The sequence below is a fragment of the Sinomonas cellulolyticus genome, from assembly GCF_014656475.1.
GTDB classification, from domain to species: domain Bacteria; phylum Actinomycetota; class Actinomycetes; order Actinomycetales; family Micrococcaceae; genus Sinomonas; species Sinomonas cellulolyticus.
The window spans coordinates 115,344-173,014 of record NZ_BNCM01000008.1 but is presented as its reverse complement, the minus strand read 5'-3'; the positions used below and the strand labels follow the sequence as shown (position 1 = coordinate 173,014).

The following is a 57,671-nucleotide window of genomic DNA, read 5'->3' as shown; positions in this document are numbered from 1 at the left end:
TGGGCGTGTCGTAGAGCGCGTCGAGGCAGCGGAGCAGGCGGGGGTAGGCCTCTGCGAGCTCGTCCTTCTCCTGCCCGGTCAGGCCAGCGAAGTCGGCGACCTGCCGGTGCGGGACGAGGTGGACCTCGATCGGCCAGCGTGCGGCGAAGGGCACGTAGGCGCTGAAGTGCTCGCCCTCGAGGACCATGCGGGCCCCGTCGGCGCGCTCGCGCTCGAGGAGGGCGCCGAGCAGGGCCTGCGCGCCTCCGGTGGCGTCGAAGTGCCGCCGTGCGGCCTCTGCGAGCTGTGCCGCGCGCGGGGTCAGGTAGGGGTAGGCGTAGATCTGTCCGTGTGGGTGGTGCAGGGTCACGCCGATCTGGGCGCCGCGGTTCTCGAACGGGAAGACCTGGCGGATCCCGGGGAGCGCGCTCAGCTCCGCCGTCCGGTGTGCCCATGCCTCGATCACGGTCCGTGCCCTCTGGTATGGGAGCGCGGCGAAGGAGCCGGCGTGCTCGGAGGTGAAGGAGACGACCTCGCAGCGGCCTGCGGCGGGCACGGTCTCGCCCCAGGCCAGCGGGTCGGGCAGCTGCGCGAGCACCGGGCCGAGGGACGGGAACCGGTTCTCGAACACCACAGCGTCGTAGTCCGGGTCCGGGATCTCGGAGGCGAACGACGGCGAGCTCGGGCACAGCGGGCATGCCTCCGCGGGCGGGAGGTGGGTGCGCGACTGGCGGTGGGCGGCGACGGCGATCCAGTCGCCGGTGAGCTCGTCGTAGCGAAGCTCGCCCGGCTCCGGCCGGGCGGCAAGGTCGCGGGTGTCGGGCACCGGAATCCTCTGGGCGGCGCCGGCGTCGTCGAAGTAGAGGAGCTCGCGGCCGTCCGCGAGGATGCTCCGGGTGACGGCGGACAGGTGGTGTGCGGTGACCATGGGGACTCCTCCGTTGGCTCTTGGGTGGCGCATCATCGTCCCTGGACGCTCTCGTCGCGTTCGAGGGTGGTTCCGAAGGGGACGCTCCGGCTCAGTTCCACTGTGTAGGTGCGCGGACTGCGGCGGGTGACCAGGACTCCCCGGGTCCCTTCCATGAGCGCCTGGGCGATCGCGGCTTCCACTGCCCGGTTCAGCGCGTGCTCGAGCGAGGGCGGATCCCCTGCCGTCACGTCGATGCGATAGGGGGCGAGATGGGGGCTCATGGACGGCCTCGCCTGGGGCTCCTCCCCTGCTTCCGGGGAGTGGGCGTAGCCCAGGGGGTTGTTCTTCTGCCAGCGCCAGTGGTCCTCGCACATGGCCTCGACAGTCCTGGTGGTGGACCAGCCGAGGTCGGCGAGGGCGGCCGAGGGGTCGGCCCAGAAGGCGGGGAGGTCGCCGGCGCGGCGGGGGGCGATCTCGTAGGGGATGGGGGAGCCGACGGCCTTTTCGAAGGCGGCGTGCATCTGGAGCACGCTGGTGCCGTGTCCGGAGCCGAGGTTCCAGCGGTGGACACCGTCGTGGCCCTGGAGGTAGTGCAGGGCGGCGGCGTGGCCTTCGGCGAGGTCCATGACGTGGATGTAGTCGCGCAGGCAGGTGCCGTCGGGGGTGTCGTAGTCGCCACCGAAGACCATGAGCTTCTCTCGGCGGCCCACAGCCACCTGGGCGATGAACGGCACCAGGTTGTTGGGGATACCCTGCGGGTCCTCGCCAATCCGTCCGGAGGGGTGTGCACCCACCGGGTTGAAATAGCGCAGCAGGGCTATGTGCCAGCGCGGGTCGGCGGCGCCGAGGTCGGAGAGGATGTCCTCGATCTGTTCCTTGGTGCGCCCGTAGGGGTTGTTGGCCCCGATCTCCATCTTTTCCACATAGGGGATGGGGTTGTGCTCGCCGTAGACGGTGGCCGACGAGCTGAACACGATGGACCGGACGTCATGCCTGTCCATCACACGGATCAGGTTCAGAGTGCCTACAAGGTTGTTGTAGTAGTACTTCAACGGCTTCCGCACGGATTCGCCCACCGCTTTGAGGCCAGCGAAGTGGATGACGGCCTCGATGGCTGCGCCGGCAAAGACCTTGTCGATGGCGGCCTCGTCCACCAGGTTTACCTGATGGAACTCTGCGGTCTTGCCGCTGAGTTCGGCTACGCGGCGCAGCGACTCCTCGCTGGAGTTGACCAGGTTGTCGATGACGACCACGTCGTGGCCGGCTTCCTGCAGGGACAAAACAGTGTGGGAACCAATGTAGCCCGTGCCCCCTGTGACCAAGATTTTCATGAACGGGTGCGGGTTGGGTCGGCTGGTATCGCTTCAATATTCCAGCTCGCGGTATGACTCTGCCCCGGGAGGAGGACTATGAGGTCCGTCCTAGTGTTGAAGGCATTAGGCGGACAGGTCATTGGTTCTACTGCCAGGCCAGCTCTGCTGGATTCCGCATCAGGGAGGTCGGCTGTGTGTATCTGCACCCAGGGGCAGTCCCGACCCCATGTCATCGAAGTTCCGGACCCGTCCCATGTAGTCAGGCATGCGGTTGAGTAACCTTCGTTGTCACGTACGAGATCAGTGAACGCATGGTCGAGTGTTGTGGAACCGATGAGGCGGGGGGCAACAAAGTCGTAGTGTCGATCCTCTGAAACGTCGCTAACTCCTGTAGGTATCAAAAGGTCCGGGCTGACTTGCTGCACTTTTCGTGCGGGCAGTTCGAGAATCCAGTCGTCGACCCGGCCCTCCCCGGCGACCAAGTATGGGTGCCCGGCGGCCCCGTAAGGTGCTGAGCCGGGGCCGGTGTTGGTGGCTGTAACAGTGGTGTGCAGCCCGGAAAAATCCAGCTGGTAGGACACCTGTACGTCCAGGCGGAAGGGGTAACCGCTCCTCGCTTGAACGACGGTGGACAGAATGACCGAGGACTCGTCCGACTTAACCGGGCACCAGTCTTCCCAGGCCAATAGGCCATGAAGTGCGTGGCCCCGGCTCGGTTCGTTGACACCGAGCTGGTATTCCACACCTTCGAATTCATACCGTCCCGCGATAACCCTGTTAGGCCAAGGCACCAATACTGCCCCTCGGTAGGCGGGGCGGACCTGATGTTCCGAAAAGGGGAGAATCAGGTCCCTGCCGTTGTAGCGCAAGGAGCGTAACGATGCACCGACGCTGGCTATTTCGGCGGTGTAGGGGCCGCAGCGCAGCGTGGTCTGCCTACCTGAGATCGGAACGGTATCGGCGCTCATCCTGGACATCACGAGGCTGGTCATTCGGAGGCCGCCAGGCGGAAGGTGAGCGTCCGCGCCTCCGGCGCCAAGGCGGACTCGGGCCAGACATCAGGGCCACACGAGCGGGTGCCGAGCCCGTGCTGAGCCGCGTCGAGGTATAACCATGAACGCGTGGCCGGAGGCAGCTCATGCGGGTGCCGGGCCGCGGCGAGCTCCTGGGCCGTGTACCGGCTCAGTGTGAATCCCGGCAGGCGGCCCCGCGCGTCCGCGAACGCGTCTACCCGTACCCACGGCTCCGAGCCCCGGAGCAGGTCGAGGGAGCGCATACCCCCGCGGTGACCGGTCTCCTGCGGGCGCGCATACGGCACGGCGAGCTGATCGATCCCGGCTGCGTACCGTCCCACAAGCGCAGCTTCGAGGCTGTCAGGGTAGGACTCGTGCGGTCCCAGCCCGAACCATGACGCCGCGTCCACGTCGGCGGGCAGCCCGAACCGCACACCGACACGGGGCCACACACCGTCCCAATCGGAGGACGGCAGAATGTCCACCCGCAGCCACAAACCTTCGGGGTCAAGAATCCATTGCTCCTCGACGGTGACGGTGCGCACCTGGTCCGCCGCGGCGTACCGGGTGCGTACACGGAGGGCACGGTCATCAAGCACTTCGACTGCCTCAACACGCCCGTGCAGCCGGTCCAGACCGGCCGCGTGCCAACGCGCTGCCGACGACGGCCCGGGAGCTCCTACGCCCGGGATGCCGTCTGCGTCTGGCACCCAAGGGTCGGTGTCGATGTAGCCGCCCCGGGATTCGCCGCGGTCATTGTCCGTGGGCGCCCGGAACAGCTCAAGCCGGGGCCCATCCACAGGGAGGCCAGCGAGCTTAACGAGCCGTCCTTCATCGAAGACTGCCGGCCCGAGCTCCAGTAGCCCGGCGCCTTCTCCCTGCGGCCAATTTCCGCCCGGGAGCCCGGCTGCGGACGGCAGCGGGCGCTTCGCGGGCGACGCGAGACGGCCCTGTGCTGAGGCGACTTCGTGCCCGGAAGGGGCCCACCCGGCATCCTGAGCGAGGACCGCCTCGACGGTCACCCATACCTCTCCAGTGCATCCCTCGGCGGACACTGGAAGGGGGACGGCGGCCGAGGCGCCAGGGGCGAGTGGACTACCGTCGAGCCCCTCGACGGCGAGCTCACCGGAGGCGACTGGTTCGCCGTTGTCCTCGATCCGCCAGCGAAAGAGCAGGTCTCCCAGATCCGCGCTGTGTCGGAGGTTTGTCACCCGTACACAGGGCTTGCCGCCCGGCTCGAGCCCGTCAAAGGCAAGTCCCACGGGCGCCACGACGGTCTTGAACTCATACAGTCCCGGCGAGGGCATGGAGTCGGAGAGGATGAGGCCGTCGAGCACGAAGTTGCCGTCATGGATTTCCTCGCCGAAGTCGCCGCCGTAGGCGAAGTATTCGGTGCCGTCCGCAGTGCGGGCGGCGATACCGTGGTCGCGCCACTCCCAGACGAACCCGCCGTGCAGCCGCGGGTATTTCGCGACGAGGTCCTCGTACAGCGATATGTTCCCGGGCCCGTTGCCCATTGCGTGGACGTACTCGCACAGAAGGAACGGCTTGGTCCGCTGCCGCGCCCCCTCGGCAGGGGAGCAGCCCAGCAGCGGTGTGGTGTCGCTGTCGCGTCCGATCGTTTCCACCTCGGGCAGTGTCGCGTACATGCGGGAGTACACGTCGGTGTACGCGCCGGCGTAGTCATTTTCGTAGTGGACGGGTCTGCCCGCATCCCGTGCATGCACCCACGCGGACATAGCGGCGAGATTCTGCCCTGTGCCGGACTCGTTGCCGAGGGACCACATGACGATCGAGGGTCGGTTCTTGTCCCGCTCCACGGTCCGTTCGATCCGGTCAAGGAACGCCTCACGCCACATCGGCTCATCGCTCGGGTTCCGCGCCCACCCGTGCCGCTCGAACCCATGCGTCTCAAGGTCACACTCGAGGATTACCCAGAAGCCCATCTCGTCTGCGAGTTCGAGCAGCCTCGGGTGGGGCGGGTAGTGGCTGGTACGGATTGCATTGACGTTCGAGCGCTTCATGAGCGCAAGGTCCTCGCGGGCGAAGTTCTCGTCGAAGACGCGGCCCAGCGTGGGGTGGGTCTCGTGGCGATTGACACCGTGGAACACCACTTTGCGTCCATTGACCAGGAACTGGTCTCCGACAATCTCTACGGTGCGGAAGCCGATCCGCAGTGACACCGTCTCCGCCCCGCTGGCCACGGTCGCATCGTAGAGCCGCGGGGTTTCTGCGGTCCAGGGCTCGACGACAGAAACCGGCACCGGTGCAACATCACCGGGATTAGCCCACTCGACGTCGATGCCGAGCTCGGGTACGCGGAGGCGAACAGGGTATGACGATGCTGGCGCTTTCACTTCCGGTTCTAGGGTCCCCGCCCCGTCGTTGTAGCCGGTCTGGAGCCAGACGTCCTCGATGCCGCCGGCCGGGCGGGACAAGAGGGTCACGGAGCGGAAAATGCCCGGGAGCCACCACTGGTCTTGGTCTTCGAGGTAGCTCGAAGCGGACCATTGATGGACGCGGACTGCGATGGTGTTGGTACCGGTGCTGACAGCGTCGGTGACGTCGAACTCCTGGGCAAGGCGACTTCCGGCGCCCCATCCGACTTCTGTGCCGTTGACCCATACCTTGTACCGGGATTCGACGCCGTCGAAGCGCAGGACGACGCGGCTCTCGCCGCCTGTGTCGTTGGCCTTCCAGCCGTCGGGCAGCTCGAACGTACGGCGATAGTCTCCGGTGGGGTTTTCGTCGGGGACGAATGGCGGGTCGATTGGGAACGGGAACTGGACGTTGGTGTAGATCGGGCGGCCGTACGATCCGTCGCCCTTGAGCACCCAGTGGGAGGGTACGGTGAGCGAGGCCCACGTAGAGTCGTCGTACTCCGCAGCGGCCATCGCTTCCACGGCCTCCCCCGGGGGCAGCACCCCACGCCCGCCGGGTGTTCCGGGGACTCCCTTGAGGAGTCGGAATCGCCATTGCCCGTCGAGGGACAGGGACGGGGCGTCGGTGCGAAGCCAGGAACGGGCTGGTACTCGCCGTCCTTCTCCCGGGCCCGGGTCGGTGACGTAGGCGGTGGAGGCTGTGGCCTCCGCTGGACGGGGGCTCATTTGACGGCTCCTTCTGTGAGGCCTCCACGCCAGAAGCGCTGAAGGACGATCATGGCGATGGCGAGCGGGATGACAGACAGCAGTACGCCGCCGGTGGTCAGCTGGTAGAACTCCGGTAGCCGGTCGGCTTGGCTAAGCCAGTTGTTCAGACCTACCGTGATGGGGAACAGATTCGAGTCGGAGAGCATCACCAGCGGCAGGAAGTAGTTGTTCCAGATGCCCACGAGCTGGAACAAGAACACCGTCACCAGGGCGGGAGTGAGAACCCGCAGCCCCACGGAGTGGAAGATGCGAAGTTCGCCCGCGCCATCGATTCGCGCAGCCTCCAACAGCGCCGGATCCACTGTTGCCTGAGCATAAACCCGGCACAGAAACAGGCCGAACGGCGATACGAGGGAGGGCAACAGGACGCTCCAGTACGTGTTGGCGATGCCGAGCTGGCTGAAGAACAGGAACAGGGGCAGGGCCGTGGCGGTGCCGGGGACGAGGACGCCGCCGAGGACGAGCCCGAAGATGAGACTGTTGCCCCGGAAGTTGTACTTGGCCAAGGCGTAGCCGCCAGCAGCGGCGAAGTACGTCGCGGCCAGTGCGCCAACCCCTGCATACAGAATTGAGTTGAGGAACCAGCGAACGAAGACGCCGTCCCCGTAGGAGAGGACGTTGGCAAGGTTGTCCCACAGGACGAAATTAGGGGCGAACAGGAAACCGTTGGTCGCGAACAGGTCTCCGCTGGTCTTGGTCGCAGCGACCACAACCCAATAAACGGGGACCAGGAAGTAGAGCGCGGCTACGACAAGCAGACCCGTGACGAGGATCGTTGTGGAGCCGGGGCGTCGGCGCCGGGTCACAGGGGGCTCCCCGGCGACGCTCTGGGGCCGGCTAGGGGTGGGAGTGGCAGTCATGAGGACTTCCTGTTCGTGAACCGGAGGAAGGTGAAGGAGAGGATGAAGGCCGCGAGGGCGATGAGCACGGCCTGGGCTGCGGCAACGTTGTAGTCGTTGTATGCAAAGGCAGTGGTGTAGGCGGAGAGGTTCGGGGTGTATTGGCTGTCGACGGCCGGCGCCACAGTCTGGAGGACTTGCGCCTCGGCGAACAGTTGAAGCGTGCCGATGATCGAGAACACCGTAGTGAGCACGAGGGCGGGCCGGATAAGCGGCAGCTGAATGGTCCACGCGACACGGAAGGGCCCCGCACCGTCCACGCGCGCAGCTTCATATATCTCGCCGGGGATCGACTTGAGCTGGGCTATGACGATGAGCATGTTGTAGCCCGTGTAGCTCCACGTAACGATGTTGGCGATGGACCACAGCACGGTGTCCGGGCCGAGGAAGTTCACGCTGAGGCCTACGGACGTGGCAGCGTCCACGATCGGGCTAAGACCTGGGACGTAGAGGAAAGACCAGAGAATGGTCGCGATGACGCCCGGCACGCCATACGGCATAAAGTAGGCCGCGCGGAAGAACCCGGGCCACTTGGCCGAGGCCGACTCCAGCAGGAGCGCAAGGACTGTACAGAGGGCGATCATGACAGGAACCTGGACCACGCCGAAGAGCAGCACGCGGCCGATCGAGGCGAGGAAGCTGCCGTCCCCGAGGGCGCGGGCATAGTTCTCGAACCCCGCAAACCCGGAGTGGACGCCCGTCTCGCCGAAGAGGCCACTGCGGGTCACTTTCGTAAAGCTCGAACCGACAGCAGCGATGATCGGGAAGATGAACGTGAGGGCAAAGAGCGCCAGGAAGGGCGCGAGCAGTATCCAGGGTGCACGGGTGACAGCGCTACGCTGCTGCCTTGCCCGTCCGCGCCCCTCCCGCTGGAGTGCTGACGGATTTGCTTGTGCGGTATCTGCGGTGGCGCTCATGCCTGCTCCTTTCTAATCGTCAGCCCTTTGTTCCTGAAGGCGGTCATGATCTGCTGCTCGGCGGCTGCTACGGTGTCGACCAGGCTCGTGCCCGATGCCTTACGGCGGAACCCGTCGCCCAGGATGTTGAAAGACTGCGTGGTGACCGGCCACCAGGACCAGTCCATGTTCTGCGACTTACTCGCCGGAACGATGACGTCCTGGTTGTAGTTCTGCCCGCCGAAAAAGTCGGAGGGCTTCTCGCGCTTTGCACCAATGATGCCCGGCACGGGCGACCATCCGATGCCACTATTGGCGATCTCGGCGTCGATGCCGGCCTGCGTGGACGTCATCCAGACAGCGAACTCGAGGGCCTCGCGGGGGTGCTTGCTGTTAGCCAGGACCGCCGCGGTGGAGCCGCCCAGGTAGCTCGAGCCATACCCTCTGGGGTCCCAAATGGGCATGGGCGCCACGCGCCACTTGCCCGCTCCGCCGCTGACGCTCTGCACCAGGGCATCGGCCCAGCTGCCGCTCGTGAGCGACGCGAGTTCCCCCTTCGCAGCCGCCGCGTACCAGCCGGGGGTGAAGGGTCCATAGGCAGTGGTGACGATGCCGTCGTCGATCGCCCGGTCAAAGAACCGCGCGACGTTCAGCGTTGCGTCATCGGTCATGTTGATGACCCATCCGTCCTCTGCTGGGCGCAGCCAGGAAGCGCCGGCCTGAGCCGCGAAAGAGACGAAATAGGAGGTGTCCGCGAGAGAGAAGCAGTCGATGTAGGCGTTGGCACCGCGAAGTTCCTTCCCGACGGCTGCCCACTCCTCCCAGGTCACCGGTGCCGCCGCGCCTACCTTGGCCAGGACGTCGGGTCGGTAGAACGTGGCCATCGGCCCCGAGTCCTGGGGGATGCCGTAGACGCCCCCGGAGAAGCTCACCTGGCTCCAAAGCGCCGAGTCATAAAGGTGTGCGTATTCACGGGCACCGTAACGCGAGAGATCCACGAGCCCGTTGACGAGCATGAACTCAGGGACAGTGCGCATTTCAACCTGTGCAAGGTCAGGGCCGCCGCCCGCCGCCAGCGCGGCGTAAAGCTTGGAGTACCCGCCACGGTTGCCGCTGGGGATCCAGACCGTCTCAACCTGGACGTCCGGGTGGCTCGCGTTCCAGATATCGGCGACCTTCTGAACATTCTTGAGCCAGGACCAGTACGTCAGTGTCACCTTCTCACCGGTACTGGCCGCAGGAATTGCAGGTGCGGTATTGACGGAAACAGTGCCCGGAGTGGCGCATCCGGTGAGAAGGGCAAAGGCGGAGGCGCCGAGTCCACCGCAAAGGACTTGTCGTCGTGTCAGAGCTGGCATGAGTCCCACTTCGTTATGGTCAGCGCCGCGGACACGGCGCCGGGGCCGTGCGGCCCGACGTGACAAGGCTAACACAAAAGCTGAGTAGATGCTCAGTTTTTAATGAAACTAGACTGGATTTCATGACTAAGAAGGCGAACGCACGCTCAGGCCCGCGCGGCCCTTACGCCAAGACCGCTGAGCGCCAACGGCAAATTCTTGAAGCCGCCGTAGAGGTCTTCGGGTCACGGGGCTACAACGGCGGCAGCATCCAGGATGTCGCGGACCGGGCAGGGATCAACCAGACCACGCTCCTCCACCATTTCCCCACCAAGGCTCAGCTGCTCGTGGCGGTGCTCGAGTACCGCGACCGAATATCCACGAGCACCCCGGGCACGCGGGAGCGGTTTGCCGAAACCATCGTGCGGCAGGCGGAGCACAATGAGGGACTTCCCCACCTCGTTGAGCTCTACTCCGTACTCTGCGGAGAAGCCACGACTGAGGACCACCCGGCCCGGAGTTACTTTGTTCAGCGCTTCGCCCGGCTTCGTGATGAGTACAGCGGGGAGCTGCGCTACCTCGCGAGCATTGGCCGACTCCGGCCTGGCGTGGACCCTGAGGTCGCGGGACCTACCATCGTGGCTCTATGGGAAGGAATCCAAACCGAGTGGCTCCTGAGTCCCGACACAGTGGATGTGCCAGGCATCCTTAAGGGCTACCTCGACCTGATCCTTGTGCCGGACGAAGATGCCGGGTGGTCAGCTGGTACTGCGACCTCCTTGGAAGCGCTGAACTCACTCTGATGTTCGCTGTGCCTGACGACTGCTATGGAGGACGGTAACGGACATTTCCGGCAAGTAGTCGCGCAGTGTCTAGTTGGGGGATGCTTTAGCCTTGATCCACCGATGGGGTTCGTGGCGGCGTGGCGTAATTAAGGGCAAGATGCCCGCCATCCCGGGGAGTGGACTGTCAATTTTTCGGTGTAAGTGGGTTGTGATTGTCGGGTCAGCGGCGGGCGGCTGAGAGCCTTCCGTCGAAGGTGATGTCGAAGGCGTTCAGGGCCTGCTTCCATCTCTGGGTCCATCGGGCTCTTCCCTTGCCGGTGGGGTCCAGGGCCATCACGGCGAGGTAGACGCATTTGAGCGCTGCCTGCTCGTTGGGGAAGTGGCCGCGGGCCTTGACGGCCTTGCGGATCCGGGCGTTGACGGACTCGATCGCGTTCGTCGTGCACACGATCCGGCGGATCTCGCGGTCGAACTGCAGGAACGGGACGAACTCGGCCCAGGCGTTCTCCCATAGCCGCACGATCGCCGGGTACTTGGCTCCCCATTGCTCGCCGAACTCCAGGAAGCGCTCCTCGGCCTGCTCCACGGTTGCCGCCTGGTAGACGGGCTTGAGGCCCCGCGAGATCGCGTCCCAGTCCTGCCGTGCCGCGTAGCGGAAGCTGTTGCGCATCAGGTGCACGATGCAGACTCCCGCTGTCAACCCCTTGGGGTCCGGATGGGGGGGCGCGAGGGGCAGGGCTGATCGGCGGGCGGGGGCTTCCCGTCCGCTGGGGGTGTGCGTGGGCTCAGCTCGCGGCGGGCAGTGCCAGGTGTTCCTCTGCGGTGCGCTGGGGGATGGGGCCGGTGTCCTGGGCGTGGTCGGCGGCTTCGAGGGCCTGCCGGCGTAGGGGGTGCAGGGCCGGGTCGTATTCGGTGCGGTCGTGCCAGCAGCGCCAGAGGATGCGGACCCAGCGGGCTGCGACGCCGCGCAGTGCGCGGTGGTGGCCTTGGCCTGCGGCCCGGGCCCTTCGGTAGTGCTCGCCGGTGAAGTGGGGGTCCTCGCGGACGGCGACGAAGGCCCACCAGTCGATCGCGTGGCGCATGCGCTTGTTCGCCGCGTAGCGGAAGCGGACCTGGCGGGTGCGCCCGGAGGCGCGGGTGACGGGAGCGAGCCCGGTCTCGGCCAGCAGCGACGCCGCGGAGGGGTGCCGGTCGCGGTCCTCGCCCATCCCTGCCAGGAGGGTCGCGGCGGTCACGGGGCCGACGCCGGGGAAGGCGGTGAAGATCCGGGTGTCGGGGTGGGCGGCGAGCAGTGCCTGGATCTCGGTGTCGTATTCGCGCAGGTGCCCGTTGAGCAGGGAGAGCTCCTCGGCCATCCGCACTGCGGTGAACGCCCGGCCGGCGCTGGTGCCCTCGCCCGCGGCGAGCAGGTGGGGGCGGAGGCGTTCCACGAGGGTCTCGGCGCTGGTGCGCCCGGAGTAGCCGTGGGCGGTGATGAAGGCGTCCATGCGCTTGATCCCGACGCGGGCGGCCTGGGCGGGCTGTGGGTAGCGCCTGATGAACTGCAGGGAGATGTCCCGGTCGAGGCTGGAGAACAGGTGCAGGACCGCAGGGTTGTAGGACTCCATCACCGCCCGGAGCTGGTTCTCCAGGTCGCGCTGGCGCCACACGAGCCGCTCGCGGTCGCGGATCACGGCGCGCAGGCGCATCAGGGTCTGGGACGCGGGTCGGATCGGGCGCCAATGGGTGTGTTCGTGGCGGAGGCTGTCGGCCAGGACGAAGGCGTCGAACGCGTCGGACTTCTTCGCGGCCATCCGGTAGCGCTCCCGGGACCGGGCGGAGACCTTCGGGGAGATGCAGTAGACCTCCACGGCGAGCTCGAGCAGCCGCTCGACCAGGAGCCCTTCGGCGCGTTCGATGGCGACCCGGACCACGCCAGCGACCGCGGCAAGGGCGGCGCACAGCCCGGCAAGGCCTTCGACGGTGTGCGGGAAGCGCTTCTGCAGCAGCGTGGCCCCGGTCGAGTCGACGAGGCAGAGCTGGTGGAACGCACCGCCCCAGTCCACGCCGGCGAACACCTCGGGGGTCCCGGCAGCGGTGGCCAGTTCAGTACTTGTCATACCGCAGGTCCTTCCTCTCGGACTGAACCCACCTGTGCCGGGGATGCGCGGCAGCCTCGCGTCAGGACCTCATCTCGGCGATCGCCGCACCGGCGTCGCATCTCCCGCTGGCTGATTCACGATTCTGCCCCGCGGCGGCCGAACGGGTCTGCATGTGGGCCTCGAGGGCGACGCGTCTGCAAGGGTTCTGACCGCCACGGCGCAGGTGGCTGGCCGAACGGTTCGGCCACCGCCATTGTGGACAGATGATGTCTGCACGATCGTGGCCGGCCACACGTTGCCCACCGCGTCCGGCAGGCCCTTGAGGCCGTCGCAGACGAGCATCAGGACGTCCTCGACACCGCGGTTGCGGATCTCGGCCAGCACCTGCTGCCAGTACTTGGCCCCTTCCCCGCCGTCCCCGGCCCACAGGCCAAGGATGTCCCGGTTCCCCTCGGTCGTGACGGCCAGGGCGATGTAGATCGGCCGGTTGGCGACCTGCCCGTCGCGGACCTTGACGTGGATCGCGTCGATGAACACGACCGGGTAGACCGGGTCCAGGGGCCGGTTCTGCCACTCGGCCATCCCGTCCAGGACCTTGTCGGTGATCGTGGAGATCGTCGTCTTGGAGACCTCGGAGCCGTAGACGTCGGCCAGGTGCGCGGCGATGTCCCCGTGCGTCATGCCCCGGGCCGAGAGCGAGAGGACGATGTCCTCGATCGAGCCCAGACGGCGCTGCCGCTTGGCCACGGCCACCGGTGCGAACGTGCCCGCCCGGTCACGGGGCACGTCGATCTGCAGTGGGCCGGCCTTGGTCAGGACCGTCTTGGACCGGGTCCCGTTGCGGCTGTTCCCGGCCGGTTCCTCGGTCCGCTCGTGCTTCTCATAGCCCAGGTGCGCGGTCAGCTCGCCCTCCAGGGCGGACTCGACCACGACCTTGGTCAGCTGGGCCAGAAGCCCGCCCTCCCCGTCGATCGCGAGCCCCTGCCGCCGCGCGTCGCCCACGAGCTGCGCGATCAGCGCCCGGTCCACCACTGGAGCAGGAGCCCGCACAGGCTCCCCGCCATCCTCCACGACCGCCTCGGCGGCCGGCTCAACATCAACGCTCATCGGGTACCTCCTGTGTCAGAGTTACACCGTTGAAAGTACAGTCCCCAAGGAAGCCGTCGTCGCATGGGGGAGGGGTAGTCGTCCTGAATGGACGTCCCATTAAAGGAACCTTTGATCAGATACTGGACCTGGCTGCTTTGGGCGGGGCTCCAAAAGTTGTTTGTCGCAGGTAGCGCCCTTCGAGCCCTGTTGGAAGACGAGTGCGGGCAGAATGGTCCTACTGGTTCGAGCATGGGGGTGCTATGCCACTGGCCGCGATGTTGTCCAAGGAGCTCAAACCATCGCACTGTATCTCAGCATCTGGGATACTTGAGGATTCTTTGGCTAGCGGCCGGCCGCCGAGGCTGAGGCGCGGCGTCGAGGGGGCGCGCGCCGTCGTGGGCATCGACCTGAAGCCGGCCAAGCTCGGGCTCGCCCGCCGCTTCGGGGCGACCCACGTGGTGGACGCCTCCACGGGCGACGTCGCCGCGGCGGTCCGGGGGACGCGATATCCCGTTCTACGCGGACCTGTACCTCCAGGGCAGGCTCAACCTCGACGAGATCAATGACGCCTACGCGCGGCAGGAGACCGGCGCGATCGCGCGGTCGGTCATCACATTCTGAAAGGGAAGCGCCTGGGACGGGGAAAGGGGCAGGACGCTGTTCGCGTCCCGCCCCCGGTTCCCTTCCGCCGCGGTGTCAGACGGTTCCGCCGTGCCGGGCGATGACGTCGCGCGCGAGCTTCTTGCCGAATGCCGTGTGCGCGGCGAGGGCCTCCTGCGCGGCGTCGACATCGCGGGCGGCCAGGGCCTCCGTGAGGTCGCGGACATGGCCCGTCTCGAGCTGGCGCGACCACTCCTCGGCAGTCAGCGCCTGGCGCCACACCGTCCCGATGCCGAGGCGGCGGAAGGCGTCCGCGAGGGCCGCGGATCCGGCCACCGACACGAGCCGGTCGTGGTACGCGACGTTGAGGGAGAGGAACGCGTCGAGGTCGCCCGCCTCCTCGGCGCGCAGCGCCTCGAGCTCGGAGACGATCCGGCGCAGCTCCGTCACGTCGCCGTCGGTGAGCCGGCCCAGATGGGAGGCGATGACGCCGGACTCAATGGTCGCGCGGCCGTCGTAGGCGGCGTCGGTCGTCTCGGCAGTGATCGGCTGAGGCTCGAGCAGTCCCTCATCGTTGCGGGACACGAGGCCCTCGGCGGTGAGCTTCACGAGCGCGTTCTGCACCTGCTCGGGCTCGGAGCGGATCGCCTCGCCGATGCCCACCGGGTCCAGGACCGAGCCGAGCGGGGTGCGGCGCTTGAGCACCCAGTCGCGCACGCCGTCGTACGCCTTGACCTCGAGGACCCGCTCGAGGCGGCCCATCGTGCCCCGGTAGTACGCGAGCGGCTGCCGGTCTGCGGCGCTCGCCTCGGCCACGAGGCCGAGGAACACCGTGTGGGTGCCGCCCGTGGCCGTCTCTGCGATCCGGCACTCGATCGTCGCGAGCGCACCGTCGAGCAGCGGGACCCCGTTCTCGGAGATCGTGTAGCCCACGCCCTCGAACTTGTCGCCGCCCTTGCGGCCGAACTGGAACGCGAGCGCCGCCTGGTCCTCGGCGAGGATGTTGATGCCGAACACGCCGGCCTCGACCACGCGGTCGTGCGTCGACGACGAGCGGTTGAGGCACGCGAGCATCATGGGGGGCTCCATCGAGAGCGAGGAGACGGCTGAGGCCGTCGTGCCGTACGGCTTGCCGTCCACGACGGCCGTGATGACCGTGACGCCGGAGGCGAAGTGCCCGACGACGTTGCGGAACACGACGGGATCGACGACGGGGCCGTCGGCGGTGAGGGGCTGGGCGGTCATGGTGTCCTCCTTGGGACAGGATTTCGGTTGATGGGGCAACGCCGAGGCAGCGCCGCGGCAACGTGGGTCACGGGAGCGTGATCGCGTCGAGGAGCGGCCCGACGCCTGGCGCGGCGGCGAGGTCCAGCGCGAGGTGCAGGGCTCGGCGGGCCCGGTCTGCGGGAAGGCCCGCGAACTCGGCGTTTGCGAGGAACTTCCCCTCGACCTGGGCCAGCGTGAGCGGGGTGTGGTGCCGGTCCCCGAGCGGCGCGTCGACGCGCTCGCGGAACGTCGCGCCGTCGTGCGTGAGGACCTCGACCTCCGCGGTGAGGTATTCGCTCGGGGCGAGCGAGGGGACGATCTCGACGGCGGCCGCGGCCTCGCCGAGCGCCGGGTCGCCGGCGGCGAGCAGGTGCTCGGGCCGCACGGTCCCGTGCGCGAGCGCCGCGACGGCAGTGAAGCGGAGGCTGAACGCGGCGTCGACCTCCGGGGTCCGGCCGGGGGCCCACTCGGCACCCACGAACCCGGCTGCGGTGCGCGGCGTGACGTGGATGCGGACGCGGGCGGCGTCCTCGAGGCGTACGCCGCGGGCGTGCAGCCGGGCGGCGGCGTCGAGGCTCGGGTGGCTCGCGCGGCACGAGCTCCACGGCTTGATGACGCGGTCGGCGCAGAACACCTCGCCGAGCCGCTCGAGCATGATCTCGGGCCCCGGGTCCGCGCAGAACCGGTCGAGGAAGCCGAAGCGGCCGGCGAGCGGGTCGTCTTCGCCGCGGTACCCGATCCCCGCGAGCTCGACGGCGGTCACGCCCGCCTGCGCGGCGAACGCCATCGGAAGCCGGAACGCGGGCGCATGGTCGAAGATCGGGGCCACGGATCCGCCGAGCTGCTGGACCGCTAGGCCCCACGCGTCCACGAGCCCGGGCTCGCCGAGCCCGGCGAGCCGCGCGGCAAGGGCGGTGGCACCGATGCCGTTGACGGTCCCCGTGTTGTCCTGGCCGGAGTACACGTCGAAGCCGCTGCCGACGGCGAGCCGCGCCGCCACGTCGTCCGCGAGGACGAGCGCGTCGAGCAGTTCGGAGCCGGTCGCCCCGCGCCGCTCGGCCTCTGCGAGCGCCACCGGGACCGTGGTCCCCGTGATGTGCGCGGCGACCTCCTGCGCGCCGGGGCCCTCGGCGCTCACGGGCTCGAAGTCGAACGTGCGGGTCAGGACGCTGGCCGCCCACGCGGCGGTGCGCGCCGGCACCCTCACGGCGGTGCCGGGGATGCGCGCGTCCGGCCGGCCGCCCCAGTCCGCGGCGAGCGCCACGAGCTCGGCCGCCCCCGGCGCGCGGTGCCCCGCGAGAGCGCAGCCCATCGCGTCCACGAGGCGCACGACGGCGCGCTCGCGGGCCTCCGCGGGGATCTCACCCGGGCTGGTGGCCGCCACGTGGGAGGCCAGGCGCGAGGTGAGCTGCGCGCGAGCGGCGAGGGCGCAGGCGGGCGTCGTGTCCGGGGGCGCCGGGGATGGGGCAGTGTCGGCTTGGGCGGCCACGGTCATGGTCGCCTCCTTCCAGCGGTGGGGGAGCGGGGTCAGGCGGTCGTGGTGGCGAGGTTGTCGAGCTCGTCGGGGGCCGCGGGGACGGGCCGGATGCCTGCCTCGGCGAACATCGCCGCGTACGCGCCGGTCTCGCCCTTGGCCTGGGCCTTCTTGTGGTCGAGGGCGCGGGCGCGGCCCACGGAGCCGAGGTAGAAGCGTTCGTACAGTTCGATCCGGCTGCCGAGGGCGGAGCCGGCGAAGTCCCATGCGGTGCGGAAGATCCGGGCGCGCTCCTCGGGCGCGATCCCGTTGGCGCCGGGCAGGTACTTGTGCAGGAGCGGGCCGAGGCGCGGGTCCTCAAAGGCGCGGGCGGTCGGGGTCGCGAGGAGATTGTGCGAGCCCATGGACTTGATGATGTCGTTGACGCGGGCCATCCAGACCGGCATGACGGTTCGTAGCGACGAGATGTCGTCGTGGCAGAAGAACGCCCCGCCGCCCCAGTCGGAGGCGCGGTTCTCGGCGTCGGCCACGACGGAGCGCGCGATGCGCAGGTACGAGTAGATCTCGCCGAGCATCGAGGCCGTCTCGGGCTTGCCCTCGGTGCCGGTCACCTTGGCCATCTGGGTGCACAGGTCGTAGGCGAACTCGAGCTTGACGGACGCGCGGATCGCGGTCTGCTGCTGCGTGTTGCCGGTGGCCGTCGCAGCGTTGATCGCGTTGTACACGCCCAGGTCGCCGTCGATGAACACGCGGTCCCACGGGACGAGGACGTCGTCGAAGATGATCACGGCGTCCTGCTCGTCGAACCGCGAGGAGAACGGCCGGTCCACGACGTCCATGTCGACCCCGTAGTGGTCGCGGCACACGGCCACGACGCCGGGCGTCGCGACCGGGATCGCGAAGGACAGCGCGTACTCCTCGTAGCCCTTCTGGATCGGCACGGCCGGGTAGACGTACAGCTCGTCAGCGATCGGTCCGAGGGTCGCGAGCATCTTGGCGCCGCGGACCACGAGCCCCGCGTCGGTGCGCTCGACGACTCGCAGCGTCAGGTCCTCGTTGATGCCCTGGAGCTCGCCGACGCTCTTGTCGATCGCTGCGTGCACGATCGTGTGGGTGAGGGCGAGGTCCCGTTCCTGGACCAGGCGCCAGTAGGCCTCGAGCCGCTCGAAGTAGACCGGGTCGCCCGAGCGGTCGTAGATGTCCTTCCGGCTCGCGTGGCCGGCGAGGACCACGTTGACGTAGTCCGGGGTGCGGCCGAGCATGCCGTTCGAGTAGCGGGCCAGGCGATCGAAGGCGCGATGCCGGCGGTCGATGTCCCCGGCGCTGCGCGGGCGCAGCAGCGAGACGTTGTGCTCCTCGCCGGTCTCCGGGTCCATCATGAGGCAGTCGTCCGCGTACTTGTGCTGGTAGTCGAAGTACGCCGCCATGCCCGCGATCGATCCTGCGAACGCCGGGTGGGTCGCGACGTCGATGCGATGGTCGCCGAGCCACACCTCCCGCGAGTCCGCGAGTCCGGCTCGGTACTGCTCTCCGGTCCGTGCTGCCACGGTGACCTCCTTGTGTCGTGCCCGATGGGCAAAAATGCATTCTGTGGTCAAGATTACAAACTTGGTGGAAAGGGTGCAAGAGGCCGGAGGCAACGAGTTGCAGAATCGCAGAAGAATATTTTTTCAAGATCACAATGTTCTATTGGGTCGTGATCTGTGTCATCCTGTGGTGAGACCGATCACCTTTCCCCGCAGAAGGCACCCCCATGAAGCACTCACCGTCGCGTGCCGAGCGCCCCTCCGAGACGCTCAATACCAAGGACCTGCGCCGCATCCTCGCCTCGAGCGCCATCGGCTCGATCATCGAGTACTACGACTTCATCCTGTACGCCACCGCGGCGTCACTCATCTTCGACAAGGTCTTCTTCTCGAACCTGCCGCCCGCTGTCGGGCTCTTCGCCTCGTTCGGCACGCTCGCCGTCGGCTACATCGCCCGCCCGCTCGGCGGCATGGTGTTCGGCCACTTCGGCGACCGCGTGAGCCGCAAGCGCATGCTCGTCATCTCGATGCTCATGATGGGCTTCTCCACGGTTGCCGTCGGCTTCCTCCCCACCCAGGCGGCCATCGGGCTCGCCGCGCCGGTCCTCCTCGTGGTCCTGCGCATCATCCAGGGCATCTCGGTGGGCGGCGAGTGGGGCGGCGCGACCCTCATGGCCCTCGAGCACGCCCCCGCCTCCAAGCGCGGCCTCGCTGCCGCGTTCGCCAACTCGGGCGGCCCGGCGGGCGGGCTCGTTGCCACGTTCGTGGTCTCCGGCGCCTCGGCCCTGACGGGGCCCGCGTTCCTCGACTGGGGCTGGCGCATCCCGTTCCTGCTCTCTGCAGTGCTGATCTTCATCGGCATGGTCGTCCGGCTCAAGGTCGCCGAGTCGCCGGTCTTCCTGCGGCTCGAGGCCGAGTCCGTCGATGCCCACCGTCGCAAGACCCTGCCCGTGGTGGAGGTGTTCCGGAAGCATTGGCGCCCGCTGCTCCTCACGCTTGTCGCGTCGCTCGGCTTCTACACGTGCCAGGGCTTCCTGACCTCGTGGGGCGTCTCCGTCGCATACGACGAGGGAGTGAACCGTGAGGGCATCCTCAATGTCAAGGGAGTCGCTGCCGTCGTCACGATCGTGGTGTGCTTCGCTGCGGCGCGCCTGAGCGACCGGCTCGGCCGCCGCGCAGTCCTCGCCGCCGGCGGCATCCTCGGCCTCCTGTGGGTCTACCCCGCGCTCGTCCTCCTGCGCGACGGCACCCTCGTGGGATTCTCCGTCGCCGTGCTCGTGGGCAACGGCCTCATCCAGGGCCTCCTCGCCGGCCCGATCGGCGCGTATATCGCGGAGCAGTTCCCGGCCGCCGTCCGGTATACCGGCGCCTCGCTGTCGTACCAGACCGCCTCGACCCTGGGCGCGGGCCTCACTCCGATGCTCGCGACCGCGCTCGCGATGACGGGCGGCGGCTCGTTCCTGCTCGTGGGCGTGGCATGGGCCGCCATCCTCGTGGCCGGGCTCGTCGCGATCCTCCTCAGCCGCGAGGGCACGCGCCTCGGCCCCGACGGCGAGAGCGCCCCTGAGCCCGTTCGGGCGCAGGGCCTGTCCGGCGCCGCGAGTGCGCGCTGAGTGCGGCGTTAGCCATGGGGTGCGCTTGACGCGCACCCGTCCGTGACCTCGGCACTTCCCCCGCCCCCTCCGCCCCTGCGCGCACGACGCCGCCCCCGCGGCTCGTGCGCGCAGGCGACGCCGCGCCGTCGTGCGCCGTAAAGACGGTTTTTTAGATCATCTCCTCCTGATTTCGATGGTTTACGAGACGAAGTGTCGCAGGCCACGATGGAAGGGATCACCGCGGCGATGCGCCCGGTGCGCTGAAAGGAACTCTCGATGACCAACTCGCGCGGACACCACATGGTGCTCACCACGTTCATGCTGCCGGCGGGCTACCACAAGGACAGCTGGCGCATGGACGGCAGCCGAGCGGACGAGCTCGCCAACTTCGACTTCGTCGCCGATCTCACCCGCATGGCCGAGGCCGCCAAGCTCGACGCCGTGTTCTTCGGCGACATCGCCCACGCCAACACGGTGATGCGCGGCGATATCAAGATGAACGGCTTCTACGAGCCCATGACCACGCTCGCGGCGCTTGCCGCGGTGACGAAGAACATCGGCCTCATCGGCACGATCTCGACCTCGTTCTACGAGCCCTACAACGTCGCCCGGCTCCTCGCGGGGCTCGACCACATGTCGGGTGGCCGCGCGGGCTGGAACATCGTCACGAGCTCGGACGGCTTTCAGAACTTCGGCCTCACCGAGGCCCCCGACGGCCCCACTCGCTACCGCCGCGCGGCCGAGTTCGTCGAGGTCGTGCAGAAGCTCTGGGACAGCTGGGAGGACGACGCCGTCATCAACGACCGGGAGTCAGGCTGGTACGTCGACACGTCCAAGATCCACACGATCGACCACGTCGGTGAGTACTTCCGCGTCCAGGGCCCCCTGCCCGGACCGCGCTCGCCGCAGGGCCGGCCGGTGCTCGTCCAGGCCGGCTCGTCCGCGCCCGGCGTGGAGCTCGGCACGTCCGTGGCGGACGGCATCTACACGGCCCAGCCGCTCCTGCAGCCGTCCATCGAGTTCTACGCCGACTTCAAGGCCAAGGCGGCCGCGAAGGGGCGCGACCCCGAGCTCATCAAGATCATCCCCGGCATCCTGCCCATCCTCGGCGAGACCCAGGCCGAGGCCGACGAGCTCGCCGGGGAGCTTGCGCGCAACATCCACATGGAGAACGGCCGCAAGCAGGTCGGCGCCGACTTGAAGCTCGACCTCTCCTCCCTCGACCTCGACGAGGCCATCCCCGCAGGGTGGTTCAGTGAGGACCCCTCCCGCGGTTCGCGGTACCACATCTACCGCCGCAAGAGCGTGGACCAGGGCATGACGCTGCGGGAACTCATCGTTGACCTGGCCCGCTCGACCGGGCACCAGTGGATGGCGGGCACCCCGGGCGCCGTTGCCGACCGCATGATCGAGTGGTTCGAGGCGCGCGCGTGCGACGGCTTCAACCTCAACGCCCCGTTCAACCCGGGCGGGTTCGCGCTCATCTGCGACAAGCTCGTCCCCGAGCTCGCAGAGCGCGGCTACTTCCGGCACGAGTACGAGGGCACCACGCTCCGCGAGAACCTCGGGCTCCCCTACCCCTCGTCCAAGCGCGAGTCCGCGCTCGCCTGAGCGGACTCCCCGTGCGTCGCTCAGCCCGCTCAGCCCGCGCCGGCCGCGCCGGCCGCGCCGGCCGCGCCGTCCGCACCGCCGGAGGGCGCGCCGTCGGCCGCTCCGTCACCGGTGAACAGCTCGAGCGCGACGTCGATCCAGGCGCGCGCCCGCACCGACGGGCGCGTGCTGCGGGGCGCCGCGAGGGCTACCTGCACCGGCCGGGCCAGGGCGCCGCGCACGGAGAGCGGCCGCAGCCGCACGCCCAGCTCGGCGTACGGCGCCTCGAGCGCCTTCTGCTGGTACAGCACGGCGATGCCGCGGCCGACCGCGACGAGCGACCGCACCGTCGCGTAGGAGCGGGAGCGGTGCCGCACGGTCGGCACGGCGCGCGCCTCCTGGAACAGCTGCAGGACCCGTCCCCCGAGTGGCGGCGAGTCGAAGAGCACGAGCGGCTCCTCGGCGATGTCCGCGAGCCGCACGGTCGCCGACTCGGCGAGCCGGTGGTGCTCAGGCAGGAGGACGTGCGGTGCGGCGGTGGCGAGGGCGACGGTCGTGAGCGCGGGGTCCACCGCGGCGTTGTACACGAACGCGACGTCGAGTGCGCCGGCGAGCAGCCGCTCCTGGACGTCCTCGTGGAAGCCCTCCACGAAGTCCACCTCGACCCCCGGGCACTGCCGGGCGAAGTCGCTCAGCATCGCCGGGATGATCGTGGGGCCGAGGGTGATGTCGCAGCCCACCGTGAGCGGGCCGCGCAGCTGCGAGCGATCCTCGCGGGACAACGCTGCGATCGAGTCGGCGAGCCGGAGCAGGTCCCGGGCCATGCCCAGGACCTCGCGGCCTGTGGCCGTGAGCGTGACCCCCTTGGCCCGGCGCTTGACGAGGAGCTCGGAGCCCACGGCCCGCTCGAGCTCGGCCACCGAGGTCGAGATGGCCGACGGCGCCATGTGCAGCCGGCGCGCGGCCTCGGCCAGCGTGCCGGACTCGGCCGCGACGACGAAGTGCCACGCCTGCCTCAGCGTGAGGGCGGGCTGCTGCTCGGGGATCACGCGCCCAGCCTAGCGGCCTCCCGGGGCGATTCCCCGGTCCAGCCGCTTAACAACTAGTGAGAAGAACGAAGGAAGCGAACATGTCCCGCAACCCCGCCAGAGATCCCCGCGAGGAGTTCCTCAGCCGTGCCGTCGAGATCGTCGGCGCCGACAATGTGGTCCGCCCGGACGGGGAGGACGGGTATCTCGACCCGTACCCGCTCAACAACGGCCGCTCCGCCTGGCCCGGCGTCCGTCCAGGGAGCACCGAGGAGGTCCAGGCCATCGTGCGCCTCGCCGGAGAGACCGAAACGCCGCTGTGGACGTTCTCCCGCGGCAAGAACCTCGGCTACGGCGGCCCCGAGCCGCGCGACCACGGGATGGTCGCCCTCGACCTCTCCCGCATGAACCGCATCCTCGCGGTCGACGACCGGCTCGGGTACGCCGTCGTCGAACCGGGGGTGACGTTCTTCGACCTGTTCGAGTACATCAAGGAGCACGGCCTCAACCTCTGGATGAGCGTCCCCGCCCTCGGCTGGGGCTCGATCCTGGGCAACATGCTGGACCGCGGCTACGGAATGACCCCGCTCGGGGACCACGTCAAGAGCCTCTGCGGGCTCGAGGTCGTGCTGCCCGACGGCGATCTCCTGCGCACCGGCATGGGTGCCATGGCGGACTCGGACCTCGGCCCCATCTTCCAGGGCGGCTTCGGGCCGACGCTCGACGGGCTGTTCACCCAGTCCAACCTCGGCGTCGTCGTCTCCGGCGGCCTGTGGCTCATGCCCGCGCCGCAGGCGTTCGCGAACGGCGACATCATGGTGGAGCGCGAGGAGGACCTCCCTGCCCTCATCGACGTGCTGACGCAGCTGCGCCGCGAGGACATCATCCAGAACAACGCGCTGTGTGGCAACGTGGTGCGCGCCGCGACGATGCGCGGGGTGCGGAAGGACTTCTGGAACGGCGAGGGCTCGATCCCTGACTGGCGGCTCGACGAGATGCGCCGGGAGTTCGGGATCGGGCAGTGGAACGCGAAGTTCGGCCTGTACGGCGATCCCGGCCTCGTGCGCCGGCGCGTCGAGATCGTGCGCGAGCGCGTCACCGCCGCGATCCCGGGCGCCGTGGTCGACGCGCGGATCTACGAGGGCGAGGAGGGGCGGGCGCTCGAGCATGAGCGCATCGCCGAGGCCGACCGCACCCAGATGGCCGGAGTGCCGACGCTCCGGCCCCTCTCAACCGTCGCGTGGGCCTCGCAGAACGGCGGCCACATCGACGCCGCGCCGATCATCCCGGCTCGCGGCGAGGAGGTCTACGCGTTCTACCAGGAGGCGAAGGCCCTCTACGCCGAGTACGGCTTCGACCTGTACATCGGCTACCACCTGTACCCCCGCCACATGGTCCACGTGACGATGATCTTCTTCGAGCGCGGCAACGAGGAGATGCTCGCCCGCGCCCGCGAGCTGTACGTGCGCCTCCTCGCCGCCGCCCGCGCCCACGGCTACGCGCCGTACCGCAGCCACGTCGACTACATGGACCGGATCGCCGGAGGCTTCGACTTCAACGACCACGCGGCGCTCCGCTTCCAGGAGCTGCTCAAGGACGCCGTGGACCCGAAGGGCATCATCGCCCCCGGCAAGCAGGGCGTCTGGCCGGCCCGGTTCCGAGCTGCCCGCTCGTCCGAAGCCGCAGCTGCCCCATCGCTGGCCCCGGCCCCCTGACCGGCGCTCAAAGGCCCGCTTGGAACATAATGCATTATTAACTGCACACTACATTCCTTCTTTTTATTATGGATCTACACGTGACGCTGCTCACCCGGGCGGCCCTTCACACCAGGAGAGCACTGTGACCGAATCGCTGGCACCCGTCGACCTCGCCCACGAGGTCGACGACCTTTACACGCGCGAGCAGTACACCCCCATCACCGAGGACGACGCGTTCCTCGCGCAGACCATCAAGTCGGTCGAGCTTCCGGCGCTCATGGTCGCCCTCGCTGCCGCGACCGGCGACTTCGGCATCCTCCGCGACGACCTCCGCCCCCCGCAGCCGCCCGTCGACACCGTCGGCACGCCGCATGGAGGCATGAGCGAGAGGCAGCAGGCCGAGGCCCGCGAGCTCGCCTTCGCCGCGCTCAAGCGGGTCCGCGACGAGCGCATCACCCGCGTCCGCACCCTCAGCGACGAGGAGGCCGACGCGGTGGTCGACTGGATCACCAACGGTGCCGACGCCGCGTACCGCCCGCTCCTCAAGCACGACATGGCCCTCGCCCCGCAGGCCAACGGCCGCCCGCGGTGGCGCGTCGACGAGGTTGCGCCGGGCCGCACATTCACCGCTGCCGTGATCGGCGCCGGCGTCGCGGGCATGGCGGCCGCGTACCGGCTCAAGCAGGCCGGCATCGAGGTCAAGGTCTTCGAGAAGGGCCACGACGTGGGCGGCACGTGGTGGAAGAACACCTACCCGGGCGTGCGCCTCGACACCCCCAACTACGCGTACTCCTTCTCGTTCGCCCAGCGCGACGACTGGCCGCAGCAGTTCTCCCAGGGCCACGAGATCCACGACTACACGCGCGCGGTCGCCGAGCGCGGCGGGTTCCTCGAGGACATCGTCTACGGGGCGGAGGTGGAGTCCATCACCTGGGATGAGGACTCCCGCCAGTGGGACGTGCGCGTCCTCGTCGGCGGCACGCCCACCGTCCACCGGGTCAACGCCGTCTTCACGGCCGTAGGCCAGCTTGACCGTCCTAAGGTCCCCGCCACCCCGGGCCGCGACTCCTTCACAGGGGCCCAGATGCACTCGGCGGAGTGGAACCACGGGGTCGACATTGCCGGCAAGCGCGTCGCGGTGGTCGGCACGGGCGCCAGCGCCTACCAGATCGTCCCGGCGATCGTCGACAAGGTTGCCTCGCTCACGGTCTTCCAGCGCAGCTCGCCGTGGATGCTGCCCACCCCGATGTACTACGACGACATGCCCGATGCAGTGCTGTGGCTCTCGGACCACCTGCCCCACTTCGGCCAGTGGCTGCGGCTGTGGCAGCACTGGCTCGGAGTGGAAGGGCGCCAGCACACCACGGTGATCGACCCCGACTGGGCGGCCGAGGACTCGATCTCCGAAGTCCACCACAGGGTGCAGGAGTCCCTGCGCGCTCTGCTGAGGGAGCAGTATGCTGGGCGCCCGGACCTGCTCGAGAAGGTCACCCCGGACTACCTGCTCGGCGGCAAGCGCATGCTCCGGGACAACGGCGTGTGGGCGGCGTCGCTGCGGAAGCCGCAGACCACTCTCGTCACTTCCGGCCTCGACCACTTCGTTCCCGAGGGCATCGTGGACGGGGACGGCACCCTGCACCAACTCGACGCCGTCGTCTATGCCACCGGGTTCCAGGCCAGCGAGTTCCTTGAGCCGCTGCGGATCACCGGCCGAGCGGGCCGCGACCTCCACCAGTATTGGGCCGGCGATGCGAAGGCGTACCTGGGCATGGCCGTCCCGGGGTTCCCGAACCTGTTCATCGTCTCGGGCCCGAACACCGGCCACGTGGTGAACGGGAGCCTGTTCTCCATGATCGAGTACGGCCTCGAGTACGCGCTCGACGGCATCCGCCGCGAACTGGAGCAGGGCTGGGCGGCACTCGACCTGAAGCAGGAGGTCCTCGACGAGTTCTACGAGCGCCTCGATGCCGCAAGCGCCACCAAGGCCTGGGGCCACCCGAGCGTGCACACCTGGTACAAGAACAGGTTCGGGCGAGTCTCCCAGGTCTGGCCCCTTCCTGTTCTCGAGTACTGGAAGCTGACGCGCGAACTCGACCCGGCACAGTACGAGCCGCTCCCGTGAGCGCCGCTGGAGCCCTGCGGCCGTCCCGGGCGTCCGACGCTCGCCGGGGAGCTGACGGCATCGTCGTCACCCGCTGCCGGTGGGCTCGTCTCGGGGCGGCGGACGGGGGCGGCGGCCACCTCCCGCCGACTGTGACTGTCCCTCCTCCGTCACCGGGCACGGTCGAGGAACAGGTGATCTTCCCGCAGCTGCCGGGCGGACTCGACTGGCTGCTGGGCCCGGCGGCCTCGCAGGTCGAACAGGACGACGACGCGTTCCAGGTGAGCGTGTATGCCCCCGCCGACGCCGGCCCCGGCGCCCCCGTCGTCGTGTTCCTGCCCGGCGGCGGCTACGTCTCGGGCGGCGCGTCGCTGCGCTGGTACGACGCGTCCGATCTCGCCCGGGCCACCGGCGCCGTCTTCGTGGTGCCCGCGTACCGTCTCGGCGCGGCGGCCTGCTTCACGCCCGGCGCCGACGGGACGGTGGCGGCCATCGCCGATGCGATCGCTGCGGTCGAGTGGGCCCTCGGGCACGCGGCCCGATTCGGCGGCAACCCGGCGGACGTCACGCTCGCGGGCCAGTCGGCCGGGGCCTGGCTCGCGTTCGCCGCAGCGCAGGACCCCGCGCTCGCCGGCCGCATCCGGCGCCTCGCCCTGTACAGCCTCCCGTACCAGCCGCCGCCGGGGCCCGAGGGCTCTGCCGCGCGCCGCCGCGTCTTCGCCGAGGCCCTCGGTGGCGCGGCCGCCGGCGACACGGCCGCGCTCCTCGCCGCTACAGCCGAGGTCAACCGGGCGTGGGCAGGCCGAGGTCTCGGCGCCCAGCCCCTCGCGGGCGGACGGCTCCGCGCTGACGTCCAGGACTGGCCCACAGCGGTCGCCCGGCTCGTCGGCGTCGAGCAGGTCATCCTGGCCACCACCGCCGATGAGGCCCGTGCCTTCATCCCGCCGGCGGCCGCGGCCGGCCTTCCGGGGCCGGCCGCGGACGGCTTCCGGTCCGCCCACTTCGCGCGGCCGGCCGAGCGGCCTGCCGGTGGGACTCCATGGGAGCGCATGATTGCGGACATGACCGAGTACCAGTTCGCCTCCGCAGCCCGCGAGCTCGCCGCCCAGTTCCGCGCGGCAGGCGTCGCCGTGCACGTCTCACGCCTCGACGTCGAGGCCGCACCCGACGGCGCCGGCGCGGCCCACTGCTTCGACCTCCCGTTCCTCTTCGCGAACCGCGCGCAGTGGTACGACGCGCCCATGGTTGCGGGCGTCCCCGCCGAGGGGTTCGACGCCGTCGCCGCGGCCTGGCGGGAGCCGCTCGTGCGGTGCCTCTCCGGGGAGCTGGTGACCACGGCGCCAGGCGAGGTGCGCGCAGTGGGGTGCGTGAGCGGCGTCGTGCGCGTCGAGGAAGTGCCGGACCGCGCGGGCGGCGAGCCGATCCGGCGCGCCGAGCCGTGAGCATGAGGGAACCTCGGAGATATCACTCTCTTGACGCACGTCATGATCTTGATATCGTTGAGGTATGACCCAGCCCCAGCCGTCAGCGCCGACGCAGCAACCGACCAGCGGCGTCCGTACCATCGAGGACTCCGTCCGCACTGACTTCCACGGAGCGATGACCTACGGTCGCTACCTCGACCTGGACCGGCTCCTGAACGCCCAGCATCCCGTGAGCGTGCCCGAGCACCACGACGAGATGCTGTTCATCATCCAGCACCAGACGTCCGAGCTGTGGCTCAAGCTCATGCTCCACGAGCTGCGTGAGGCCCGGGCCCGGCTCGCCGCGGATGACCTCGGGATGGCGCTCAAGTGCCTCGCGAGGGTCAAGGCGATCCAGAAGCAGCTCACGGACCAGTGGACCGTGCTCGCGACCCTCACACCGCGCGAGTACGCGCAGTTCCGCGGCGATCTGGGGAACGCGTCGGGCTTCCAGTCCTACCAGTACCGGGCCGTGGAGTTCATCCTCGGCAACAAGCACCGCGGCATGCTCAAGGTCTTCTCGTCCGAGCCCGAGGCGCAAGCCCTGCTCGAGGGCCTCCTCGAGGAGCCGACCGTGTACGACGAGTTCCTGCGCGCTGTGGCCCGGGCAGGGTATGGAGTTCCCGAGGACATCCTCACGCGGGACGTGTCGGAGCCCTGGACGTTCCACGACGACCTCCTGCCCGTATTCCGGCGAATCTACGAGGAGGAGGGGACTCCGTGGGGCCTCTATGAGTCATGCGAGGCGCTCGTGGACGTCGAGGACAACTTCCAGTTCTGGCGCTTCCGCCACCTGCGCACCGTGCAGCGCACCATCGGTTTCAAGCGCGGCACCGGCGGCTCCTCCGGCGTCGACTTCCTCAAGCGCGCGCTGGACCTGACGTTCTTCCCCGAGCTGTACGCCGTCCGCACTGAGATCGGAGCCTGAGCCGTGGCCCATTCCGTGGATTCCTCCTCGACGCACGACGGCGCCGCCGCGCCGGACGCGGCCGCGTCTTCGGCCGCTGGTCTCACCACCTTGGATGCGGCCGCGCTCGACGCCGCCGATCCGCTCGCCCGGTTCCGCGAGCGGTTCCTCGTCCCCGAGGGCGAGCCGGTTGTCGCCTACCTCGACGGCAACTCGCTGGGCCGCCCGCTCGCCGACACGGGGGACCGGCTCGCCGCGTTCACTGCCGGGCCCTGGGGCCAGCGGCTCATCCGGGCCTGGGATGAGCAGTGGATGGAGGAGCCGTTCCGGCTCGGAGACCGCCTCGGGGAGGTGGTCCTCGGTGCCGCGGCTGGCCAGACCGTCGTGGCCGATTCGACCTCGGTCATGATCTACAAGCTCGTCCGTGCGGCGCTCGACGTCCAGGCCGGGTCGGGCCGCGACGAGATCGTCGTCGATTCCGAGAACTTCCCCACGGACCGCTTCATCGTGGAGGGCATCGCGGCGGAACGGGGCGCGACGATCCGATGGATTACGCCGGATCCTTCCACCGGGGTGACGCGCGCGGACGTTGAGCCGGCACTCGGAGAAAGGACCGCGGTCGTGCTCCTGAGCCACATCGCCTACCGCTCCGGGTATATCGCCGATGCCGCGGCGATCACGGAGGCCGTCCACCGCGCCGGCGCGCTCGTGGTGTGGGACCTGTGCCACTCGGCCGGGTCCGTGCCGCTCGCGCTCGACGCGTGGGGCGTGGACCTCGCGGTCGGGTGCACGTACAAGTACCTCAACGGCGGCCCCGGCTCGCCCGCGTTCGGGTACGTGCGGCGGGACCTCCAAGACGCTCTCCGCCAGCCGATCTGGGGTTGGATGGGTGCCGCGGACCCGTTCGGGATGACGGAGTCCTACGAGCCGGCCGCAGGCATGCGCCGGTTCCTCACGGGAACTCCGCCGATCCTCGCGATGCAGCCGCTCTCCGGCATGGTCGAGCTCATTGCCGAGGCTGGCGGCATCGAGGCGATCCGTGACAAGTCCGTGCGGCTGACGGAATTCGCCGCCGCCCTCGTGGACCGGGACCTCGCGCCCCTCGGCGTCGAGTTCGCCAGCCCGCGCGATCCCGGTGTCCGCGGCTCGCATGTCACCATCAACCATCCGCGATTCCGGGAAGTCACGGCCCTCCTGTGGGAACGCGGCGTGATCCCTGACTTCCGGCCGCCGCACGGACTGCGGATCGGGCTGTCGCCGCTGAGCACCTCGTTCGAGGAGGTCGAGGCCGGGATCGCGGCGATCCGGGACGCCCTGGCCGAGCTCTCGTGAGCAGAGCGGGCACCGCCGACGAGGCCGCCACGGAAGCGCGCCGAGCGGAGTCGTCCATGAAGACGGGCCCTGTGGACTTCGTCCATCCGCCGGCGAAGGTCGTCCAGGACTTGCCGCGGGTGGCCGACGACATGGTCTCCCGTCCCGGCAGCGCCGTCTCACTGCTGCGGACCGTGGTCGGCCTCTACCTCCGCGAGGCCGGCGGCTGGATGGCCACGGAGGTCCTTCTGGCTCTCCTTGGTGCCCTGGGCGTGCCCGTCCCGCAGGCCCGCACCGCGCTGAGCCGCGTCAAGCAGCGAGGTCTCCTCGAGGCCGTGGCGCGCGAGGGCGTCCCCGGCTACGCGCTCGCGCGTGGCGCGGAGGCGATGCTCGCGCGCGGCGACCGGCGCATCCACGAACCCCGCAGCATGACGCCCGACGCCGAGTGGTGCCTCATCGTGTTCTCCATCCCCGAATCGATGCGCGACCGTCGGCATCAGCTGCGCAAGCAGCTGCGCTGGATCGGCTGCGGCTCCGTCGAGGCGGGGGTGTGGATCTGCCCGGAGTACTTGCGGGACGAGGTCGCAGGGGCGGTTGAGGACCTCGGCCTCGCGGAGCACGTGGTGCTGTTCACCGCGCGCGGACTGCCGGAGGGGCCCTCCGCAACCGAGCAGGTCAGCCGCTGGTGGGACCTCGATGCGATCGCGGAGCTGCATCGTCAGTTCATTGCCGGCCAAGCCGACGTCCCGGCCGTGAGTGCGGGCCCGGCGGAGAGTTTTGCCGCCTACGTGCACTGCATCGACGCGTGGCGCATGATCCCGTATCTGGACCCAGGCCTGCCCGAGAGCCTGCTCCCCCCGGACTGGCCGGGGCCCGAGTGCATCGCGCTGTTCCAACGCATCCGCACGGCACACGAAGTCCCGGCGGGGGAGTTCGTGCGGAACGCAGGCGGAGAAGGCTGATCGGGCTGACAGGGCTGAGCGGCCTGCTGGGTGCGACGCGGCCTCAGCGGACTGAAGCCGCCTCCCGGGCAATGGAGCGGAACACAGACACCGACTGGGCGGCTGCGGGACTCAGCCGGCGGCCGGCCAGATGCGCGAGCAGGATCCGGCGCGCGGGAGCGGCAGCCACAGGAACGGCAGCGACATCCGGCCGGAGGGCGCTGAGGGCGAGCCGGGGGGCCAGCGCGATGCCGATGCCCGCTGCCACCATGCCCTGCGTCTCCTGGTAGTCGTTCGCTTCGAAGGCGATGCGGGGGTCAAAGCCCGCCTCCCGGCAGATCCTGCGGAGGACATCGGCGACGGGGTGCTCGTCGCGGACAATCCACTCCTCGCCCTCGAGCGTGTCGACCCGGACGGACCGCCGCCTCGCAACGGGGTGGTCCCGGGGCACGAGCAGGGTGGTCGGATCCTTCATGAGCGGAATGAGGGTCAGCTCCTTGTCCCGCACCTCTTCCCACGGGTAGTCCCACAGGAGGGACAACTCGATGTCGCGTCGGCGCAGGTGGTCGAGGAGGGCGTCCCGCCGCCCGCTGACAACCGTCACGGCGATCTCCGGGTGCTGCGCCCGGAAGGCGCGCACCACGTCGGGCATGAGGGAGGCCCCGACAGTTGGGAAGGTGCCCATCCGCAGCTGTCCGCGCCGGAGCCCCGCGAACTCGCCCATCTCGGCCAGGGCCGCGCCGATGGTCCGGTCGATCTCGTCGGCATAGCCCAAGAGCGCCGCACCAGCATCGGTGAGGGCCACGCCCCTCGGATGCCTCTCGACCAAGGCGACTCCCACCTCTTGCTCGAGCTTCGAGATCTGCTGGGAAACGGCGGACGTTGTGAACGAGAGGACGGCTGCCGCCGAGGTGAGGGAACCGGCGCGCGCCACCTCGCGGAGCACATGCAGACGATGCAGGTCGAGAGTGGCCATGGCTGAGACTTTAGCAGAACTAGATACTCCTCAAGATTTTCGAGATTGTGCTGAAGCCGCGGCGCGCGGATCGTAGAAGGAGCAGGTGCTGTGGTCTACAGCACTCCACGATCTGAAGGAGAGGCCATGCAGCTTCGCGGGCACTGGTACAGAGGCGGCACGAGCAAGTGCTGGCTCTTCGACGCCGACGACGTCGCGAGCCACGCGACGAGCCGCGACGAGATCCGAGGCCTGCTGGCGGACGCCTTCGGGGCAGCCGATGCGCGCCAGCTCGACGGAGTCGGCGGGGGCACGTCCACGACCTCGAAGGCAGCAATCGTCCGGCCCACCCCCGGCGGCCCGGCGGACCTCGAGTACCTGTTCGCCCAGGTCGGCATCGGGGACTCGAGCGTGGAGCTGGGCTCCAACTGCGGCAACTGCGCCACTGCGATCGCGCTCTACGCGGTCCAAGCCGGCCTGGTTCCCGCCCAGGACGGCACCACGCGCGTCAGCATGCGCAACGTCAACACGGGCGCCGTGCTCAGCGGCACCGTTCCGACCCCGGGCGGCCGCGTGCCGACGTCGGGACGCGCCGCGGTCCCGGGAAGCCGAGCCCTCGGCGTGCCTGTGAGCCTGTCCTTCCACGCCCCGTGGGGGAAGACGACCGGCAGCGTCCTGCCGGCCGGGACCGCCGCCACCGAGCTCGTCGCCGAAGGTGTCCCGGTCACGGCGACCCTCGTCGACGCGGGGGCGCCCGCGGCCTTCGTCAGTGCCGAGGAACTGGGCGTCGACCTGTCCTCGATGACCGGGGACCTCGACGAGCACCTCGGCCGGCTCATCGCCATCCGCGGGGCGGCCGGCCTGGTGATGGGCCTGAGGCGCCCCGAGGATCCGCCGCAGCACGCGGTGCCGAAGGTCGGCGTCGTCGCGTCCGCCGCCGACTACACGGCTGCCGACGGTACGCGCATCTCGGCCGAGAGCCATGATGTGCGCGTGCGGATGCTCTCGATGCTCGCCCCGCATCCGGCAATCGGCCTGACCTCCGCCGTCGCAGTCTCCGTCGCCGCCGCGCAGCCCGGATCCGTGGTGGCCAAGGCCATCTCGGCCGCGCAGGCCTCGTCGGGAAGGACGCGGCTCCTGCGCGTCGGCACCCCGGCGGGTGTCGTCACCACCGAGATCGTCATGGGCGGTGTCGGCGAGATCGAGGAAGTCGCCCTTCACCGCGCCGCCCGCCACCTCGCCGTCGCCGACATCGACGTCGCCCCCTCCGCCACCCAGGCGGCTTAGTCCCATACCCCTCGGTCCTGTCATGATGGACAGGCCGCTCTCCCAGGAAAGTTGTTCAATGAAGATCAAGGCCATCCTCGGGCACCTGTATGTCCAGGTCCTCATCGGCGTCGCGCTCGGCGTCCTCGTCGGAGCGCTGTGGCCCGACCTCGGTTCCTCCCTCCAGCCGCTTGGCGACGGTTTCGTGAAGCTGGTGAAGTTCCTCATCGCCCCGATCGTGTTCTGCACGATCGTCAGCGGTATCACCTCCCTGACGGACACCAAGAAGGTCGGGCCCACCCTGCTGCGCTCGCTCGGGCTCTTCTACACCCTCACGGCCCTGGCGCTTGCCCTCGGCCTGGGCGCGGTCCTGCTCTTCCAGCCAGGGGCCGGGATGCACATCGACCCCGCGCACCTCAACGCGTCCGTGGCCTCGAAGTACACAAGCCAGCTGCCCAGCAGCAACCCGGCCGACTTCCTGCTGAACATCATCCCCTCCACCTTTGTGGGCGCCTTCGCCAACGGCGAGGTCCTGCCCGTTCTCCTGCTCGCCCTCCTGTGCGGCTTCGCCTTCACCAAGCTCGGTGCGCCGGGCAAGCTCGCCCTCGAGGTGGTCAACAGCTTCAACAAGCTCCTGTTCGTCGTCTTCGGCTACATCATGAAGGTCGCCCCGATCGGCGCCTTCGGCGCCATGGCCTTCACGGTCGGCAAGTACGGCGCGCACTCGATCGGCAACCTCGGAATGCTCATCCTGGCCTTCTACGCGGCCTGCATCGCCTTCGTGGTCATCGGCCTCGGCATCCTCGCCAAGGTCACCGGCTTCAGCCTGTGGCAGCTCCTGCGCTACTTCAAGGACGAGTTCTTCATCGTCCTGGCCACCTCCTCGAGCGAGCCGGTGCTGCCCCGCCTGCTGTCCAAGCTCGAGCGCATCGGGTGCGAACGCGGCGTCGTGGGCCTTGTGGTTCCGACCGGCTACTCCTTCAACCTCACCGGCACGGCCGTATACCTCACGCTCGCTTCGATGTTCATCGCCCAGGCCTGCGACATCCACCTCAGCTGGGACCAGATCCTGCTCATGCTCGGCATGATGCTGCTGACGTCCAAGGGCGCGGCCGGGGTGACCGGCAGCGGATTCGTGGCACTCGTCGCGACCCTGACCGTCATGCCCACCCTCCCGGTGGCCGGCGTGGCCCTCATCGTGGGGATCGACCGGTTCATGAGCGAGGCCCGCGCCCTGACCAGCACGGTCTGCAACATCGTCTCCTGCATCGCCGTCGCCAAGTGGGAGAAGGCGCTGGATACCGAGAAGCTCCGCACCGAGCTCCGTACGGGGCACGTCCCCGTCCCGGCCGAGGAGCACGCAGCCGCACCCGAGCCCGCGCTCGTGCACTGACCCACCCCACAAGCCTCCCGGCGCCGGCTCACGCAGCTCGCAACAGGCACCCCGAAAGCCGGGGGAGCCGACGCCGGGGCTGACACCGTCGAGACAGAGCCGGGAGACAGAGCCGGGGACGCGCCGTCGTGCGCGTCCCCGGCTCTGCGCTGTTCTGCGCGCGACGTGAATCGCCGGCTTGACCTTGACGCTACGTCAACTCCTACCGTAGAAGCACAAGGAGGAACGGCATGGAGTGGAGCATCCAGGAGGTGGCCCGGCTCGCCGGCACCACGAGCCGGACGCTGCGGCACTACGGCAGCATCGGCCTGCTCGAGCCGAGCCGGACGGGCCACAACGGCTACCGCTACTACGACCGCTCAGCGCTCGTGAGGCTCCAGCGGATCCTCCTGCTGCGCCAGCTCGGGCTGGGGCTGGACGAGATCGCCCGCGTCCTCGCCCGCGACGCCGACGCCGCCCCCGCGCTCCGCCGCCACCTCGCGTGGCTCAGCGAAGAGCGGGACCGGCTCGCGCGCCAGGCCCGGGCCGTGGAGCAGACCATCAGCGCATTGGAGACAGGAGGACCACTCATGGCAGAGGATATGTTCGAAGGATTCGACCACACGCAGTACAAGGACGAGGTCGAGGAGCGCTGGGGCAAGAAGGCCTACGCCGACTCGGACGCCTGGTGGCGGGGCTTCGGCCCCGAGGGGCAGAAGGAGTGGCAGGACCGCGTCGCCCGGCTCAGCACGGACTGGCAGGCGGCCGCCGCCGCCGGCGAGGAGCCCGACGGCGCCGCCGCCCAAGCGCTCGCGGCCCGCCACGTGCAGTGGCTCGCGGGCATCCCGGGAACGCCTGGCTACCCGCACGGCCCCGCGAAGGAGTACGTGCTCGGCCTCGCCGACATGTACGTCGCGGACCCGCGGTTCGCGAAGAACTACGGCGGTGCCGACGGCGCGGCGTTCGTCCGCGACGCCCTGCACTCGTACGCGGACAGGGAGCTGTAGCAGCTCGGGGCGCAGGGGCGCACGACGGCGGTCGGGAACCCGCCGTCGTGCGCCCCGTTGGCTGCCATTCCCGGCGGGTTCGGGAAACCGTCATAGGCCGTTCACAGGGACGTAAGGTCTGACCACAATGCTGGGCGAGGCTTGGTCCGGCCGTCACGCACCTTTCGCCCGGACCGCCTGGGGGTTCTATCCGGCAGTGTGCACTAGGAGCAGCCCATGACAAGCCTGAACCGCAGACGTTTCCTCCAGCTCTCAGCCGTGACGACCGCCGGCACTGCGGTCTCCCAGATGCTCGGCCAGAGCATCGCGCGCGCAGCCTCGATCCCTGCGAACCGCGCCACCGGTTCCATCAAGGATGTCGAGCACGTGGTGGTCTTCATGCAGGAGAACCGGGCATTCGACCACTACTTCGGCACGCTCAAGGGCGTGCGTGGATTCTCGGATCCGCACCCCGCGGTCCTGCCGGGCGGCAAGAGCGCCTTCTACCAGAACAACGGGACACGGGACGTCCTCCCGTACCACCCGACGGCCCCGAACCTGGGCATGCAGTTCATGGAAGACCTCGACCACTCGTGGAAGATGACCCATGAGGCCTTCAACGCGGGCAAGTACGACAAGTGGCTGCCCGCCAAGTCGGAGGCCACAATGGCCTTCTACGAACGGCGCGACATCCCGTTCCACTTCGCGCTCGCCGACGCCTTCACGGTGTGCGACCAGTACCACTGCTCGGTGCTCGGCCCCACGGACCCCAACCGCTACTACATGTTCACGGGAGGCGACGACCCGCACCGCCGGGGAGGAGGCCCGGACCTGTGGAACGGCGAGAACGGCTACTGGTGGAGCACCTACCCCGAAGAGCTCGAGAAGGCCGGGGTGAGCTGGAAGGTCTACCAGGATATCGGCGAGGGCCTGGACCCGGCGCACTACGAGGGCTGGACCGGCAACCCCTACATCGGCAACTACGGCGACAACTCCCTCCTGTACTTCAAGCAGTACCAGAACGCTGCGCCGGGCTCGCCGCTCTATGAGAAGGCCCGCACCGGGACGAACATCCTCAACGGGCACGACGACCTCTTCCGCATCTTCCGCCAGGACGTCGCCACCGGGACCCTGCCCCAGGTGTCCTACATCGTGGCGCCCGAGGCCTACACCGAGCACTCGAACTGGCCGCCGAACTACGGCGCGTGGTACGCCGCGAACATCCTGGACATCCTCACGTCCAACCCCGAGGTGTGGAGCAGGACGGCCGTCTTCTTCATGTACGACGAAAACGACGGCTTCTTCGACCACATCGTCCCGCCGCACCCGAACACGCCCCAGATCCCGGGCGCGTCCACAGTGACCACGGACGGCGAGTGGTACGACGGCACACCGACCTCGTACGGCAGCAAGGACATCCCCGGGCACTTCGGGCTCGGCGTCCGCGTGCCCATGATCGTGGTGTCCCCGTGGAGCATGGGCGGCTGGGTCTGCTCCGAGACGTTCGACCACACCTCGATCGTCCGCTTCCTCGAGACCCGCTTCGGCGTCGCCTCACCGAACATCACCCCGTGGCGTCGCGCGGTCTGCGGCGATCTCACGAGCGCCTTCGACTTCTCCGCCGCCGGCGGCACCGTACCGGCCCTGCCGGACATGTCGGCGGACCATCCCAGCGCGGCCGACATCGCCAGTGGGAAGAAGTACCCGAACTACGTCCCCACTCCGCCCGCTGCGAACGCCATGCCCTCGCAGGAGAAGGGAACGCGGCCGTCCCGCCGGCTCGGCTACGCGCTCGACGTCGAGGCGACGCTCGACGGCGGGAAGCTCACCGCCCGCTGGACCAACCGCGGAACATCCGGCGCGCACGTGCAGGTGCGCTCCAACCTCCTGCCGCAGGCGCCATACTCCTACACGATCGGTGCCGCCGCATCGCTGGACGCCGCGTGGGCCTTGGGCGCCGAGTATGACGTGCACATGCACGGCCCCAACGGCTGGTACCGCCGTTTCGCCGGCACGACGGCGGCCGCGGACCTCCGGGTGACGGTGACGGCCGACGGGGCCGCCCCTCATGCGCAGTTCCGGATCGAGAACGCCGGACCGGCCAAGGCCGAGCTCACCCTCAAGGACGCCTACGGCGCCGGGTCGCAATCGCTGTCGCTCAACCCGGGCCAGGGCAAGACGGTCGTGGTCCCGACTCAGGGCGGATGGTACGACCTCACGGTCACCGCCTCGGCCGACCCCAAGCTCATCCGGGTCCTCGCCGGACGGCTCGAGAACGCCCGCACCCTCACGAGCGACCCCCAGCTGGGCCGCTGACCTCGGTGCCCGGCAGGGGAGCCCCCTGCCGGCCCACATGCTCCGACGCCCCTAACACATCCATGCCCCTCTGCCCGGGGCGCAACCCGAAAGGCCATCCCCATGCTCAAGGTGCTCAAGAGCCGCGCCGCCGGGGCGGTGGTGGCGGTTGCCGCCGCCGTCACGCTGACCGGCACCGCCGCCGTCGCCGCCACAGCCGCCTCTGCTGGAGCTGCCGGCGCGCACGCCCAGAGCGGTCCGGACCACGTGTTCGTCATCATGATGGAGAACCACGGCCGCGACCAGATCGTCGGCAACACCGCAGACGCGCCGTTCATCACGTCGCTCGCGCAGAAGTACAACGAGGCCACCAACTACCACGGCGTGACGCACCCCAGCCTGACCAACTACCTCGCCGCCATTTCCGGGGACTTCCAGGGCATCTGGGACGACTGCAAGGCCGGCATCACAGTCAAGTGCGCCCCGGAGGAGTTCGTCCCCGGCTCGGGCGACGCCACCGACACCGCCGCGCTCACGCCCGCCCAGATCGCCAGCGCCTCGGCCACGCCGCACATGTTCTCGGGCAAGAACATCGTGGACCAGCTCGAGTCCAACGGGAAGACGTGGAAGGCGTACATGCAGTCGATGCCGTCTGCGGGCTCGAACGTCGAGTATGCCCCTGTGGTCAACGGCACGACCGTCAAGCTCTACGCCCAGAAGCACAACCCGTTCATGTACTTCTCGGACATCGCGGACAACCCGGCGCGGACGTCCAAGATCGTTCCACTCGAGAACAACCTGTCGAAGGACCTCGCGGACAACACCGTGCCGAACTTCGTCTGGATCAGCCCCGACCAGTGCCACGACATGCACGGCATCTCCCCGTCGAGCGCCGCGCTGGTCGGCATGCCGTCCTGCGGCTACCCCGACTCGGGTCTCGACCACGGTGCGATCAAGCTCGGCGATGACTACGTGAAGCAGCAGGTCAACGAGATCATGGACTCGACCACGTGGAAGACCACCAACTCGAGCATCGTGCTCGCGTGGGACGAGAACGACTACTCCGGCTACTCGGGCGGCCCCGGCAGCCCGGTGGGTGCCAACGGCACCGTTCTCGGCGGCGGAGACGCCCCCTTCATCGTGATCAACTCGGCCCAGGGCCCGCACAAGACCAGCGGCAAGCTCGCCGACCACTACACGATGCTCTCCACGATCGAGCAGATGTGGCACCTCGGCTGCCTCGCCAACACCTGCTCGCCGACCACCTCGGGAAGCCTGGAGGAGCTCTTCCGCCCGTGACCGGGTGCCTCTCCCGGCCCACCGGCTGAGTGCAACTCCGCGAGCAGCGGATGACGACGGCCCGCCCCCACGCCGGGGGCGGGCCGTCGCTCGTTCCCGGGGTTCTCAGGCGTGCACAGCAATCGCCTGCTGGAGGCGGTAGGCCCCGAGCCCGCCGTCGACCCGGATGTCGCTGCCGTTCACCCAGCGGGCTGCATCCGTGGCGAGGAAGGCCACGACATCCGCGATGGACTGGGGTGTGGCTGCGCCGCCCGTCAGGTTCATGGCTCCCTCGACCTTCGCCGTTCCGTGGTCCCGCTTGAAGTCATCGAGGATCGGCGTGTTGACCGGACCCGGGCTGACAGAGTTCACCCGCACGTGCCGGGAGAGGGCCTCAGCGGCCATGGTCTGCGTCAGGACGCGGACGCACTCCTTCGAGAAGCGGTACGAGTTGCCGGTCACCTCCGGGTCGCCGGAGGCGGAGGCGAGGGCTTCCGCAGCGTCCGCGTGTCCGAGGAATGCCTGAATGGACGAGGTGCGCTCGGCCCAGCCGTCGGCCACATTGGAGGCAAGGTTCGTGACGAACCCGTTCTCGCTCACGGCGGGCATCAGCGCTGCCGTGAAGGCGCGCAGCCCCAGGACATTGACCGCGAGGACGGTCTGCCACGGCGCGGTGCCGGGGACGCCGGCGATGTTCGCGATCCCGTCGATGCGCGGCGCGAGCGCAAGCACGGACTCGGCGGCCAGCGCGGCGCCCTCGGGCGTGGAGAGGTCGGCGCGCACGGTATCGGGATCGCCCTCGGGCACGTTGCGGTCGACGCCGATCACCCGCGCGCCGAGGGCCCGAAGGGTCTCGGCGGTGGCCGCGCCGATTCCCGATGCCGATCCGGTGACGACGACGGTCCTGCCGGTGAGCTCGTGGTCCATGGGTGCCTCCTGGGGATCATCGTGCGGCGGTGCCGCACATGGGTCTTCGCCGAGCTGTGGTCTCTGCCACCACTGTCTCCGCGCCGGGGCCGGCGGGCAATCGCAGTTTTCCACTGGACGGAGCGCCGCGATTGTCGTGCAGCCCCGCCGCCATGACGCTGGGAATCAGGAAGCGGCGGATGGCCCTCAGTGCCACCGCGCAGGTTTTCGCGGAAGGAAAGCTCATGACTGCGACCTACGAGGTCCACGACCCGGCAACACTGGAGCTGGTCGGCACCGCGCCGCTGCATGGGGCGCACGACGTCGATGCCGCCGTCGCGCGCTCCGTCGCTGCGGGGGCCGGATGGGCTGCCGATCGCGGAGCGCGCCGGGAGGCCCTGCGGCTGGCGGCAGCCGCTCTGCGGGCGAAGGCACCCAAGATTGGCCGCACTCTTTCGCTCGAGCAGGGCAAGGTCCTGCGCGAGGCCGTCGGCGAGGTCCTCGTCGCTGCGGACGTGTTCGACTACTACGCGGACCTCGAGTGGGCCGAGGAGGAGATCCTCCAGGAGCGCCAAGGCCGTTCGCTGCGGGTCCAGCGCCGTCCCGTGGGCGTCGTCGCGGCCATCACGCCGTGGAACTTCCCGATCTCCCTGCTGAGCGTCAAGCTCGCCCCCGCGCTCGCGGCCGGCTGCACGGTCATCGCGAAGCCGTCTCCCACCACACCGCTGTCAACCATTGCGCTCGTTGACGCCGTCGCTGAGTTCGTCCCCGCAGGCGTGGTCCAGTGGCTCACGGGCCGCCGCGAGGTGAACCGCGCCCTGAGCGAGCATCCGCGCGTCCGCAAGATCTCCTTCACCGGTTCGACCGAGGTCGGCGCCGCGATCGCCGCGCAGGCGGCGCCCACGGTCAAGCGGGTCACGCTCGAGCTCGGCGGGAACGACCCGGCGATCGTCCTGCCCGACGCGGACGCCGCGTTCACCGCCGCGGGCATCGTCGGCTCGGCATTCCGCAACGCGGGCCAGGTCTGCATGGCCGTCAAGAGGGTCTTCGTCCCGGCGGGGCGGGAGGCGGAGTTCGTCGAGGCGATCGTCGCGGAGGCGGCCCGGATCGCCGTCGGCCACGGCATCGCCGAGGGCACCGCCATGGGCCCCATGCACAGCCGCTCCCAGCTCGAGCTCGTGGAGGGTCTCGTGCGCGACGCACTCGACGCCGGGGCGCGCCTCGCCACGGGAGGCGGACGCGGCACGGACCTCCCGGGGTACTTCCTCGAGCCGACGGTGGTCACCGGAGCGGAATTCACGACGCCGCTCGTCGCCCTCGAGCAGTTCGGCGCGGCCCTGCCCGTCGTCGCCTACCAGGACGTCGACTCCCTGGTGGCCCAGCTCAATGCCCAGGAGTTCGGCCTCGGCGCGTCGGTCTGGACCCCGGACCTCGAACGCGCCGAGGTTCTGGCCGGCACCATCGAGGCCGGCACCGTCTGGGTCAACCAGCACACCGTGGTCGAGCTCGATGCTCCCTTCGGGGGGTGGAAGGCCTCCGGCATCGGCCGCGAACGCGGGCAGTGGGGGCTCGAGCCGTACCTCGAGCTGCGCACCGTCAACGCCCGCGCCCACGCGCCCGCCCAGGCAGCCGCGCCGTCGGCCGCCGCCACTGCGGGGAACTGAGGAGGACTTCACATGGACAACGCAACCACGGGCCTGGAGGTCATCACCCTCGGCACCGCGGCCGGCCCCGCCATCCGCAGCGGCGCGCCCGGCATCGCGACGGCGGTGGTGGTCGACGGCGCGCACTACCTCATCGACTTCGGCCTCGGCTGCACCCGTCAGGCCCAGGCGGCAGGCCTGCACGGCAAGGACCTCCGCGCAGCGTTCGTCACGCACCTCCACTCGGACCACGTGGGCGAGCTGCCCGCCTATCTCCTCTGGAACTGGGGAGCACCGGTCCAGGGCTTCGAGCGCGACGTCCCGATCTACGGCCCCGGCCCGGACACGTCCGCCATGGTGTCCTCGATCCTCGCCGCCTACGACTACGACATCCGCATCCGCATCGTGGATGAGGGGCGCCCCGACCTGAGGAAGATCGTGCGCCCCGTGGACATCCCGCTGCCCGCCGACGCGGCCGCCGGGGGCCCCGCGCATACCCCTGCCATGGAACCGTTCATGGTCTACGAGGACGAGCTCGTCACGGTCACCGCCATCCTGGTAGAGCACCCGCCCGTCTTCCCGGCGTTCGCGTTCCGCTTCGACACCCGGTACGGCTCTGTGGTGATCTCGGGGGACACCACCGAATGCTCCAACGTGGCCCGGCTGGCCCGCGGCGCGGACCTGCTGGTGCACGAGGCCGTCAACCTCTCGTTCTTCGCCGAGCGGGACTTCTCGCCCGAGTTCCTCAACCACCAGCAGATCTCCCACACCACCCCGCCCGGGGTAGGGCGCATTGCGACGGCGGCCGGCGTGCCGCACGTCGTGCTCTCCCACCTTGCCGGTGTGGCGACGGACGACGAGTGGGCCGACGGCGTGCGCGCTGAGTTCGCGGGCAAGGTCACCGTCGCGAAGCCGGGCCAGCGCTTCGCCCTCTCGGCCCAGCCGGCACATACCTGACCTGCCCTGAGGGCTGCGCCGTATCGTGGAGGAACGCCCCCGCACGAGAGCGGGGGCGTTCGGTTCCGTTCCCGCGGCATGAGGAGGCATGGTGGCCGGACATGCGAAGGTCGGGGGACAGTCCGTGACCTCCAGGGCGCTGAATATCCTGGCGACGTTCAACCAGGCGCACCCGGTCCAGGGCCTCTCCGAGATCGCCCGGCGGTCCGGCACCCCCGTGGCCACGTGCCACCGCCTCCTGGGCGACCTCGTCGAGTGGGGTGCGCTGAGCAAGACGCCGGACGGCCAGTACCAGGTCGGGCACAGGCTCTGGACGCTCGGCATGCTGGCCCCCGTGCAGAAGGGCCTGCGGGAAGTGGCCGCGCCTTATATGCACGACGTCCTCTTCGCTACCCGCCACGTGGTGAACCTCTTTGTCCTCGAGGGATCCCGCGCCCTCCTGCTCGAACGCATCTCGGGGACCGCCGTGGGGCAGCCCGTTGCCCGCGTCGGCGAACGCCTGCCCCTGCATACCAGTGCCGGCGGGAAGGTTCTCCTCGCGTATGCGCCGCCTTCCGTCGTCGAGCGAGTCTTCGGCGACCTCTCCCGCGACACCCGGCACAGCATTGTCGATCCGCTGCGCCTGCGGCGCGAGCTCGAACGCGTCCGCGAACGGGGCTACGCCACGACCGTCGAGGAGCACGCCCTCGGGACGTCCGGGCTCGCCGTTCCGGTCGCGTCCGAGGGGCGCCTGCATGGGGCACTGGGAGTCGTCTCCGTCGGCTCGATGCCCGACCTCGACCGCACGCTTCCGGCCCTTCAAGTCGCCGCCAACGCCATCGCGCGCACCCTCTCCGAGGGCACCTGAGCGCCCTTTCCGTCCAGCGGTAAGCACCGCGTGCCCGTGCCCGTCCGGCAACCTATCGTCACTGGTAGATCAACTCCGGTGATCCGGATCACGCGGCACTGGTGCGGAAGGAAGGACAGTCCCATGACGGCACAGCTCGAGGTCGACGTTGACCCCGCCGAGGACACTCTGGGCATGGCGTTCCCCGAGGCGCGCCCCGCGGTGGTGGCGCGACGCGAAGAGGTGGCCGACGGCGTCGTGCGGCTCACGCTGCGACCGGCGGACGGCGGCGTCTTCGATGCGTGGGACGCGGGAGCGCACATCGACCTCCATGTCCCCGGCCAGGTGCGCCAGTATTCGATCTGCTCCTCACCCGAGGACCGGAGCCAGATCCAAGTCGCCGTGCTGCGCGCCGAGGACTCCCGCGGCGGCTCCGCCTATGTCCACGAGGCGCTCGCCGAGGGGGACACCATCGACGTGGGCGGCCCGCGGAACAACTTCGCGCTCGCCCCGTCGCGCAAGTACCTCTTCATCGCCGGCGGCATCGGCATCACCCCGATGCTGCCCATGATCGAGGCAGCAGAGGCCGCAGGGAAGGACTGGCGGCTCGCCTACGGCGGGCGCTCGCTGTCCACGATGGCCTTCGCGCTCGAACTCCGCGAGAAGTACGGCGACCGGGTCCTGCTCTACCCCTCGGACGAGACGGGCAGGCTCGACCTCGAGTCCCTCCTCGGCGTCCCGAGGGCACTCATGCTCGTCTACGCGTGCGGCCCGCAGCGACTGCTGGAGGCGATCGAGGACTACTGCCTGGGCTGGCCCGCCGGGGCCCTGCACCTCGAGCGCTTCGCGGCCTCTCCCACCGGCGGCGGTGCGTCCGGCCCCTTCGCCGTGGAGCTGCGCCGTACCGGCCGTACGGTCGAGGTCGCTGCGGAGAGCACAGTGCTCGAGGCCGTCGAGTCGGCTGGCGTGCGCGTGCTCTCGTCCTGCCGGCAGGGCGTGTGCGGCACGTGCGAGATCCCGGTCCTCGCCGGCGATGTGGACCACCGCGATGCTGTGCTCAGCGCCGAGGACCGCGCCGCCGGCACCACGATGCTCGTGTGCGTCTCCCGCGCCGCCGCAGGCTGCGGCAAGCTCACCCTCGACCTCTGATTCCTCCTCCCGCATCCTTCTGATCGCCGAAAGACCTGCCATGACTGTCATGACCCACCGCGAGGCCCCCGTCCTCGACGTCGACCCCTTCTCGCCCGAGAACCTCCTGGACCGCTACGCGCTGCACGAGACGATGCGCGAGACCGGCCCCGTGGTCTACCTCCCCGCCTACGGCGTGTACGCCGTGACCCACTTCGACCCGGTGCGCGAGATCCTCATGGACTTCGAGACGTACTGCTCCTCGGGCGGCGTGGGCCCCACCGACATCCGCAAGGAGGCCGAGTGGCGCCCCGCCGGGATCCTCGAATCTGATCCGCCCACCCACACCGCCATGCGCCGCGGCCTGTCCAAGGTCATCCACCCGGGCTCGGTCCGTGAGCTCGCCTCGGCGTTCGCGCCGCCCGCCCAGGAGATCGTCGCGCGCCTCGTCGGGGCCGGCACGTTCGACGCCGTCACAGACCTCGCGCAGGTCTACCCGCTGCGCGTGTTCCCGGACGCCGTAGGGATCCCCGACTCGGGGCGCGAGAACCTCCTGCCCTACGGCGCCATGGCCTTCAACGCCTTCGGTCCCCGCAACGAGATCTACCACCGGGCCTTCGAGAACGCGGAGCCCGTCACCGCGTGGGTCGAGTGGGCGTGCTCCCGCGGGAGCCTCCTGCCCGGCGGCTTCGGCGAGAAGATCTGGGAGCAGGCCGAGCTCGGCAATATCACGCCCTCGGAGGCCTCGCTCCTCGTGCGTGCACTGCTCTCGGCCGGCGTTGACTCGACGATCGGTGCGATCGGCAACACGATCCTGTGCCTGGCCCGCGAGCCCGAGCAGTGGGCGCGCCTGCGCCGGGAGCCGCACCTTGCGAAGTTCGCCGTCGACGAGGCGCTCCGTCTCGAATCCCCGTTCCAGATGTTCCACCGCACGGCCACGGTCCCCTCCGACGTGGCCGGGGTCCACATCCCCGCGGACTCCAAGATCCTCCTCTTCATGGGCGCCGCCAACCGCGACCCCCGCCGCTGGGGAGACACCGCCGACACGTTCGATCTCGACCGCAGTGCCGCCGGCCACGTGGCGTTCGGCATGGGGCTGCACCAGTGCGTGGGGCAGCCCATCGCGCGGCTCGAGATGGAGCTGGTCCTCAAGGCCCTCATCGACCGGGCCGAAACCCTCGAGCTCGACGGAGAACCCGTCGAGGAGCTCCACAACACCCTGCATTTCTACCGTTCCGTCCCCCTCAAGGTCTCCGCCGCGGCGGAGCCCGGTTCTACGAAGGAGTAGTGCCGAGATGACCCAGACCGTCAACCGTACTCGCACCGCCGCTGCCCCCCTCCCCGCCCGATCCTCCGACCCAGCCGCCTGGAGCTACCAGAAGCGCCGGCGCTACGGCTGGCTCATCACCGCCTCCCTGCTCTTCCTCATGATGCTCAGCTGGGCGGACAAGGCGGTCCTCGGGCTCGCCGCGGTGCCGATCATGAAGGACCTCCACATCACCCCCGAGGTGTTCGGGCTCGTCAGCAGCGCCATGTTCTTCACCTTCGGCGTTTCGCAGCTCATTGCCGCGCCGTTGGCCAACAAGGTCCAGAGCCGGTGGATCCTGCTGGTGATCTGCATTCTCTGGTCCGTCGCCCAGGCGCCCATCCTGGTCTTCACTTCACTGCCGGCCCTTTGGGTGAGCCGCCTGCTCCTCGGCGCGGGCGAGGGGCCACTCGCCCCCGTCATGATGCATGGGGTCTACAAGTGGTTCCCGGAGAAGAAGGGCGCCACCCCGGCGGCGCTGGCCTCCTCCGGCGTGACCCTCGGAATCGTCGCCTTCGCCCCCGTGCTCGCTTGGGTGATCGGCTCCTTCGGCTGGCACATGGCCTTCGCCCTGCTCGCCGTCGTCGGTCTGCTCTTCGCGGGCTACTGGGCAGTGGTGGGAAAGGAGGGCCCGTACACGAGCCGTGCCGCTGAGCTGAAGCTCGATGGTGCGCCGACTGGGACGGGCAGCGGTCAGGCGGCCGGTCCGACCCCGGCCATCGAGGCCCGTGTCCCCTACCTGCGCACTATCCTGACGCCGAGCTGGATCTTCGCAGTCCTCACCTCGTTCTTCGGCTACTGGACCTTCACCCTCGCCATGTCCTGGGGTCCCGCCTACTTCCAGACCGTCCTCCACCTCACGGGGCAGCAGGCCGGAAGCCTCATCGCACTCCCTGCAGCGTGGGGCGCCATCGCCACCGTCGGTCTCAGTGCACTCACCCAGCGGCTCCACCTCCGCGGCATCGCGACCCGCAAGTCCCGCGCGTGGATCCTCGGCGGTGGAGCGGTGTTCGGCGGAGCGGCCCTGTTCGCGGCCTCCATCGTTCCTGACCCTGTCATCGCAGTGGGGCTGATGGTCTTCGGTTTCGGCACCGCTCCTGCACTCTTCGCCCTCAGCTACCTCGTGGTCGCCGAGCTGACCTCGGTCGCGCAGCGCGGCGCCAACCTCTCGATCGCCAACGCAGTCTTCACCACGGGAGGCGTGTTCGCCCCGGCTGTCTCCGGGTTCCTCATCGGCGGTGCCGCGTCGCCGGCGGCAGGCTACGCTGCCTCCTTCTCCCTCGCAGGCGGTCTCCTGCTGGCGTGCGGTGTGCTGTCCCTCCTGTTCGTCAACCAGCAGCGCGACCGCCGTCGCCTCGGCCTGGACGCCCCGACGACGATCGGCTGAGCCAGGGCACCGGGGCTATCCTCGGAAGTGCTTGAGAAGCGAGCGGACGACAGCGGGTGCCCACCCGCCGTCGTCGGCCTGCAGGCCACCGGCCCGCAAGGACCACACCTTGTGGACACGACCTTTGTCTACGGCGCGAGGTCTTGTCCAGAAGGTGTGGTCGTTCCATCGCCCGCGCGGGGATGTGACCCCTCAGCGGGGACCTGACCCCTCAGCGGGGATGTGACCCCTCAGCGCGGATGTGACCCTTCAGCGGGGACCGGGCGCCATGGGCCCAGGTCCATGTCGAGGCGGCCCAGAGACGGGAGCCAAGTCCATGGTTCCGACCCCCTCCGAAACGGGACAGTAGATACACCGGCAAGGAGATCCCGCCGGTATCACCCCCGATACGGAGAACCCGCATGAAGTTCCGCTCGCTCTCGCTCGCAGCAGCCGCCCTGACCGCAGCCCTTGCGCTGCCCGCCGCACTCCCCGCGTACGCCGCAGAAGGCGTCACGGCGTCCCAGGCGGCCGCAGCCGTCCAGGGCGACGAGAACCATCAGGGCCTCAATGCCCGGATCAACGCGAAGGACGGCGTGGGCCTGGTCTTCGAGGGCAGCGACTGGCATGCGGACCATGTCACCGCCCCGGCGGACATCCCGAACGGCGGGGGCACCAACTTCGTCCTCCTGCAGGACAGCTCGCACTGGTCCACCGAGTACGGCGCGTACGGCACGGCGAAGGCCCGTATCTGGGACCACGGCAAGCCCACCGAGTTCTGGATCAAGATGTACGCCTCGGTCTACTACTACCCGTACACGAAGGCCTCCTGCACGATCTTCCGGGGCGACCCCGACGTGACGGGCAAGCAGATCGACTTCAGCCCGTACTCGTGCGAGACAACCTCGATCGACCACTCCGACCCGTGGCGCGTGGTGTTCACCGTGGGCCACACGGCCGCTCAGACCATCACGGACAAGGACACCCAGTCACGCCTCCTGAACGACGCGTGCAAGGGCGACGACGCCGAGAACAACTGCTTCTACACCCCCAAGTCGGTCGAGTTCATCACGGACACCCCGAAGCCGTACGGCAACCCGGTGGCGAACCCCTATGACACTCGGCTGACCATGGAGGTGAAGTCGGAGCACGTCGTGGAGACGTCGGACACCGTGGGCGTCAAGTTCACCTCGAAGCTGACCCTGTGGAAAATCTGGGAGAACAGCCTCTCGGTCAACTACGACCACACGTGGACGGACTCCCGCTCGTTCAGCCAGAGCGAGAATGCGGACGTGCCTCCGCACACGGAGTACTGGTTCACGATCGCGGCGAGCCTGAACCGTGTGACCGGCGACTTCCTGGTCCGCGCGAACGGCAAGGTGTTCCGGATCGAGAACGCGACCGTGGTGCTGCCGGACAAGGACAAGTCCGCCACCATCGTCCCCCACGAGGAGCACTACGCGGGGACTGAGCAGATCGGCGAGGCGGCGAAGTAGCCCCTCACCGCCTGAGCGGACGACGGCGGGTGCCCCCCGCCGTCGTCCGCTCACGTCTGCGCAGCAGTGACCGCTTCTCCCGCGCGGCCGTGCCGCAGCCCGGTCGGGAACCCGATCGTGACCGGCGCGGGCGCCGTCCCGCAGCAGGAGCCGCCGAGGAGGGCCTCGTCGGCGGTGCCGTCGGACCCGGCACCGGAGCAGACGCCGGTGGCGGGCAGCTCGAGCCGGACCGTGTCCGCGTCCGCGCGGTCTCCCGCGAGCTCTGCGGCGATGGAGCGGACCTGCTCGTAGCCGGTTGCCATGAGGAAGGTCGGAGCGCGGCCGTAGGACTTCATTCCCGCGATGTAGAGGTCCTTCTCGGGGTGGGCGAGGACCTTCGCTCCGTGGGGCGCGACCGTGCCGCACGAGTGGAAGTCGGGGTCGATGAGCGGGCCGAGCTTCCGGGGGGCGTCAACGGCGGGGTCGAGGTCCAGGCGCACCTCGGAGAGGATCGAGAGGTCCGGGCGGAAGCCGGTGGCGGGGATGAGGCGGTCGGCGTCGATCGTGCGCCCGTCCTCGGCATGGACACGGAGGCGCTGGCCGTCGAGGATCTCGATCCTCGCGGTGCGGAAGCCGGTGACGAGCTGGGCGGCCCCGGAGTCGACCATGGTGTGCAGGCGGGTGCCGAGCTGGCCGCGCGCGGGCAGCTCGTCGGCGGGGCCGCCGCCGTAGGCGCGGTCCGGGACCTCGGCGCGGATGGCCCAGACCACCTCGGTCCCGGGGTTCGTGCGGGCGAGCTGTGCAAGCGCGAGCACGCTGTTGGCGGCCGAGTGGCCGCCGCCCACCACGAGGGTGCGGCGTCCGGCGAAGCCGCCGGACGCGGCGTCGGACGCCGTCACGTCGGCCAGGGGTGCCGTCACGAGGCCCGCCGCGGCGGCCTCGGGCTCCCCGAGGGCCGGGAGTCCGGACGAGCCGAGCGGCGCACGCGCCTCCCATGTTCCGGATGCGTCGATCACTGCGCGGGCGAGGATCTCAGTGAGGGCCCCGTCCGGTCCCTGCACGCGCAGCAGGAAGGGCGCCTCCTCGCGCCCGATGCTCGACCCCTTGTCGTGGTCCTTGCGGGCCACCGCAACGACGCGGTGGCCCGTGCGGATCCGGCCGGCGAGCTCCGGCGTGGCGGCGAGGGGCTCGAGGTAGTCCTCGACGATCTGGGACCCGTACGGCAGCGCGGTGGGCCGCGGGGCCTGCCAGCCGTGCCTCTCCAGCAGCCGCACCGATGCCCGGTCGAGGTTGTACCGCCACGTCGAGAAGAGGCGCACGTGGCCCCACGCGCGGATGGAGGAGCCGACGGCCGCTCCGGCTTCGAGCACGAGCGGCTCGAGGCCGCGCTCGATCAGGTGCGCGGCCGCTGCGAGGCCCACAGGGCCGGCCCCGATGACGGCGACCGGGTAGTCGGTGCGGATCATGCTCACGCGCCCGCCGGGAGCAGCTCGGCAATGAGGCCTTCAATGCGGCCCTTGATCTCGTCACGGATCGGGCGCACGGAGTCCACGCCCTTGCCGGCCGGATCCTCGAGCTCCCAGTCCTCGTAGCGCTTGCCGGGGAACACGGGGCACGTGTCCCCGCAGCCCATCGTGATGACGACGTCGGAGTCCTTGACTGCCTCAGTGGTCAGGATCTTGGGCTTCTCGGCTCGGATGTCGATGCCCTCCTCGAGCATGGCCTCCACGGCCGCGGGGTTGACCTGCTCGGCGGGCTCTGAACCCGCGGACCGCACCTCGATCCGGCCCCCGGAGAGGTGGTTGAGGTACGCGGCCGCCATCTGGGAGCGGCCGGTGTTGTGGACGCACACGAACAGGACGGAGGGCTTGCTACTCATGCGAGGACCTTTCGATCGGTGGTATCGGCGGCACCCGTGATGAGCGCCGCAAGGCTTGTCAGCGCCTCGGTCTGGGCGCGGTAGTACACCCAGGCGCCGCGCTTCTCACGGGCGAGCAGGCCCGCGTCGTGGAGGATCTTCAGGTGCCGGCTGATCGTGGGCTGGGACAGGTCGAAGCTCTCGTTGAGGTCGCACACACACGCCTCCCCGCCCTCGTGGGCCGCGATCAGGGACATGAGCCTGAGCCGGACCGGGTCGCCCAAGGCCTTGAGGGCCGGGGTGACTTTCTCCGCCTCGGCCGCGCTGAGCGGCTCCCCGGTCATCGGAGAACAGCACACGCCGGAAGGAGGCTGGACCGAGATCGGCGCATCGGACATCGATATAGACACCTGTGCATATTCGCATACCCCGATGTCCGCCGCAAGGAGGCTGGTCAGTCCTGGGACAGGTACTGCATCACGGCGAGCACCCGCCGGTGCGAGTCGGCGTCGACGGGCAGCCGCAGGGCGTCGTAGATGTTCGAGGTGTGCGCCACGACCGCCTTCTCGCTCAGGAACAGCTCGGCGGCGATCCGAGCGTTGCTCTTCCCCTCGGCCATGAGCGCGAGCACCTCCTGCTGGCGGGGGGTGAGGGCCTGGACGGCGCTGTCCGAGTGCTTGGCCCGGGCGAGCATGACGGACACGACGTCCGGGTCCAGCGCGGTACCGCCGGCGGCGACGTTGCGGAGGTCTGCGACGAAGGCGTCAACGTTCGCGATCCGCTGCTTGAGCAGGTAGCCCACCCGGCCGCCGGGAGAGGCGAGGAGCTCGCGGGCGTACCTCCGCTGGACGTGCTGGGAGAGCACGACGACGGCCGTCGCCTCGTGCGCCTCGCGGATCCGCAGCGCCGCGAGGAGTCCCTCGTCGGTGTGGGTCGGGGGCATCCGGATGTCCGTGACCACGAGGTCGGGAAGGTGCTCGTCGACGGCGCGCTCGAGGGCCTCCGCATCCGGAGCCGCGGCGACCACGTCCATCCCTGCATCCTCCAGCACGAGCTGCAGCCCGCGCCGCAGCAGGGCCTCGTCTTCGCCGATGACTACGCGCATGGGAGCTCCACCTTCACATGGGTGCCGCAGCCCGGCTCACTCGTGAGCTCGAGCCGTCCGGCCAGGACGTCGACCCGGTCGGCGAGGCCGCGCAGCCCGGCGCCGCCGTTCGCCGCGGCGGCGCCCAGACCGTCGTCGTGCACCTCGATCCGCAGCACTCCGCCGTCCAGGTCCAGGCGTACGGCCGCGGAGTCAGCCGCGGCGTGCTTGACGGTGTTGGCCAGGGCTTCGGCCACCACGAAGTACGCTGTGCTCTCCACGGACTGGGGGAGTGCGCGGCGGCCGGTGACGGGCGTCATGTCGACGCGGGTCGGGATGGGCATGCGGTCGGTGAGGTCTTCGATCGCGGCCCAGAGGCCCCGCTCGACGAGACCGGCGGGCATGACGGCGTGCACGAGCTGCCGCAGGTCCGCTGCCGCGGCGTCGATCTCCTCACGCAGCGCAGAGGCACGGGAAGCGACCTCCCCTGCCGGGGCAGTGCCCACCCGCTGCGCCTCGAGTGCCAGGAGCACGAGCCGCATCTGGATGCCGTCGTGGAGGTCCTGGGCGATGCGGCGCCGCTCCGAGTCGATCGCCTTGACCAGCCGCTCTCGGGAGCGCTGCAGCTCCACGTGGCTCGCCCGGAGGTCGGCGGTGAGGCGCTCGCGGTCGACGGCGATCGCCACCACGCGCCCCGCGGTCAGCACGAGTTCCGGGTCGCCGATGAGGGATGAGTCGTAGGTGATGCCTCCGACGGGGGCGCCGTTGACGTCGATGCGGACGGCGTTGCGGCCGGGCGGCTGCGGTGCACCGGGACCGTCGCGGACCGGGCGGCCCTGGGCGTCCACGAACAGTTCCCGCTCCGGGACCCAGTAGGACAGACGCAGTGACGGGTCGCCGAGGGTCGCGGCGAGGGCCGCGGCGACGCCGGGCCGGCCCCCGCCCGAGAGCCCCAGCCATGCGCCGAGTTCCTCGACCTCGCCGCTCCGTGCGAACCCGCCCAGGAGCACCCCGAGGGCGAAGGCAATGGGAATCCCGCCGAGCACGGCGAACTGGAGGACCCCGCGGACCGTGGCAGGGAACTGCAGGAGGCCTTCGAGGAGGGCCGAGCTGAAGGGGATGAACAGCACGGCGAGCAGTCCGTACGCGTAGACCGGCCCGAGCACGCGGCGCTGCCGCGGGGGTGCCTGGACCCAGCGCCGTGCGAGCAGGGCGGCAGTGGCGATCATGACAAGGGCCCCAGCGGCGCGCTGCACGGCCCCGCCCGCTGATGCGGCACCCGGGAGGTCGGCGATGGCGAGCCAGGGCGCCGGGCTCCGCGGGTCGAAGAGGTACTGCGGGGCCTGGAGCACGAGTGCGACTGCATAGCCCGCGACCACGGTGGCCACCGAGGTGCGGCCGTGCAGCCCGCCCGAGGGAAAGGCATGCAGGAGGTGGACCACGGCCGCGAGCAGGAGCGTGGAGCAGACCACCCCGACTGTCTGGAAGGCCGGGACATCGGTGTTGACCAGATTGCCCAGGTACATCGTTCCGCCTGCCCCGACGATCAGCGTGCCCATGGCGTTGCTGGGCCGGCGCTGCCACGCGAGGAGACCCGTGCCGAGGTATACGAGGAACACCGCCGGCAGCATCAGGAGCATCGCGCCTCCGGGCTCACTCCAGGGCATGAGCGCCCCGAGCAGCAGGGTAAGAAGCAGGCCAGCCGCACCCAGGGCTGCCAGGGACCGCCGGAACGAGCGCACGAGCGGCGACTGCCGCACTGCCGACTGCATGTCCCCGATCATAGGAGGCACCCCCGCCGTCACGGGGTCACGTCCCTGCGTCCCGGCGTCACGTCCCTGTCGCCCCGCTCACGACTTGGGATTCGGCTTGAACTCGTGCCCCAGCGCTGCGGACAGCGAGACGAGGATGCGGCCAGCCGGATCGACGCACGGCAGCTGCTTCGGGTTGTCAGGGAGGGTGGGCGACTGGGTGCAGTCGCCGGAGGGGATGTCGCTGTTGACCATGATGGCGACCGTCGTGTCGGAGCGCGTGTCGTAGTACAGGGCCGCGTTGAAGCCGGGGATCTCGCCTGTGTGGCCGAACCAGCCGTCGATGCAGCCCACGGCGAGCCCGTACCCCGCCGGCCCGGGGATTGAGGCGTACCGGAGGGCCTGCGTCTTCTCGTCGAGCAGGCCCTGCCCCGTGCCGAGCGCGCGGCCGTACACGAGCAGGTCCGCCGCCGTGGAGGTCAGTGCCCCGGCGGACCAGCCCCAGGAGGGGTTCCACGCGGTCGCGTCCTGGGGCGTCCTCTGCCCCTCCGGCAGCCCTTGGAGGGTGAGGCCCGTCGGGTGCGGCGAGGGCAGCGCGCCGTCCGGACCGGGCATCGAGGTGCCGGTGAGGTGCAGCGGGTCTGCGATGCGCCGCGTGAGGGCCTCGGCGTAGGACATGTCCGTGAGCTTCTCGATGAGCCGGCCGAGGATGAGCGTGTTGGTGTTCGAGTAGTCGAACTTCGCGCCCGGCTCGAACGGGCGCGGGAGTGCGAGGCCGATCGCGATGAGGTCGTCCGGGTTCCACTGCTTCGAGGGGTTGGTGAAGATCTCGTGCTGGAACGACTCGTCGAGGGAGTAGCTGGCGATCCCGCTCGTCATGTCCAGCAGCATGCGGACCGTGACGTCATTGCCTCTGGGGATGCTGGGGAAGTACTTGCCGATGGGGTCCTCGAGGGACAGCTTGCCCTGCTGGACGAGCTGCAGGATGAGCGTGCCGGTGAAGGTCTTGGTCACGGAGCCGACGCGCGAGTACATCGTGTCCGTCATCGGCGTGTCGGTGGCCTTGTCCGCGAGTCCCAGTGCTTTGGTCCACGTGCCCTGCGGAGTGCGGACGGCCATGATCGCTCCCTCGGCGGAGGCATTGGCGAGGCCCTCACGCGCGGCCTTCTCGAGCGCTTCTGCGGTGGCCGAGGGCATGGGACCGGTCGCCGCGGCAGGGAGCGTGCGGGTTGCCACCGCGTGCGGGTCCGCGACGCACGCGCCGCCCCCGGCCGAGGCGGATGCCGTTCCGGCCGTGGACGACGGCGGGGCGCCGCTCCCCGTGCCGCTCGCCGAGGCCGTGGGCTGGGCCGAGGAGCAGCCGCCCAAGGCCAGTGCCAACGCCACAGCTACCCCGCCCGCAACCCACCTACGCTCCATGGCCCTGCCTTCCGGTTGTCCGGGCGCCGGCGCGCCCAGACCGATTCTCCACGGTAGGGAGCCCCGGGGACATGGACCTAGGTCCACTTCCCCGGACCGGTGCCCGGTCGGGAGCACTTGAGCTCAGATACCCCCCTGGGTATTGTTGTAGGTGAGGCCTCTGCAGATTCCACGGGAGCGGCGGCCCTTGACGAAAGGCATCGCAGCGATGGGCATCCACCACAAGATCCTGATCATCGGCGGCGGCAACGCCGGGCTGAGCGTGGCCTCGCGGCTGCGCCATGCCGGCCAGAACGACATCGCCGTCCTCGAGCCCAGTGACAAGCACTACTACCAGCCCCTCTGGACTCTGGTCGGCGGAGGCCGGGCGCCGCAGAAGGAGTCCGTGCGGGACCAGGCGTCGGTCATGCCGCGCGGCGTGGCGTGGATCCGCGACGCCGCGAACCACATCGACCCCGAGGCCCAGGTGGTCACCACGGCGGCCGGGGCCGAGATCAGCTACGACTACCTCGTCGTGTCCCCCGGGATTCAGCTGGACTGGGACAAGATCCCCGGAATGGCCGAGGCCGTCGAATCTCCCGCAGCGTCCAGCAACTTCCGGTACGACCTCGCGCCCAAGACCTGGGAGCTCATCCGGAGCATGCGGTCCGGCACAGCCATGTTCACCATGCCGTCGGGCCCGATCAAGTGCGCCGGTGCCCCGCAGAAGATCGCCTACCTCGCCGCCGACTACTGGCGCGAGCAGGGGGTGCTCGACGACATCCGGATCGTGATGGTGCTCCCGACCCCTGGGATGTTCGGCGTGAAGGTGTTCGCCGACGAGCTCGAGAGGGTCGTGGCCAAGTACGGCATCGAGGTCCGCAAGAACAGCGAGATGACCTCCGTGGATCCGGCGGCGCAGGAGGCGGTCATCACCGACCACGCCTCCGGCACGCAGGAGACGCTGCACTACGACATGCTGCACGCCGTGCCCCCGCAGTGCGCGCCCGACTGGCTCAAGGCGACCGACCTGGCGGACCCCAGCAACCCCGCAGGCTACGTCGAGGTGGACAAGCACACCCTCCAGCACACCCGCTATCCGAACGTGTTCGCGCTCGGTGATGCCGGCTCGACCCCGAACTCGAAGACGGGCGCCGCGATCCGCAAGCAGGCCCCCGTGCTGGTCCAGAACCTGCTGTCCGTGATGGAAGGTGAGGCCGCCGAGGCCCGCTACAGCGGGTACGGCTCGTGCCCGCTCACCACCGCACGCAACCGCATGCTGCTCGCCGAGTTCGACTACACGCTCCAGCCTGCCCCGAGCATCCCGCTCATCGATACCACCCACGAGCGGTGGGACATGTGGCTCCTCAAGCGCTACGTCCTGCCGTTCATGTACTGGCGGCTCATCCTCCCCGGGAGGGCGTGACACGCAGCGCGAGCGCACGACGGCGGGCGGCCACCCGCCGTCGTGCGCTCACTGCCGCCGCCGGCGAGCCGACGACCCCCTCACCACGAAGGAAGCTATGACGGACACACCCACACCGCACCGGAAGGCGGCCAGCACCCGATGATCCTCCCCGCTCTGGCATTCGGCGCCATCGTCGGCGGGCTGCTCGGCCTCGTGGGCGGCGGCGGCTCCATCCTCGCCGTCCCGGCGCTCGTCTACGGCGTCGGCCTTCCGCTCGCCGCGGCCATACCCGGCTCCCTCGTGGTGGTCGGCGCCTCCTCCGCAGTCGCCGTCCTGCCCCGCGTGCGCAGGGGGGTCAACTGGCGCCTCGCGGTGGTCATCGGTGCGGCCGGCACGCTCACCGCGTACCTCGGAGCCGCAGTCAACCGGATGCTCGACCAGCGGATCCTCCTGCTCGTGTTCGCCGCCATCATGGTCGTCGCCGCGATCCGCATGCTGCGCACGACCGAGGCCGTGGGCGGCTCCTGCGCCCTGCCCGACGGCGGGGTGGAGTGGCGCAGCTGCCTCCCCAAGGCCATTCTCACGGGGGTGGTCGTGGGCTTCCTCACCGGGCTGCTCGGCGTCGGGGGAGGGTTCCTCATCGTGCCTGCCCTCGCCCTCGTGCTCGGCCTCCCGATGGCCCTGACAGTCGGCACGTCGCTCGTGATCATCGTCATCAACTCCCTCGCTGGCCTTGCGGCCCACGCGGGCGAGATGCACTTCGACTGGATGGTGGTCGGCGCGTTCGCCGTCGCGGCGATGGCCGCATCCCTGATCGCCGGGCGCTTGGGACGCAGGCTTCCCGAGCCTGTGCTCAAGCGCGGATTCGCGGTGCTCGTCCTCGTGGTCGCCGTCTACGTCGCAGTCCAGGCGCTCGTGCGATGACCTCTTCCATGGAACCGTGGGCGACGAGACCCCTCCCCGGGCGCCGGGTGATCACCGCCTGGCACTATCCGGCGCTGGGCGACGCGGCCGGCGCCGAGCCCGACTACGACGAGTACCGCAAGGATGCCGAGCAGGTCCAGACCGAGGAAGCCTCCCGGCTCGGCGCCGCCGGGGTGCCGGTGGCCTTCGAGGTGGTCCATGGGCATGCTGCCCAGGCGCTCGCCGAGGCCTCCCACGAGGCGGACCTGCTGGTTGTGGGCTCACGCGGGCGCGGCGGCTTTGCCGGCCTGCTCCTCGGCTCGGTCTCGTCGCAGCTCACACACCACGCCGCGTGCCCCGTCCTCGTGGTGCGTCCCGGCCGGGACTGATCGGCCGGGACTGATCGGCCGGCGCTGCCCCGCCTACCGGTTCCGGCCGCGGGCCGCCACCTTCCACCGGCCCACGACCTCGCCCCCGCGCACCACGGCGACGTCGTCAACGAGGTTCACCGCCACGCATACGTGGTTCGGCACCACGCGCACGCGCTCGCCCAGGGCGGG

At 69.6% G+C, this 57,671-nt stretch carries 44 protein-coding genes and 3 pseudogenes (2 of these 47 cut by a window edge); 24 read left to right on the top strand and 23 right to left on the bottom strand.

All coding sequences use genetic code 11. The features are described from left to right. From galT to IE231_RS11925, 7 genes and pseudogenes are all read right to left on the bottom strand, one after another. Positions 1–907: the 5' portion of a galactose-1-phosphate uridylyltransferase gene (gene galT, locus IE231_RS11955; RefSeq protein WP_229866786.1), read on the bottom strand. The gene continues 215 nt to the left of window position 1, outside the view; only the first 907 of its 1,122 coding nucleotides appear in the window; the start codon lies at positions 905–907; its stop codon lies off the left edge, out of view. Between the two features lie 305 nt (positions 908–1,212). Continuing rightward, positions 1,213–2,220: pseudogene (gene galE, locus IE231_RS11950) on the bottom strand (UDP-glucose 4-epimerase GalE); the annotation flags it as partial. Then, positions 2,217–3,170: an aldose 1-epimerase family protein gene (locus IE231_RS11945; RefSeq protein ID WP_055805655.1), complete on the bottom strand. Its 954-nt coding sequence runs from the start codon at positions 3,168–3,170 to the stop codon at positions 2,217–2,219. The gene IE231_RS11945 and the pseudogene galE, both read right to left, overlap by 4 nt. 20 nt (positions 3,171–3,190) lie before the next feature. Next, positions 3,191–6,322: a glycoside hydrolase family 2 TIM barrel-domain containing protein gene (locus IE231_RS11940; RefSeq protein WP_134165683.1), complete on the bottom strand. Its 3,132-nt coding sequence runs from the start codon at positions 6,320–6,322 to the stop codon at positions 3,191–3,193. Next, complete coding sequence (locus IE231_RS11935; protein ID WP_189694189.1) at positions 6,319–7,224, bottom strand: carbohydrate ABC transporter permease; 906 nt, start codon at positions 7,222–7,224, stop codon at positions 6,319–6,321. Before IE231_RS11935 ends, IE231_RS11940 begins: the two co-directional genes overlap by 4 nt. Then, positions 7,221–8,180, bottom strand: coding sequence for a carbohydrate ABC transporter permease (locus IE231_RS11930; RefSeq protein WP_189694188.1), 960 nt, complete (start codon positions 8,178–8,180; stop codon positions 7,221–7,223). The genes IE231_RS11935 and IE231_RS11930 overlap by 4 nt, the downstream gene beginning before the upstream one ends. Then, positions 8,177–9,517, bottom strand: a complete 1,341-nt coding sequence (locus tag IE231_RS11925; RefSeq protein ID WP_134165680.1) for an ABC transporter substrate-binding protein — start codon at positions 9,515–9,517, stop codon at positions 8,177–8,179. The genes IE231_RS11930 and IE231_RS11925 overlap by 4 nt, the downstream gene beginning before the upstream one ends. A 122-nt stretch (positions 9,518–9,639) precedes the next feature. On the opposite strand from IE231_RS11925, the gene IE231_RS11920 reads away from it, so the two are divergent. After that, the gene (locus tag IE231_RS11920) at positions 9,640–10,299 is read left to right on the top strand and encodes a TetR/AcrR family transcriptional regulator (RefSeq protein WP_134165679.1); all 660 of its coding nucleotides are present in this window, start codon (positions 9,640–9,642) and stop codon (positions 10,297–10,299) included. A gap of 202 nt (positions 10,300–10,501) precedes the next feature. On the opposite strand, the pseudogene IE231_RS11915 reads toward IE231_RS11920, so the two are convergent. From IE231_RS11915 to IE231_RS11890, 6 genes and pseudogenes are all read right to left on the bottom strand, one after another. After that, positions 10,502–10,969: pseudogene (locus IE231_RS11915) on the bottom strand (transposase); the annotation flags it as partial. A 97-nt stretch (positions 10,970–11,066) separates the two neighbouring features. Next, positions 11,067–12,380, bottom strand: a complete 1,314-nt coding sequence (locus tag IE231_RS11910) for an IS110 family RNA-guided transposase (RefSeq protein WP_229866784.1) — start codon at positions 12,378–12,380, stop codon at positions 11,067–11,069. Between the two features lie 237 nt (positions 12,381–12,617). Then, a pseudogene (locus IE231_RS11905) lies at positions 12,618–13,469 on the bottom strand (IS256 family transposase); the annotation flags it as partial. Positions 13,470–14,147: 678 nt separating this feature from the next. After that, positions 14,148–15,296, bottom strand: a complete 1,149-nt coding sequence (locus IE231_RS11900; protein WP_189694187.1) for a flavin reductase — start codon at positions 15,294–15,296, stop codon at positions 14,148–14,150. 67 nt (positions 15,297–15,363) lie between these two features. Beyond that, positions 15,364–16,812, bottom strand: a complete 1,449-nt coding sequence (locus tag IE231_RS11895; protein ID WP_189694186.1) for an MmgE/PrpD family protein — start codon at positions 16,810–16,812, stop codon at positions 15,364–15,366. Positions 16,813–16,844: 32 nt separating this feature from the next. Next, positions 16,845–18,338 (bottom strand): 4-hydroxyphenylacetate 3-hydroxylase N-terminal domain-containing protein, encoded by a 1,494-nt coding sequence (locus IE231_RS11890; protein WP_189694185.1) that lies wholly within the window; start codon positions 18,336–18,338, stop codon positions 16,845–16,847. A gap of 206 nt (positions 18,339–18,544) precedes the next feature. On the opposite strand from IE231_RS11890, the gene IE231_RS11885 reads away from it, so the two are divergent. Both IE231_RS11885 and IE231_RS11880 read left to right on the top strand, forming a co-directional pair. Further along, positions 18,545–19,930 (top strand): MFS transporter, encoded by a 1,386-nt coding sequence (locus tag IE231_RS11885; protein WP_189694184.1) that lies wholly within the window; start codon positions 18,545–18,547, stop codon positions 19,928–19,930. Positions 19,931–20,188: 258 nt separating this feature from the next. Continuing rightward, entirely contained in the window at positions 20,189–21,523 is a 1,335-nt protein-coding gene (locus tag IE231_RS11880) for an NtaA/DmoA family FMN-dependent monooxygenase (protein ID WP_201896950.1), read from the top strand. Between the two features lie 29 nt (positions 21,524–21,552). Here IE231_RS11880 and IE231_RS11875 read toward each other — a convergent pair whose 3' ends face one another. Then, positions 21,553–22,551 carry a LysR family transcriptional regulator gene (locus tag IE231_RS11875; protein ID WP_189694183.1) on the bottom strand — a complete coding sequence of 333 codons (999 nt, stop codon included), beginning with the start codon at positions 22,549–22,551 and terminating at the stop codon, positions 21,553–21,555. 80 nt (positions 22,552–22,631) lie between these two features. On the opposite strand from IE231_RS11875, the gene IE231_RS11870 reads away from it, so the two are divergent. The 6 genes from IE231_RS11870 to IE231_RS11845 all read left to right on the top strand — a co-directional run bounded on the left by IE231_RS11870 (position 22,632) and on the right by IE231_RS11845 (position 30,971). Next, positions 22,632–24,245: an FAD-binding oxidoreductase gene (locus IE231_RS11870; RefSeq protein WP_189694182.1), complete on the top strand. Its 1,614-nt coding sequence runs from the start codon at positions 22,632–22,634 to the stop codon at positions 24,243–24,245. A 124-nt stretch (positions 24,246–24,369) separates the two neighbouring features. Further along, a complete protein-coding gene (locus IE231_RS11865; RefSeq protein WP_201896949.1) occupies positions 24,370–26,349 on the top strand; it encodes a flavin-containing monooxygenase in 1,980 nt (659 codons plus the stop codon). After that, positions 26,346–27,770, top strand: coding sequence for a carboxylesterase family protein (locus IE231_RS11860; protein WP_189694181.1), 1,425 nt, complete (start codon positions 26,346–26,348; stop codon positions 27,768–27,770). Before IE231_RS11865 ends, IE231_RS11860 begins: the two co-directional genes overlap by 4 nt. A gap of 64 nt (positions 27,771–27,834) precedes the next feature. Continuing rightward, positions 27,835–28,719: a tryptophan 2,3-dioxygenase gene (gene kynA / locus IE231_RS11855; RefSeq protein ID WP_189694180.1), complete on the top strand. Its 885-nt coding sequence runs from the start codon at positions 27,835–27,837 to the stop codon at positions 28,717–28,719. Between the two features lie 90 nt (positions 28,720–28,809). Further along, positions 28,810–30,030, top strand: coding sequence for a kynureninase (locus IE231_RS11850; RefSeq protein ID WP_189694205.1), 1,221 nt, complete (start codon positions 28,810–28,812; stop codon positions 30,028–30,030). A 56-nt stretch (positions 30,031–30,086) separates the two neighbouring features. Next, positions 30,087–30,971 carry a PaaX family transcriptional regulator gene (locus IE231_RS11845; RefSeq protein WP_229866782.1) on the top strand — a complete coding sequence of 295 codons (885 nt, stop codon included), beginning with the start codon at positions 30,087–30,089 and terminating at the stop codon, positions 30,969–30,971. Positions 30,972–31,014: 43 nt separating this feature from the next. Here IE231_RS11845 and IE231_RS11840 read toward each other — a convergent pair whose 3' ends face one another. Next, positions 31,015–31,926, bottom strand: coding sequence for a LysR family transcriptional regulator (locus IE231_RS11840; RefSeq protein WP_189694179.1), 912 nt, complete (start codon positions 31,924–31,926; stop codon positions 31,015–31,017). A gap of 126 nt (positions 31,927–32,052) precedes the next feature. Here IE231_RS11840 and IE231_RS11835 point away from each other — a divergent pair, with 126 nt between their 5' ends. The 5 genes from IE231_RS11835 (at position 32,053) to IE231_RS11815 (ending at position 39,123) form a co-directional block, all read left to right on the top strand. Beyond that, on the top strand, positions 32,053–33,192 hold the full coding sequence (locus tag IE231_RS11835) for a PrpF domain-containing protein (protein WP_189694178.1): 1,140 nt from the start codon (positions 32,053–32,055) through the stop codon (positions 33,190–33,192). A gap of 58 nt (positions 33,193–33,250) precedes the next feature. Then, on the top strand, positions 33,251–34,564 hold the full coding sequence (dctA, locus tag IE231_RS11830) for a C4-dicarboxylate transporter DctA (protein ID WP_189694177.1): 1,314 nt from the start codon (positions 33,251–33,253) through the stop codon (positions 34,562–34,564). 230 nt (positions 34,565–34,794) lie between these two features. Continuing rightward, positions 34,795–35,550 carry a MerR family transcriptional regulator gene (locus tag IE231_RS11825; protein ID WP_189694176.1) on the top strand — a complete coding sequence of 252 codons (756 nt, stop codon included), beginning with the start codon at positions 34,795–34,797 and terminating at the stop codon, positions 35,548–35,550. 216 nt (positions 35,551–35,766) lie between these two features. After that, positions 35,767–37,845 (top strand): phosphocholine-specific phospholipase C, encoded by a 2,079-nt coding sequence (locus tag IE231_RS11820; protein WP_189694175.1) that lies wholly within the window; start codon positions 35,767–35,769, stop codon positions 37,843–37,845. A 102-nt stretch (positions 37,846–37,947) separates the two neighbouring features. Beyond that, positions 37,948–39,123: an alkaline phosphatase family protein gene (locus tag IE231_RS11815; protein ID WP_189694174.1), complete on the top strand. Its 1,176-nt coding sequence runs from the start codon at positions 37,948–37,950 to the stop codon at positions 39,121–39,123. Positions 39,124–39,228: 105 nt separating this feature from the next. Here IE231_RS11815 and IE231_RS11810 read toward each other — a convergent pair whose 3' ends face one another. Further along, positions 39,229–40,029 (bottom strand): SDR family oxidoreductase, encoded by an 801-nt coding sequence (locus tag IE231_RS11810; protein WP_189694173.1) that lies wholly within the window; start codon positions 40,027–40,029, stop codon positions 39,229–39,231. Positions 40,030–40,253: 224 nt separating this feature from the next. Between IE231_RS11810 and IE231_RS11805 the strand changes: the two genes are divergently transcribed. The 7 genes from IE231_RS11805 to IE231_RS11775 all read left to right on the top strand — a co-directional run bounded on the left by IE231_RS11805 (position 40,254) and on the right by IE231_RS11775 (position 48,730). Then, positions 40,254–41,672 carry an aldehyde dehydrogenase family protein gene (locus tag IE231_RS11805; RefSeq protein ID WP_189694172.1) on the top strand — a complete coding sequence of 473 codons (1,419 nt, stop codon included), beginning with the start codon at positions 40,254–40,256 and terminating at the stop codon, positions 41,670–41,672. A 12-nt stretch (positions 41,673–41,684) separates the two neighbouring features. Beyond that, positions 41,685–42,608, top strand: coding sequence for an MBL fold metallo-hydrolase (locus tag IE231_RS11800; protein ID WP_189694171.1), 924 nt, complete (start codon positions 41,685–41,687; stop codon positions 42,606–42,608). A gap of 88 nt (positions 42,609–42,696) precedes the next feature. Next, positions 42,697–43,455, top strand: a complete 759-nt coding sequence (locus IE231_RS11795; protein WP_189694170.1) for an IclR family transcriptional regulator — start codon at positions 42,697–42,699, stop codon at positions 43,453–43,455. Positions 43,456–43,578: 123 nt separating this feature from the next. Continuing rightward, a complete protein-coding gene (locus tag IE231_RS11790) occupies positions 43,579–44,583 on the top strand; it encodes a PDR/VanB family oxidoreductase (protein ID WP_189694169.1) in 1,005 nt (334 codons plus the stop codon). A gap of 40 nt (positions 44,584–44,623) precedes the next feature. Beyond that, on the top strand, positions 44,624–45,850 hold the full coding sequence (locus IE231_RS11785; protein WP_189694168.1) for a cytochrome P450: 1,227 nt from the start codon (positions 44,624–44,626) through the stop codon (positions 45,848–45,850). Between the two features lie 7 nt (positions 45,851–45,857). Beyond that, positions 45,858–47,255, top strand: a complete 1,398-nt coding sequence (locus IE231_RS11780) for an MFS transporter (RefSeq protein ID WP_189694167.1) — start codon at positions 45,858–45,860, stop codon at positions 47,253–47,255. A gap of 401 nt (positions 47,256–47,656) precedes the next feature. Continuing rightward, positions 47,657–48,730: a hypothetical protein gene (locus tag IE231_RS11775; RefSeq protein ID WP_189694166.1), complete on the top strand. Its 1,074-nt coding sequence runs from the start codon at positions 47,657–47,659 to the stop codon at positions 48,728–48,730. A 50-nt stretch (positions 48,731–48,780) separates the two neighbouring features. Here the strand turns inward: IE231_RS11775 and IE231_RS11770 are convergent, their stop codons facing one another. The 6 genes from IE231_RS11770 to IE231_RS11745 form a co-directional block, all read right to left on the bottom strand. Continuing rightward, a complete protein-coding gene (locus IE231_RS11770) occupies positions 48,781–50,175 on the bottom strand; it encodes an FAD-dependent oxidoreductase (RefSeq protein ID WP_189694165.1) in 1,395 nt (464 codons plus the stop codon). Between the two features lie 2 nt (positions 50,176–50,177). Further along, positions 50,178–50,588, bottom strand: coding sequence for an arsenate reductase ArsC (locus IE231_RS11765; RefSeq protein ID WP_189694164.1), 411 nt, complete (start codon positions 50,586–50,588; stop codon positions 50,178–50,180). After that, positions 50,585–50,911 (bottom strand): ArsR/SmtB family transcription factor, encoded by a 327-nt coding sequence (locus IE231_RS11760; protein ID WP_201896948.1) that lies wholly within the window; start codon positions 50,909–50,911, stop codon positions 50,585–50,587. The genes IE231_RS11765 and IE231_RS11760 overlap by 4 nt, the downstream gene beginning before the upstream one ends. A 110-nt stretch (positions 50,912–51,021) precedes the next feature. Further along, positions 51,022–51,672, bottom strand: coding sequence for a response regulator transcription factor (locus IE231_RS11755; RefSeq protein ID WP_189694162.1), 651 nt, complete (start codon positions 51,670–51,672; stop codon positions 51,022–51,024). After that, entirely contained in the window at positions 51,663–53,423 is a 1,761-nt protein-coding gene (locus IE231_RS11750) for a sensor histidine kinase (RefSeq protein WP_189694161.1), read from the bottom strand. The genes IE231_RS11755 and IE231_RS11750 overlap by 10 nt, the downstream gene beginning before the upstream one ends. A gap of 78 nt (positions 53,424–53,501) precedes the next feature. Then, positions 53,502–54,821, bottom strand: coding sequence for a serine hydrolase domain-containing protein (locus IE231_RS11745; protein ID WP_189694160.1), 1,320 nt, complete (start codon positions 54,819–54,821; stop codon positions 53,502–53,504). 208 nt (positions 54,822–55,029) lie between these two features. Between IE231_RS11745 and IE231_RS11740 the strand changes: the two genes are divergently transcribed. From IE231_RS11740 to IE231_RS11730, 3 genes are all read left to right on the top strand, one after another. Continuing rightward, on the top strand, positions 55,030–56,226 hold the full coding sequence (locus IE231_RS11740) for an NAD(P)/FAD-dependent oxidoreductase (protein WP_201896954.1): 1,197 nt from the start codon (positions 55,030–55,032) through the stop codon (positions 56,224–56,226). 141 nt (positions 56,227–56,367) lie between these two features. Continuing rightward, positions 56,368–57,132 (top strand): sulfite exporter TauE/SafE family protein, encoded by a 765-nt coding sequence (locus IE231_RS11735; protein WP_189694159.1) that lies wholly within the window; start codon positions 56,368–56,370, stop codon positions 57,130–57,132. Then, positions 57,129–57,500: a universal stress protein gene (locus IE231_RS11730; protein WP_189694158.1), complete on the top strand. Its 372-nt coding sequence runs from the start codon at positions 57,129–57,131 to the stop codon at positions 57,498–57,500. The genes IE231_RS11735 and IE231_RS11730 overlap by 4 nt, the downstream gene beginning before the upstream one ends. 33 nt (positions 57,501–57,533) lie before the next feature. On the opposite strand, the gene IE231_RS11725 is transcribed toward IE231_RS11730, so the two are convergent. Next, positions 57,534–57,671: the end of a D-TA family PLP-dependent enzyme gene (locus tag IE231_RS11725; protein WP_189694157.1), read on the bottom strand. Its footprint extends 963 nt past the window's final position; only the last 138 of its 1,101 coding nucleotides appear in the window; its start codon lies beyond the right edge, outside the window; the stop codon is at positions 57,534–57,536.

Coding starts and splice junctions, on each gene's coding strand:
- IE231_RS11945 (WP_055805655.1), bottom strand. CDS start 3,170: ATGAGCGCCGATACCGTTCCGATCTCAGGTAGGCAGACCACGCTGCGC.
- IE231_RS11940 (WP_134165683.1), bottom strand. CDS start 6,322: ATGAGCCCCCGTCCAGCGGAGGCCACAGCCTCCACCGCCTACGTCACC.
- IE231_RS11935 (WP_189694189.1), bottom strand. CDS start 7,224: ATGACTGCCACTCCCACCCCTAGCCGGCCCCAGAGCGTCGCCGGGGAG.
- IE231_RS11930 (WP_189694188.1), bottom strand. CDS start 8,180: ATGAGCGCCACCGCAGATACCGCACAAGCAAATCCGTCAGCACTCCAG.
- IE231_RS11925 (WP_134165680.1), bottom strand. CDS start 9,517: ATGCCAGCTCTGACACGACGACAAGTCCTTTGCGGTGGACTCGGCGCC.
- IE231_RS11920 (WP_134165679.1), top strand. CDS start 9,640: ATGACTAAGAAGGCGAACGCACGCTCAGGCCCGCGCGGCCCTTACGCC.
- IE231_RS11910 (WP_229866784.1), bottom strand. CDS start 12,380: ATGACAAGTACTGAACTGGCCACCGCTGCCGGGACCCCCGAGGTGTTC.
- IE231_RS11900 (WP_189694187.1), bottom strand. CDS start 15,296: ATGACCGCCCAGCCCCTCACCGCCGACGGCCCCGTCGTCGATCCCGTC.
- IE231_RS11895 (WP_189694186.1), bottom strand. CDS start 16,812: ATGACCGTGGCCGCCCAAGCCGACACTGCCCCATCCCCGGCGCCCCCG.
- IE231_RS11885 (WP_189694184.1), top strand. CDS start 18,545: ATGAAGCACTCACCGTCGCGTGCCGAGCGCCCCTCCGAGACGCTCAAT.
- IE231_RS11880 (WP_201896950.1), top strand. CDS start 20,189: ATGACCAACTCGCGCGGACACCACATGGTGCTCACCACGTTCATGCTG.
- IE231_RS11870 (WP_189694182.1), top strand. CDS start 22,632: ATGTCCCGCAACCCCGCCAGAGATCCCCGCGAGGAGTTCCTCAGCCGT.
- kynA (WP_189694180.1), top strand. CDS start 27,835: ATGACCCAGCCCCAGCCGTCAGCGCCGACGCAGCAACCGACCAGCGGC.
- IE231_RS11845 (WP_229866782.1), top strand. CDS start 30,087: ATGAAGACGGGCCCTGTGGACTTCGTCCATCCGCCGGCGAAGGTCGTC.
- IE231_RS11840 (WP_189694179.1), bottom strand. CDS start 31,926: ATGGCCACTCTCGACCTGCATCGTCTGCATGTGCTCCGCGAGGTGGCG.
- IE231_RS11835 (WP_189694178.1), top strand. CDS start 32,053: ATGCAGCTTCGCGGGCACTGGTACAGAGGCGGCACGAGCAAGTGCTGG.
- dctA (WP_189694177.1), top strand. CDS start 33,251: ATGAAGATCAAGGCCATCCTCGGGCACCTGTATGTCCAGGTCCTCATC.
- IE231_RS11825 (WP_189694176.1), top strand. CDS start 34,795: ATGGAGTGGAGCATCCAGGAGGTGGCCCGGCTCGCCGGCACCACGAGC.
- IE231_RS11820 (WP_189694175.1), top strand. CDS start 35,767: ATGACAAGCCTGAACCGCAGACGTTTCCTCCAGCTCTCAGCCGTGACG.
- IE231_RS11815 (WP_189694174.1), top strand. CDS start 37,948: ATGCTCAAGGTGCTCAAGAGCCGCGCCGCCGGGGCGGTGGTGGCGGTT.
- IE231_RS11810 (WP_189694173.1), bottom strand. CDS start 40,029: ATGGACCACGAGCTCACCGGCAGGACCGTCGTCGTCACCGGATCGGCA.
- IE231_RS11805 (WP_189694172.1), top strand. CDS start 40,254: ATGACTGCGACCTACGAGGTCCACGACCCGGCAACACTGGAGCTGGTC.
- IE231_RS11800 (WP_189694171.1), top strand. CDS start 41,685: ATGGACAACGCAACCACGGGCCTGGAGGTCATCACCCTCGGCACCGCG.
- IE231_RS11795 (WP_189694170.1), top strand. CDS start 42,697: ATGGTGGCCGGACATGCGAAGGTCGGGGGACAGTCCGTGACCTCCAGG.
- IE231_RS11790 (WP_189694169.1), top strand. CDS start 43,579: ATGACGGCACAGCTCGAGGTCGACGTTGACCCCGCCGAGGACACTCTG.
- IE231_RS11785 (WP_189694168.1), top strand. CDS start 44,624: ATGACTGTCATGACCCACCGCGAGGCCCCCGTCCTCGACGTCGACCCC.
- IE231_RS11780 (WP_189694167.1), top strand. CDS start 45,858: ATGACCCAGACCGTCAACCGTACTCGCACCGCCGCTGCCCCCCTCCCC.
- IE231_RS11775 (WP_189694166.1), top strand. CDS start 47,657: ATGAAGTTCCGCTCGCTCTCGCTCGCAGCAGCCGCCCTGACCGCAGCC.
- IE231_RS11770 (WP_189694165.1), bottom strand. CDS start 50,175: ATGATCCGCACCGACTACCCGGTCGCCGTCATCGGGGCCGGCCCTGTG.
- IE231_RS11765 (WP_189694164.1), bottom strand. CDS start 50,588: ATGAGTAGCAAGCCCTCCGTCCTGTTCGTGTGCGTCCACAACACCGGC.
- IE231_RS11760 (WP_201896948.1), bottom strand. CDS start 50,911: ATGACCGGGGAGCCGCTCAGCGCGGCCGAGGCGGAGAAAGTCACCCCG.
- IE231_RS11755 (WP_189694162.1), bottom strand. CDS start 51,672: ATGCGCGTAGTCATCGGCGAAGACGAGGCCCTGCTGCGGCGCGGGCTG.
- IE231_RS11750 (WP_189694161.1), bottom strand. CDS start 53,423: ATGCAGTCGGCAGTGCGGCAGTCGCCGCTCGTGCGCTCGTTCCGGCGG.
- IE231_RS11745 (WP_189694160.1), bottom strand. CDS start 54,821: ATGGAGCGTAGGTGGGTTGCGGGCGGGGTAGCTGTGGCGTTGGCACTG.
- IE231_RS11740 (WP_201896954.1), top strand. CDS start 55,030: ATGGGCATCCACCACAAGATCCTGATCATCGGCGGCGGCAACGCCGGG.
- IE231_RS11735 (WP_189694159.1), top strand. CDS start 56,368: ATGATCCTCCCCGCTCTGGCATTCGGCGCCATCGTCGGCGGGCTGCTC.
- IE231_RS11730 (WP_189694158.1), top strand. CDS start 57,129: ATGACCTCTTCCATGGAACCGTGGGCGACGAGACCCCTCCCCGGGCGC.